The 49,192-nt window shown below is 60.9% G+C and carries 43 protein-coding genes (1 of these 43 cut by a window edge); 17 read left to right on the forward strand and 26 right to left on the reverse strand.

The features are described 5' to 3' along the window. Nucleotides 1–387, reverse strand: partial view of a replicative DNA helicase gene (gene dnaB, locus CJEIK_RS11105; RefSeq protein WP_005292471.1) — the 5' end (the start) only. It extends 1,104 nt beyond the left edge of the window; the window shows 387 of its 1,491 coding nt (coding positions 1–387); it begins with the start codon at nt 385–387; the stop codon falls past the left edge of the window. A gap of 503 nt (nt 388–890) precedes the next feature. Here dnaB and CJEIK_RS11110 point away from each other — a divergent pair. Continuing rightward, nucleotides 891–2,534, forward strand: coding sequence for a flavin-containing monooxygenase (locus CJEIK_RS11110; protein ID WP_005292473.1), 1,644 nt, complete (start codon nt 891–893; stop codon nt 2,532–2,534). 659 nt (nt 2,535–3,193) lie between these two features. Here CJEIK_RS11110 and rplI read toward each other — a convergent pair. From rplI to CJEIK_RS11395, 7 genes are all read right to left on the reverse strand, one after another. Further along, the gene (gene rplI, locus CJEIK_RS11115; protein ID WP_005292476.1) at nt 3,194–3,646 is read right to left on the reverse strand and encodes a 50S ribosomal protein L9; all 453 of its coding nucleotides are present in this window, start codon (nt 3,644–3,646) and stop codon (nt 3,194–3,196) included. Nucleotides 3,647–3,728: 82 nt separating this feature from the next. Continuing rightward, nucleotides 3,729–4,331, reverse strand: coding sequence for a single-stranded DNA-binding protein (locus tag CJEIK_RS11120; RefSeq protein ID WP_005292478.1), 603 nt, complete (start codon nt 4,329–4,331; stop codon nt 3,729–3,731). Between the two features lie 138 nt (nt 4,332–4,469). Then, nucleotides 4,470–4,757, reverse strand: a complete 288-nt coding sequence (gene rpsF / locus CJEIK_RS11125) for a 30S ribosomal protein S6 (protein ID WP_011274321.1) — start codon at nt 4,755–4,757, stop codon at nt 4,470–4,472. A 140-nt stretch (nt 4,758–4,897) separates the two neighbouring features. After that, nucleotides 4,898–5,080 carry a hypothetical protein gene (locus CJEIK_RS11130; RefSeq protein ID WP_011274322.1) on the reverse strand — a complete coding sequence of 61 codons (183 nt, stop codon included), beginning with the start codon at nt 5,078–5,080 and terminating at the stop codon, nt 4,898–4,900. Then, the gene (locus CJEIK_RS11135) at nt 5,073–6,698 is read right to left on the reverse strand and encodes a glycosyltransferase family 87 protein (RefSeq protein ID WP_005292484.1); all 1,626 of its coding nucleotides are present in this window, start codon (nt 6,696–6,698) and stop codon (nt 5,073–5,075) included. The genes CJEIK_RS11130 and CJEIK_RS11135 overlap by 8 nt, the downstream gene beginning before the upstream one ends. After that, nucleotides 6,679–9,384 carry a transglycosylase domain-containing protein gene (locus tag CJEIK_RS11140; RefSeq protein WP_115597308.1) on the reverse strand — a complete coding sequence of 902 codons (2,706 nt, stop codon included), beginning with the start codon at nt 9,382–9,384 and terminating at the stop codon, nt 6,679–6,681. Before CJEIK_RS11140 ends, CJEIK_RS11135 begins: the two co-directional genes overlap by 20 nt. After that, on the reverse strand, nt 9,377–9,784 hold the full coding sequence (locus tag CJEIK_RS11395; RefSeq protein WP_005292487.1) for a DUF5318 family protein: 408 nt from the start codon (nt 9,782–9,784) through the stop codon (nt 9,377–9,379). Before CJEIK_RS11395 ends, CJEIK_RS11140 begins: the two co-directional genes overlap by 8 nt. 124 nt (nt 9,785–9,908) lie before the next feature. Here CJEIK_RS11395 and CJEIK_RS11145 point away from each other — a divergent pair, with 124 nt between their 5' ends. The 4 genes from CJEIK_RS11145 (at nt 9,909) to CJEIK_RS11160 (ending at nt 13,340) form a co-directional block, all read left to right on the forward strand. Beyond that, a complete protein-coding gene (locus tag CJEIK_RS11145; protein ID WP_005292489.1) occupies nt 9,909–11,000 on the forward strand; it encodes an inositol-3-phosphate synthase in 1,092 nt (363 codons plus the stop codon). A 170-nt stretch (nt 11,001–11,170) separates the two neighbouring features. After that, complete coding sequence (locus CJEIK_RS11150; RefSeq protein WP_005292491.1) at nt 11,171–11,638, forward strand: MarR family winged helix-turn-helix transcriptional regulator; 468 nt, start codon at nt 11,171–11,173, stop codon at nt 11,636–11,638. 25 nt (nt 11,639–11,663) lie between these two features. Further along, nucleotides 11,664–12,590 (forward strand): universal stress protein, encoded by a 927-nt coding sequence (locus CJEIK_RS11155; RefSeq protein ID WP_005292493.1) that lies wholly within the window; start codon nt 11,664–11,666, stop codon nt 12,588–12,590. Between the two features lie 243 nt (nt 12,591–12,833). Further along, entirely contained in the window at nt 12,834–13,340 is a 507-nt protein-coding gene (locus CJEIK_RS11160) for a hypothetical protein (RefSeq protein WP_011274326.1), read from the forward strand. 631 nt (nt 13,341–13,971) lie between these two features. On the opposite strand, the gene CJEIK_RS11165 is transcribed toward CJEIK_RS11160, so the two are convergent. Beyond that, nucleotides 13,972–16,902 (reverse strand): leucine--tRNA ligase, encoded by a 2,931-nt coding sequence (locus tag CJEIK_RS11165; protein WP_005292496.1) that lies wholly within the window; start codon nt 16,900–16,902, stop codon nt 13,972–13,974. Nucleotides 16,903–16,986: 84 nt separating this feature from the next. On the opposite strand from CJEIK_RS11165, the gene CJEIK_RS11170 reads away from it, so the two are divergent. From CJEIK_RS11170 to CJEIK_RS11180, 3 genes are all read left to right on the forward strand, one after another. After that, the gene (locus tag CJEIK_RS11170; RefSeq protein WP_005292498.1) at nt 16,987–17,577 is read left to right on the forward strand and encodes an SdpI family protein; all 591 of its coding nucleotides are present in this window, start codon (nt 16,987–16,989) and stop codon (nt 17,575–17,577) included. Nucleotides 17,578–17,906: 329 nt separating this feature from the next. Then, a complete protein-coding gene (locus tag CJEIK_RS11175) occupies nt 17,907–18,836 on the forward strand; it encodes a ribokinase (RefSeq protein ID WP_005292500.1) in 930 nt (309 codons plus the stop codon). Beyond that, entirely contained in the window at nt 18,837–19,907 is a 1,071-nt protein-coding gene (locus CJEIK_RS11180; RefSeq protein WP_005292502.1) for a nucleoside hydrolase, read from the forward strand. A 101-nt stretch (nt 19,908–20,008) separates the two neighbouring features. Here the strand turns inward: CJEIK_RS11180 and CJEIK_RS11185 are convergent, their stop codons facing one another. The 3 genes from CJEIK_RS11185 to CJEIK_RS11195 form a co-directional block, all read right to left on the reverse strand. After that, nucleotides 20,009–20,260, reverse strand: a complete 252-nt coding sequence (locus CJEIK_RS11185; protein ID WP_005292504.1) for a hypothetical protein — start codon at nt 20,258–20,260, stop codon at nt 20,009–20,011. A 208-nt stretch (nt 20,261–20,468) separates the two neighbouring features. Further along, nucleotides 20,469–20,771: a hypothetical protein gene (locus CJEIK_RS11190; RefSeq protein ID WP_005292506.1), complete on the reverse strand. Its 303-nt coding sequence runs from the start codon at nt 20,769–20,771 to the stop codon at nt 20,469–20,471. Between the two features lie 47 nt (nt 20,772–20,818). Next, a complete protein-coding gene (locus CJEIK_RS11195) occupies nt 20,819–22,171 on the reverse strand; it encodes an inorganic phosphate transporter (RefSeq protein WP_034964119.1) in 1,353 nt (450 codons plus the stop codon). Between the two features lie 589 nt (nt 22,172–22,760). Here CJEIK_RS11195 and CJEIK_RS11200 point away from each other — a divergent pair. Continuing rightward, nucleotides 22,761–24,134, forward strand: a complete 1,374-nt coding sequence (locus CJEIK_RS11200; protein ID WP_005292510.1) for an MFS transporter — start codon at nt 22,761–22,763, stop codon at nt 24,132–24,134. Between the two features lie 110 nt (nt 24,135–24,244). Beyond that, nucleotides 24,245–25,258: a bile acid:sodium symporter family protein gene (locus CJEIK_RS11205; RefSeq protein WP_005292512.1), complete on the forward strand. Its 1,014-nt coding sequence runs from the start codon at nt 24,245–24,247 to the stop codon at nt 25,256–25,258. A 46-nt stretch (nt 25,259–25,304) separates the two neighbouring features. Here the strand turns inward: CJEIK_RS11205 and CJEIK_RS11210 are convergent, their stop codons facing one another. Genes CJEIK_RS11210 through CJEIK_RS11230 form a run of 5 tightly spaced genes read right to left on the reverse strand, consistent with a single transcriptional unit; the run spans nt 25,305 to nt 29,488 of the window. Further along, complete coding sequence (locus tag CJEIK_RS11210) at nt 25,305–25,865, reverse strand: NUDIX hydrolase (RefSeq protein ID WP_034964123.1); 561 nt, start codon at nt 25,863–25,865, stop codon at nt 25,305–25,307. Nucleotides 25,866–25,913: 48 nt separating this feature from the next. After that, nucleotides 25,914–26,306 (reverse strand): branched-chain amino acid transporter permease, encoded by a 393-nt coding sequence (locus tag CJEIK_RS11215; RefSeq protein WP_005292516.1) that lies wholly within the window; start codon nt 26,304–26,306, stop codon nt 25,914–25,916. Further along, nucleotides 26,307–27,059 carry an AzlC family ABC transporter permease gene (locus CJEIK_RS11220; RefSeq protein ID WP_005292518.1) on the reverse strand — a complete coding sequence of 251 codons (753 nt, stop codon included), beginning with the start codon at nt 27,057–27,059 and terminating at the stop codon, nt 26,307–26,309. Further along, nucleotides 27,060–27,866 carry a hypothetical protein gene (locus CJEIK_RS11225; RefSeq protein ID WP_005292521.1) on the reverse strand — a complete coding sequence of 269 codons (807 nt, stop codon included), beginning with the start codon at nt 27,864–27,866 and terminating at the stop codon, nt 27,060–27,062. It abuts the gene before it with no gap. Continuing rightward, nucleotides 27,863–29,488 (reverse strand): CCA tRNA nucleotidyltransferase, encoded by a 1,626-nt coding sequence (locus tag CJEIK_RS11230; protein WP_005292522.1) that lies wholly within the window; start codon nt 29,486–29,488, stop codon nt 27,863–27,865. Before CJEIK_RS11230 ends, CJEIK_RS11225 begins: the two co-directional genes overlap by 4 nt. Nucleotides 29,489–29,879: 391 nt before the next feature. On the opposite strand from CJEIK_RS11230, the gene CJEIK_RS11235 reads away from it, so the two are divergent. The 7 genes from CJEIK_RS11235 to CJEIK_RS11265 all read left to right on the forward strand — a co-directional run bounded on the left by CJEIK_RS11235 (nt 29,880) and on the right by CJEIK_RS11265 (nt 41,226). Beyond that, nucleotides 29,880–30,689, forward strand: coding sequence for an NUDIX hydrolase (locus CJEIK_RS11235; RefSeq protein WP_005292524.1), 810 nt, complete (start codon nt 29,880–29,882; stop codon nt 30,687–30,689). Between the two features lie 91 nt (nt 30,690–30,780). Then, nucleotides 30,781–33,540, forward strand: a complete 2,760-nt coding sequence (locus tag CJEIK_RS11240; RefSeq protein ID WP_005292525.1) for a hypothetical protein — start codon at nt 30,781–30,783, stop codon at nt 33,538–33,540. 173 nt (nt 33,541–33,713) lie between these two features. Further along, a complete protein-coding gene (locus tag CJEIK_RS11245; protein WP_005292527.1) occupies nt 33,714–37,484 on the forward strand; it encodes a murein biosynthesis integral membrane protein MurJ in 3,771 nt (1,256 codons plus the stop codon). 187 nt (nt 37,485–37,671) lie between these two features. After that, a complete protein-coding gene (locus tag CJEIK_RS11250; protein ID WP_005292529.1) occupies nt 37,672–38,289 on the forward strand; it encodes an RNA polymerase sigma factor in 618 nt (205 codons plus the stop codon). 38 nt (nt 38,290–38,327) lie between these two features. Then, entirely contained in the window at nt 38,328–39,362 is a 1,035-nt protein-coding gene (trxB, locus tag CJEIK_RS11255) for a thioredoxin-disulfide reductase (protein ID WP_005292531.1), read from the forward strand. Between the two features lie 177 nt (nt 39,363–39,539). Continuing rightward, nucleotides 39,540–39,863: a thioredoxin gene (gene trxA, locus CJEIK_RS11260; RefSeq protein ID WP_005292532.1), complete on the forward strand. Its 324-nt coding sequence runs from the start codon at nt 39,540–39,542 to the stop codon at nt 39,861–39,863. A gap of 175 nt (nt 39,864–40,038) precedes the next feature. Beyond that, a complete protein-coding gene (locus CJEIK_RS11265; RefSeq protein ID WP_005292534.1) occupies nt 40,039–41,226 on the forward strand; it encodes an N-acetylmuramoyl-L-alanine amidase in 1,188 nt (395 codons plus the stop codon). On the opposite strand, the gene CJEIK_RS11270 is transcribed toward CJEIK_RS11265, so the two are convergent. From CJEIK_RS11270 to rpmH, 9 genes are all read right to left on the reverse strand, one after another. Next, nucleotides 41,200–42,135: a hypothetical protein gene (locus CJEIK_RS11270; protein WP_034964128.1), complete on the reverse strand. Its 936-nt coding sequence runs from the start codon at nt 42,133–42,135 to the stop codon at nt 41,200–41,202. The two genes, CJEIK_RS11265 and CJEIK_RS11270, sit on opposite strands and share 27 nt — an antisense overlap. 202 nt (nt 42,136–42,337) lie before the next feature. After that, nucleotides 42,338–42,919, reverse strand: a complete 582-nt coding sequence (locus CJEIK_RS11275; protein ID WP_005292538.1) for a nitroreductase family protein — start codon at nt 42,917–42,919, stop codon at nt 42,338–42,340. Between the two features lie 51 nt (nt 42,920–42,970). Then, complete coding sequence (locus CJEIK_RS11280) at nt 42,971–44,239, reverse strand: ParB/RepB/Spo0J family partition protein (protein ID WP_077536306.1); 1,269 nt, start codon at nt 44,237–44,239, stop codon at nt 42,971–42,973. A 269-nt stretch (nt 44,240–44,508) separates the two neighbouring features. After that, nucleotides 44,509–45,438 carry a ParA family protein gene (locus tag CJEIK_RS11285; protein ID WP_005292543.1) on the reverse strand — a complete coding sequence of 310 codons (930 nt, stop codon included), beginning with the start codon at nt 45,436–45,438 and terminating at the stop codon, nt 44,509–44,511. Between the two features lie 96 nt (nt 45,439–45,534). Then, a complete protein-coding gene (gene rsmG / locus CJEIK_RS11290; RefSeq protein ID WP_005292545.1) occupies nt 45,535–46,203 on the reverse strand; it encodes a 16S rRNA (guanine(527)-N(7))-methyltransferase RsmG in 669 nt (222 codons plus the stop codon). A 324-nt stretch (nt 46,204–46,527) separates the two neighbouring features. Continuing rightward, on the reverse strand, nt 46,528–47,502 hold the full coding sequence (gene yidC / locus CJEIK_RS11295) for a membrane protein insertase YidC (RefSeq protein WP_005292547.1): 975 nt from the start codon (nt 47,500–47,502) through the stop codon (nt 46,528–46,530). Nucleotides 47,503–47,587: 85 nt separating this feature from the next. After that, nucleotides 47,588–47,830, reverse strand: a complete 243-nt coding sequence (yidD, locus tag CJEIK_RS11300) for a membrane protein insertion efficiency factor YidD (protein ID WP_005292549.1) — start codon at nt 47,828–47,830, stop codon at nt 47,588–47,590. A 37-nt stretch (nt 47,831–47,867) separates the two neighbouring features. Next, entirely contained in the window at nt 47,868–48,257 is a 390-nt protein-coding gene (gene rnpA, locus CJEIK_RS11305; protein WP_011274351.1) for a ribonuclease P protein component, read from the reverse strand. An 84-nt stretch (nt 48,258–48,341) separates the two neighbouring features. Then, nucleotides 48,342–48,485, reverse strand: coding sequence for a 50S ribosomal protein L34 (gene rpmH / locus CJEIK_RS11310; RefSeq protein WP_005292556.1), 144 nt, complete (start codon nt 48,483–48,485; stop codon nt 48,342–48,344). Nucleotides 48,486–49,192: the final 707 nt, after the last annotated feature.

Consider the following 49,192-nt stretch of genomic DNA (forward strand, 5'->3'; position numbering starts at 1 on the left):
ACCGATGAAACCCAGCACGCCGTCGCGGTCCAAGCGCCCGCCAAGGATGACTGGGTCGACTTCCTTACCCTCGCCGTAGAGCTGAAGTATGGCGTCAAAAATAGTCTTGTGCTTCGGCACATAGAAGTCATCGCCGACAAGGACTTCTACGACATCCGCGATCGCGTCCTTGTTGAGCATCATGCCGCCGAGCACACCCTGCTCAGCCTCCGGGTTCTGCGGCATCTCGCGGACGATCTGCTGGGTGCCCGAACCTCCGCGACGCCCACCGCGGCCACTGCCGAAGTCACGGCCGCCGACGAAATCCTGGGATCCGCCGAAGTCATCAAACGGCTCGTCGGGCAGCGGGGCGCCGTCGTCGAAGTTCATGCCTGCATTCTTGCTCATGTCGACCACTTTAGTGGCAGCACCGGACAACCTCGAACCCCGCCCTGTGCCCGCTTTTTGTGCTCACCCGCCCCGTGCGAGAACAACTTGTGAGGGCATTGCAAATCAAGTTATCCACAGGCACTGTGAATATACCTGTGGAGGAAATGTGCATAACTTCCAATAGCCCAGGACGGGTTGTGGATAACCTGTGGACAGCCAACGCCCTCACCTGCACTTTCTTCTATTATCGCAGGTCAGAGGCGTGTGACTGGTGTGAAAACCTCTTTTTTCATCGGTGGATAACTTGGGGATAAACAAACCTGCAGGCCAGGCGATTGCCCTTCTGTAAACGCCCAGGTCGCCTGAAAGTTCAAAATATTCACGTATTATTCACCTTCGGCGCGGAGTTTTGCACAGCCCTTATCCCCTCCTCAGACATTGCCTAATTTTCAGTTTGCTAAGTGGAAGCAAAATATTGGTTCTCCCACGAGACGTCGCCATCGTGAACTAGCCTGTTCCCCATGAACGCAACGCCCGACCACTCCACAGCCGACCAAACCTCCACCGCGACCACTCCCCTGCCCGCCCTCGCAAACGCTAGCGCCGAACACCCCCTCGACCTCCTTATCGTCGGCGCAGGCCTCTCTGGCATCGACATCGCCTACCACGTCTCCAAAAACTTCCCTTCCTGGAACTGGGCAGCCGTCGATTCCAACTACGACGTCGGCGGTACCTGGGCCACCTTCCAATACCCCGGAATCCGTTCAGATTCCGACATGGCCACGTTCTCCCTCCCCTTCAAGAAATGGCCACACAAGGGCACGCTCGGCTCAGGCAAGCAAATCCGCGACTACTGCCACGAAGCCGCCGCCGAAATCGGCATGCTCGACCGCCTACAACTGTCCACCTGGGTCGAAACCGTAAACTTCCACACCGACCGCGGACTGTGGGAGGTCACCATGCGCCTCGGTCGCACAGGCCGCGCAAACTCCGAAGGCACCGACGACTCCGGCCTCGCGCAGCCCACCCTCACCACGTGGACGCGCCGCCTCCACTTCGCCACCGGATACTACCGCCATTCGGAGGGCTTTACCGCGCAAATTGAGGGCGTCGATACCTTCCAAGGCACCGCCCTACACCCACAACAATGGCCCCGCGACCTCGACGTGCGCGGCAAGAAGGTTACCGTGATTGGCTCCGGAGCCACGGCAATTACGCTGGTTCCAGCGCTGCATTCGATGGGCGCGGACGTCACGATGCTGCAGCGAACTCCCACGTACATTGCCCCGCTGCCAGAGACGGACACGATCAGCTCCCTCGTCGGCCTGGGTCTCAGCACACAGCCGGGCACATTCGGCCATCGTTTGGCCCGCAGCCTGCATATTGGGCGCGACATGGCGCAGTACCACCTATGCCAGACATTCCCCAGCATCGCGAAGTTGGTGTTCCGGGGCTGGAATCGTCTGTACCTGCCCGCTGACGAGGTGCGCCGGAACTTCACTCCCCCGTATGGGCCGTGGGATCAGCGCGTCTGCAAGTCCCCCGGCGGCGACTTCTTTAAGGCCGTGCGGGGTGGGGCGCGAGTCGTTACCGACCACATCGACCGCGTTGACGCAGGTGGGGTGCGATTGCGCTCCGGCGGGTACATCGAAGCCGATGTTTTGGTGATCGCCACGGGGCTGCAGCTTTTGGCCTTTGGTGACGCCAACTTCTCCGTGGACGGCACTCCCGTACCGACCGAATCTCTGGTGGCTTATCGTGCCATGATGGCCAATCGCCTGCCGAATTTCTCGTACACCATTGGGTATTTGAACCAGTCGTGGACGCTGCGCGCGGATATGACTTCGCGCTATTTGGTGCAGCTGTGGAAGGACATGGAAGCGCGAGGCGAGCAGTGGGCTTGCCCGCTGTTGCCCGCCGGAGAGGCCGCTGACCTGCCGCTTTTGGAGATGTCCAGCGGCTATATTCAGCGGAGCGTGGCGACTCTGCCGCGTCAGGGTGCTGGGGATCCGTGGCGGATGGAGCAGGATTACATCAAGGAGCGGCGCACCTACACGGGCGCGGACAACAAGCATGACATGGCATTTGGCGTGGAGGCTTTGGAGGCTGCGGCGCCGCTGGCGGCTGGAGAGGGCGGCGGCGGTGCCGCTGAGCTGCGACAATAGCTCTGGCAGTGGTAGCCCTGGTTGCGGACACCGGCTCCGGCAGTGGTAGCCCTGGTATGCGGACCCTGGCTCCGGCTGTGGTAGCCCTGGTATGCGGCCAACAGCTTCGGCGGTGGTCCTTCCCCGTAGCATCAGAGGTCCTTCCCTAACCCCAGCGCGGGCGAGTTTGTGTGCTTCAGAACGGAAAATGTCGCTAGAACGGGAATCTATTAACCGCAATTGTTTTCATTAATGCAAACCCGCAGGTCACAGCGCTGAAGAATTTTCTAAACTTTTCAGCCGCCCGCCACATTCCCGATCTAACGACATTCCTGGCCCGCCGGAGCCCCTCCAGGCACCAAACCGGCCCCACATTCCCGACCTAACGACATTCCGGGCAAGGTTCGCCGTGGCGTCCAAAAGCCCCAACCTGCACCCCGGTAACGGAAAAGACCCCACGCATAGGTGCGTGGGGCCTTAACCTGCTGTTGTCTAAGTTAGAAAAGTTTTCTTCTGGTGCGTTCTAGTTATTGGCGCATCATCGCAGTTCAGGGCATTAAATCCGGCCGAGCCGCCGAAAAATCAGCCACCCGTGTTGTCTAGGCACGGGCAAAAGGGGCTCGCAGGAATGCCTTGCCCTGCCGGTCACCGGAAAACGGCGAAACCGGACAGTTGCGAACTTACGCGGAAACAACCTCGAAGCTCAGGGATGCAACGATGCCTTCGTGCAGCTGAACGTCCACAGAGTAAACGCCGGTTGCCTTAACATCGCCCTTGCGCAGCTTGATGCTGTGCTTGTCCAGGGAACGACCGTTGGCCTTCTTCACTGCATCAACAATGTTGTCTGCGGTGACAGAGCCGAACATCTTGCCGGATTCTGCAGTGCGAACCGAGATGGTCACGCCAGACAGGTTCTCCAGCTCTTCCTTAACCTCGCGTGCGTGATCCAGGTCGCGAATCTGTCGAGCTTCCTGCGCGCGCTTAATTCCTTCGATCTGCTTCTCAGCACCGCGGGTTGCAACGATTGCATAGCCGCGCGGAAGCAGGTAGTTACGTCCGTAGCCAGCCTTGACCTCTACGATGTCGCCGGGGACACCGAGGTTGTCAACGTTGGCGGTGAGGATCAGCTTCATGATCCAGCCTTTCGTTGTGCTTTGGTTCGACCAATTATGTTCAAAAAATTTAACGCTGACCAGCAGCTTTTAAGCCAACCGATCAGAATGGCGGTTCGTCGTCGCCATCACCAAATCCGGACTGTGGTGCAGAGTTCCACGGGTCATCGTCCATGGCAGCGTTGCGGCCACCGAAGCCCTGGTTGTTCTGTCCCCGATTACCTTGACCCTGGCCGCCGGCATTGCCGCCACCAAAGCCACCCTGGCCGCCAGCATTGCCGCCGCCAAAGCCACCGTTTCCACCGTTGCCCTGACCTTGGCCACCCTGGCCGCCTCCACGGAACGACTTATTAATGTCCGCAGTTGCGAAGCGCAGCGACGGGCCTACCTCTTCGACCTCAATCTCGAAGACAGTACGGCGCTCGCCATTGCGATCGTCGTAGGAGCGCTGGCGCAGACGGCCAGTCACGATCACGCGGTCACCCTTGCTCAGGCTGTTGGCCACGTTCTCGGCAGGTTGACGCCACACGTTGCAGGTCAAAAACAGCGGCTCACCGTCGACGAACTGACCAGCCTGCTGGTCGTAGCGACGGGGCGTGGAGGCCACGCGGAAGTTAGCCACTGCGGCCCCGTTGGGGGTGTAGCGCAGTTCCGGATCCGCAACGATGTTGCCGACCACGGTGATTTGGGTATCTCCCTGTGCCATGTTTCTTTCCTAACGTTGTGTGGTGACGTTTGGGCGTCAAAAAGAATAGAAGCCCGAAATGGTTACAGTGGTTACAGTGCTTAGGTTAATGGTTTAAAGGTGCCTGTACAGTCCGTTCGGAGCCTGCAGCTTTAAAAGCTACTGGTCCTTCCGCAGCACCTTGGTGCGCAGGATCTGGTCGTTGATGTTGAGCAGGCGGTCAATTTCCAGCACGGTAGCCGACTCACACTTCAGGTCGAGAACAACGTAGATGCCCTCGTCCTTCTTGTTGATCGGGTACTCGAGGCGACGCTTGCCCCAGATATCAACCTTTTCCACGGAACCGTTTTCCTTGCGGACAATATCCAAGTACTTGTCCAGCGACGGGGCAACGGTGCGTTCATCCTGGGAAGGGTCGATGATGATCATCATCTCGTATTGACGCACGGACCTCATCACCTCCTATGGTCTTGTGTTTCGGCCATACCCCTTTTGGGCATGGCAGGAGGGTCGTTGCGTCAGCAACTCTCTCAGCCTACCTGTTACCCCGCGTTTTAAGAAATGCCCCCTCGCGCGCTGCACACTCCCTACGCTGCGACGAATACCGCCAACCCCACCGGCACGATAGTCAGGAACAAGACGGCGAAGCTGAAAAGCGTCCATACCTGCTTCTTCGACTTGCCGTACATGAAACTCGCGAAGCTGCCGCCCACGCACAGGAACCCCACCAGCACACTCGCCATGGTGATGAAAATGGTCGTGTTATCCATCATTGCTCTCTTTCTTTTCGGCGCCTTTCTTTTTGACGCCAACTTCTCCGCCAGAACCATTCCCGTTCTCGCGCGCGGAGTGGTTGGTTGGCGCATCCGCAGGTTCCTCGGCCAGCACTCCGGCCAGCGGGTCACGGCCTCCGTGGGCCTCGCGGATCCGATCTGGGCTACGGCCCATGATCTCCCGGATGACCAGCACTGCCATGAAAACCAGCAAGCCAAGCCGGACGATAGTCACGGTATCGACTAGCCAGTACGGTGCCGCTTGGTTTGCGGGCAGGAACTGCCACATGCGCAGGTACCAATACACAGTCTCCAATGCCGCCCAGCCAAAGACCAATCGCCAGCGGGGGAGAGCCAGCACCAGCAGCGGCACCAGCCATATGGAGTACTGCGGGCTCCACACCTTGTTTGTAATCATGAAGGCCAGCGTGGCCAGGAACGCCACCTGGCCGACCCGCGGAGTGCGCGGCGCGGCGAAGATGACCAGCCAGGCTAAAGCCAGAAGTGCGATCAGCAGCAGTACGCCTGTCAGCAGGTTGAGAGTTTCGGCGCCTTCGACAGACCTGGTGGGAGAGACGCCGTTCCAGGCGTCATTACCTAAGATGTGCGCAATGACGGCATAGATGGTCGAGCCTTCCCAACCGCGTTCGGAGTTCAACTTGAAGAACTGCGACCAACCTTCCGGCGCGAAAACCATGATCGGCAGGTTGACGATCAGCCAGCTTCCGAAGGTCCAGCCGACCAGCTTCGCCAGCGGAACCCAGGCGCGTTGGCGCAGGCACAGCAGGATCAGCGCGCCGCCAATGAACGCGGGCCATAGCTTCAGCGCCACGCCCACGCCGGTAGCCACGCCGGCCCAGCCTGGGCGCCTATTGGCCCAGAAGGTGAGGATGGCGACGGCCGCCGCGCAGGCCAGCAAGTCGAAGTTTGTGAAGGCGTGGACGATGACCAGGGGAGAGGCTGCCATCAGCAGCGTGTCCCACACCCGGTTGCCGGTGAGTTTCGTCATCAGACCGGTGGCGATCAGCCAGAACAAAGCCAGGAAAAATGCGTTGACGCCAAAGTAGATCGCCGCAGGGGCTGCCTGCGGCAGGGGGAGGAAGTTCCACACGGCTTCCACGGGACGCGCAATTGCAGCCATCAGCCATTGGTACAGGCCCGTGAGCACGGGGTATTCCATGTACCGCGTGACGCCATCGTCGGTGAAGGAGGTGAAGTAAGGGAAGTCGAGTTTATCCAGCCCACGGCCCGCATAAAGGGAGACTGTGTCGGAGTAGCAGGCGGAGGTGAATTGGCGCTTCCCGGACCAGTCCACGTAAGGGTTGCCGGCACCGTCGAAGCCGGTGCGGATGCACTGTGCCTTCTGCAGCCAACCGAATATAAGAAACGTGGCTGCGGTGGCGAGCAGGACACGTAGGGGAGTCCACCAGTTCGCCCGGCCGATGAAAGCGTGGGCGCCGGGTGGGCCGCCGATGAAGCGGATGAATCCGCGGGCCATAGGCTCGGTGCGGGAGGGCAGTATGCGCTGCTCGGCGCGCTGGCCTGAGACCGGCTGCGAGTCCTGCTCCGCACGTTGGCCCGCGGCGATCGGTTTCCTATGGGTTGAGGATTCCATCGATCAGGTCTTGTAGATCATTGTTCTGCGGCGGGTTGCCACCCTGCGGGGCCGGGCGCTGCGGCGCGGGCTGCGGGGCGGGCTGCTGGGCGGGCGCCGGCGCGGAAGACGGTTCCGAAGCTTCCTGCTCCACCGGCTGCTCCTGAGCAGCCGCCTCGCCGCCCTGGGCTGATCCGCTACCCACGGAGCCACCGCCGCCGGAGGATGCGGCTGCACCGGTGCCGAACTGTTCGACCTCCTTGCCTTCCAGCGAGCGGTCCATCACACCCTTCCAGATCTGGGCGGGCAGGCCGGAGCCGTACATCACGCCGCCGTAGCTGTTGTGGATCGGCTTGCCCTCGGCGGTACCAACCCAGACTGCGGAGGACAGCTGCGGGGTCGAGCCAATCATCCAGGCGTCCTTATTCTCGCCGGTATCACCCAGCTGGGCCGTACCGGTCTTGGCGGCCGACGGGCGGCCACCGGCCAGTGTGTTGCCGTTGGAGTACGCTGCGATGGGTTGCATCGCCTGGATAACGCCGTTTGCGACTTCCTCGGAAACCACGCGGTCGCCGTCGTCGTTGGTGTTATCCAGCAGCACGTCGCCATTGGAGTTCTCCACCTTTTGTACGAAGTGCGGGCGGTGGTAGGTGCCACCGTTGGTCAGGGTGGCCAGCGCGGTAGCCATATCCAGTGGGCTGGACTGGTACATACCCAGCGTGATGCCCTCGGCAGGCTTGCCGTTTGCCTCCTGCAGAGTCTTGCCCACGCCCGGCAGCTCCTCGGCCACGCCCAGGCGGTGCGCCATGTCGGCCACGTCCTGCGGGCCGCCCTTCAGCGACTGGGTCAGGCGGATAAAGCTGGTGTTCAGCGACTGCTTCAACGCTTCGGCGATGCTGCATGTGCCGCAGCTAGCGCCACCAACGTTATTCACCTGCGCGTCACCGGTCATGACGGGGGAGGAGTCGAACTGGTCGTAGATGCTTCCGCCCTGGTCCAGGTACGCAGCCAGTGCCAGGATCTTGAACGTAGAACCAGTCTGCAGACCTGCCCCGGCGAAGTCGAATCCCACCGGGTCATCGCCGCCGTACCAGGAGCGCACGCCGCCGGTCTTCGGATCCACGGAGGCCACGGCCGTGCGCAGGCCTTCCTGCTGGCCCTCCAGCTTCTTGTGGATCTCGTCCACCGCATCCGCTTGCATCTTCGCGTCAATGGTGGTGGTGATCTTCAGACCACCCGTATTCACCTGTTCCTCAGTGATGCCCGCGCGCTCAAGCTCTTCGATCACCTTAGTCTTGATTAGCCCGTTAGTTCCCACGGCTTGGGTACTTTCCGCGGTTTCCGCCGGGTCCTTCACCTGCGGGTACACGGCGTTCTTGCGATCGACTTCCTTCATGGCACCGATCCCCACCATTCCGTCCATAACGTAGTTCCAGCGCGATTCCGCACGCTCGCGGTTCGTCCACGGATCCAGGCCCGAAGGCGCCTGGATGGTCGCGGCTAGTACTGCGCCTTCCTCCGGCGTGAGGTCCTTGACGTCCTTGTCGAAGTAGGCGTGGGAAGCCGCACTGATGCCATAGGCATTGCGGCCAAAGTAGATGGTGTTCAGGTAGGCCTCGAGGATCTCGTCCTTCGACCATTCACGAGCCATCTTTGCGGAGATAACCAGCTCCTTGGCCTTACGGCTCAAGCTGAACTCGTCGCCGACCAGCGCGTTCTTCACGTACTGCTGGGTAATGGTCGATCCACCACCAGCACCCTCACGGCCCAATACCTGGCCGACCGCCGCGCGGGCGAAGCCGGAGACGGAGAAGCCTGGGTTGCTGTAGAACTCGCGGTCCTCGGCGGCCAGCACGGCCTGGCGAACCGGCATTGGGACCTCGTCCAGTTTGACGTTCTGGCGGTTGCCCTCCGGCGGCACGATGCGCGCCAGCTCGGTGTTGTTATCGCTGGCCATGATGTAGGAGATCTGGTTGTTCACCAGCTCTTCCGGCTCCGGCACCTTCGTCACCGAATACGCCGTAAAGAATGCCACCAGCGGCACAATAATCAGCACTGCCATGACGGCCGCCAGACCCGCGAAGAAGTTTCGCAGGGTGCGCTTATCGCGCCAGCTGCGCTTCTTGCGCGTCCTTGCCTTCAGCTTTCCATCGCCCACTGAGCGGGATCCATTCTTCTTCACGCGAGTCTGTGGTCCATTCTTGTTAGGCCCATTCTTGTTGGGCCTGTTTTGGCCGTTGTTCTGCGGCCTCTTTCTTTGTGACGCCGCCGCCCCCGCAGCACCAGCCCCAGCGCCCGCTGCGGCTGCAGCTCGGCGGGGACCACCGGACTTCACCGGCTTGGTACCACGACGCTGCACAGGCTTGCCCTGTGCTGGGCGGCCCTGTGCTGACCTGCCCTGCACTGGACGGCCTTGTGCTGGCTTGCCATTCGCAGCCCGGCGCTTGCCGGGCTGGCCAGGCTTAGCAGGCTTGCCGGGCTTACCCGACTGACCCTGAGCGGGGCGACCCCGCGTGGGCTTAGCGTGCGCGGGGTTGCCGTTCGCGGCCCTGCGCCTGCCGGGCTGGCCGGGCTGGCCGGGCTTACCCGACTGGCCCTGGCGAGGCCTACCCGGTTGGCCCGGCTTCCGCTGTCCGCCCCGGCCAGCACCGGAATTTCCGGCGCCATCGCGGGAGAACGGGTTCTTGGACGGCTTGTCGCTACTCAACTAGACGAGTCTCCTGGTTGTCGATCGTGATCCCGATCAGCTCTTCTCGGATCAAGTGATTCCATCTACACTTCATGCACACTTCAACGGTGTGTATCGAAAACTCAGCATCCTGTTGCACATTCACTAGCGCATCAATAACACCATTGATCTCTCTTACACTACGCGCTGTACCCGACTTTTCACCTAATACATCGCCGTGAATCCACAGCGTTTCCCTTAAATCAGACTTTCCACACACCGGACACGGGCGGTCGACTGCCTGGCCTAGAACCTCCGCAGACGAAAGGAGCCGCGGGGTGGCGTCACCAACAAAGCGCTCGGCCCCACGCACCTGAGAAAGAGTGCGACGGCGATCGAGCGACCTATCAATAACCCTTCGCGAAATCGACACACCCATATTCTAAACACGACCCAGACAACCCCCACCCCGCGCAAGCTTGATCGATACACCAGCCCCGCTTGATCGGTAAACCTGCCGACGAAGAACGGTTTTTACCTGCCCACGGCCTAGCGTTGTCCGCATGACATCTAAGACTTGCAACATCGCAATCGTGGGGCTCGGCAACTGCGCGTCCTCATTGATCCAGGGAATTCACCTCTATTCTGACGCTGCCGCGACCGAGAACGTCCCCGGCCTCATGCACACCCAGTTCGGCCCCTACTCAGTTGGCGACGTGCACGTAACCGCTGCCTTCGACGTGGACGCCGACAAGGTCGGCAAGGACGTCTCCGAGGCCATCGATGCGGGCATGAACTGCACCATCAAGATCGCCGACGTCCCCCACACCGGTGTGACCGTGCAGCGCGGTCACACCTTCGACGGCCTGGGCCGCCACTACCAGGAGAGCATCACCGAATCCGACGCAGAGCCCGTCGACGTGCCGCAGGCCCTGCGCGACGCAAACGTAGACGTGCTGGTCAGCTACCTGCCCGTCGGCTCTGAGGAGGCCGACCGCTTCTACGCACAGTGCGCCATCGACGCAGGCTGCGCCTTCGTCAATGCCCTGCCGGTGTTTATCGCCTCCGACCCAGAGTGGGCCGAGAAGTTCCGCGCAGCTGGCCTGCCGATCGTCGGCGATGACATCAAGTCCCAGGTCGGCGCCACCATCACTCACCGCGTGCTGGCCCGACTCTTCGAGGAGCGCGGCGTGCGCCTGGAGCGCACAATGCAGCTGAACGTCGGCGGCAACATGGACTTCAAGAACATGCTGGACCGCGACCGTTTGGAATCCAAGAAGATCTCCAAGACCCAGGCCGTGACCTCCAACCTGACGGAAAGCCCGCTGGCCGGCAAGGTCCACGACCGCAACGTCCACATCGGCCCGTCCGACTACGTAGAGTGGCTGGACGACCGCAAGTGGGCATACGTCCGCCTGGAGGGCTCCGCCTTCGGAGAGGTGCCGCTGAACCTGGAGTACAAGCTGGAGGTCTGGGACTCCCCGAACTCCGCGGGCATCATCATCGACGCTGTGCGCGCCGCGAAGATCGCACTGGACAGGGGAGTGGCCGGCCCGGTTGAGGCGGCCTCCAGCTACCTGATGAAGTCCCCGCCGACGCAGCTGCCGGACGATGTCGCCCGCGCGCAGCTGGAAGAGTTCATCAACGGCGCCTAGGCGCTGACTAACGGGCCTAGAAGGGGGTTGGGAGACCGCCGGGAGTGTCGGTGCACGCCTTTGCAACAGTGGGCGTCACCGGCACTTGTTTTTATCCGTAGGGGGCAAAACAGCCTTGCTAGGCGACCCTCATGAGCATTTACTTGCAAAACTGTTGTATTTTAGTACCTATGGCTTCCACACCTCTTGAAATTGCCAAGAAACTGCGCCTCCCGTTGACGCGCCTGTACCTGTTGTACTTCCGCCAAACGGAGAGCTCGCACATCAGCATGGCGCAACTGTCGATCCTCATGATTCTCGAGGAAAACGGCCCAATGCGCATCAGCCAGATCGCGGCCACCGAGACGATCCGCATGCCCACCGCCTCCAACGCGGTCAACCAGCTGGAGACGATGGAACTGGTCACCCGCGTGCGCGACACCTCCGACCGCCGCGGTGTGAGCGTCGCCCTCACCGACAAGGGTCGCGAGGAGCTCGATCGCCTGGGCGAAGAGCGCGCCGAGCAGCTGGCCAGCATGCTGGACAGCCTCAGCGAGGAAGAACTCAAGGAAGTTGCGGACGCCACCTCTGTCATCGAACTGGTTCTGCGCCGCTACACTGAAGCTATAGAGGCAAAGCTGAACAACGACCAGCACTAAAGCTGGAGCTAGCGAGCAATTTTCCTTGAGCAACACCCCTAAGCCCGTTAACCCCCTCCGTCTACTCCTCACGTGGCGCCCTGAATCTGCAGGTGACGAGGCCGCACAGGTCGCCGCCTGGATCGGTCGCACGGAAACCATCGCCCTGCGCACCGCCACGGTCATCTCGCGCTCCTGGACGGCGCAGCCGGAACTGGAGTTCGACAGTTACTCGGAGTGGATCGAAAAGGAATCCAAAGCCGTCTCCTCCGCGGCGCAGAAGGCCCTCGCCCTTGCCAAGCTGCCGGAAAAGATGCTGGACGCCGAACCCTCCACCGTCACTGTTGATCACTCGGAAACGAAGGCTCTTATTGACGCCGCCGCCGAGTTCAACGCCGACATGATGGTCTTGGGCTCCCACCCCGCCGCGCCGCATTCTCGCTTCCGAATCGGCTCGACGGCTGATGCACTGCTGCACTACGCCCCGCTGCCACTACTGCTGGCTCCGCGGACGCCGAAGCTGTCGAAACGTGGCGTCACTAGGGTCAATTGCAGTTACATCGACACCGACCAGTCGCACGAGGCCCTGCGCCGCGCCGCCGACCTGGCGCATCGATGGAATGTTCCGCTGAGGCTGGTGGCGTTTAGCCCACGTGGGGCGACGATGTACCCGACGGAGACGGAGTTCATCGACAACTCGGACATGATGGTCGAGTGGCGCGAGCAGGCACTGGCGCTGTTGGACCGTGGCCGGGATCGTGCCCTGAACAGGCACAGCGACCTGACCGTGCAAATGGAGGTCGGCAGCGGCTACGGCTGGTCCGGCGCGATCAACGCCCTCAAGTGGAAGAAGGGCGATCTGCTGGTGATGGGATCCAGCACGCTGGGTGGTTTCCACCGCGTGTTCATCGGCCCGTCGACGAACCAGATTCTGCGGCACAGCCCGGTGCCGGTACTGCTAAGCACTGTCTAAGCACTGTCTAGCGCTCTGCCCATCGCCCGGGGCGGCGGCGCGCCAGGTTCCGCGCTGCCTAGCCTGCCTCCCCGCAGCCAGCGCGCTTTCCCGCTGTCCAATGCGCCACAGGTTCCGCTTCGCCACTCGTCGCTTGGCGGACTGCCGCGCAACGGCCGAGCTCGCGCGATGTGAGAACGCACGCGCTGTGAGAACTCGCGCGGGTTCTGATTACGCAGCAGGAAGTGTAGATTTGAGGTCATTATGAGCAATGATGGTTTGAACAACGGCCCCTCACCTGCTGATAACCCGGACCCTTCCTCCCAGCCCGAAAGCTCCCATCTCGAAATGTCCGAGCTGGATCGTCCCAGCGCCCCCTCTGAGCTGGACTACGAAGCCGACCCATTGCTCCGCCTCGAGCGCAACAATAGGTCCACTCGCCAAGCGATTTGGTTCTTCGTCGGCATCATCGTGGCCACCACTTTGTCCGCGATCCTGGTCTGGATTGCATCCAAGGTCATCGGCGGCCCTTATTGCGAGGCGGACTCGTCCGCGCAGCTGTGCAGCCGAACCTTCCAGTTGTTGTTCGCCATCATTCCCACCTCCGTGGCTTTCTTTGGGCTTTTCGGCTCGGCTTTCATTACCTATTACAAGTGGAAAAACCACCAGCGCTGGCGCCCATGGGTGGCGGTGATTTGGTTCATCATGCCGTTCTGCATGGCTTGGATCACGTCAGTCGGCGCGTACATGCTTCTCGATCACGGCCTCTAGATCCTCTAGTTCTCCAACCTCCGTATCACTTCCACGAGCTCCGCGCCTCACTTCCCCCAGCCTCGCCTGGTCTCGCGGGCAGTGTCCCAAATCTTCCACTTTCGGCAGGTAGCATCTGTGGAGCATAGAGTTTGCAAACTTCTGACCTGCAGGAATAGAAACATATAAAAACAGAGTGGAAGATTTGGGACAATCATCCCCGGAACTTCCCGCCCTTTGACCAAAACCAGCCTGCAGAGTGTTCCTATTGACGTGCTCCTATTGACGCAACTCGGAGGGACATCTATCCAAGAGCTCAATCGGGGCGATGTCCCAAATCTTCGAGTTATTGAAAGTAGAGAGTTTGAAGCTCAAAATGGCAACGCTCTGACCTGCGGAAATAGAATAGTTATGTTTTAAGACCTGGAATTTGGGACATTTGCCCCTCGAGCGGAGCTGCAAGTCAGCGGGAGCGGCGGCACAGCACCGGCCGCCGCCCCGTATAGAGTCCCCGTGCGAACCCAGTTGCACCAGCACCGCGACGCCCCGGAGCCCGGGGGCGCAGCGTGGATTTACCGACACCGGGGCGGGCCGCCGCCAGCCACCCCGGGGGCCCAGCGGGCGCGCCAACACGCACCCCCCAGCGCGGCCGTTACTTCGCGACGATATTCACCATCTTGCCGGGCACCACGATGATCTTCGCCACCGTCTTGCCCTCGATGTGCGAAGCAACATTCGGCTCCTCCAGCGCAGCAGCCTCAATGTCCTCCCGCGAAGCATCCGCCGCCACGTTAATGCGACCGCGCAGCTTGCCCATCACCTGCACTGGCAACTCAATAGTGTCATCCACCAGCCACTTTTCATCCCACTCGGGGAAGGACTCATAAGTAATACCCTCGGAGTGGCCCAGGATCTCCCACATCTCCTCGGCGATGTGCGGCGCCACCGGCGACAGCATCTGCACCAGCGGTTCCACGGCTGCCCGCGGAGCCTGCCCGGCGGAGTAGGTTTTCGTCAGGTAGTTCACGTACTCAATCAGCTTCGCTACAGCCGTGTTGTCGCGCAGCTCTGCATAGTTTTCGTGAACCCCCGCGATGGTCCTGTGCAGGGCTTTTAGGTCTTCATCCGTGAGGGCGTCATCGCTCACAGAACCCTTACCCGTGTTCTCGTCGACGGCGAGGCGCCACGCGCGCTGCAGGAATCGCTGCGCGCCGACCACGTCCTTCGTAGCCCACGGCCGCGACGTGTCGAGCGGACCCATCGCCATCTCGTAAACGCGCAGGGTATCCGCACCGTAGTCGTCGCAGATCTCGTCGGGCGAGACCGCGTTCTTGAGGGACTTACCCATCTTGCCGTATTCCTGGAATACTTCTTCTTCCTTTGTGACGCCCTCAGCATCATCCGCCTTGCGAACCCAGAAGAACTTACCGTCGCGTTCGGTGACCTCCTCCGCGGGAACGTACACGCCGCGGGAATCCGTGTAGGCGTAGGCCTGGATGTAGCCCTGGTTGTAGAGGCGGTAGTAGGGCTCGAAGCTAGAGACTACGCCGAGGTCGAACAGCACCTTGTGCCAGAAGCGGGCGTATAGCAGGTGCAGCACTGCATGCTCCACGCCGCCGACGTACAGGTCCACGCCGCCGGAGGGGCGGCCTTCGCGCGGGCCGACCCAGTAGCGCTCGTTTTCAATGTCTACCAGGGCATTGTCATTGTTCGGGTCGATATAGCGCAGCTGGTACCAGGAGGAACCTGCCCACTGCGGCATGACGTTCGTGTCGCGGTAGTAGGTCTTTTCTCCGTCGCCGAGGTCCAGGGTGACTTCGACCCAGTCCTTGGCCTTGGCCAGCGGGGGCTGGGGGGCGGAATCCTTATCGTCCGGGTCGAAGCTGACGGGCTTGTAATCCTCCACTTCGGGCAGCTCGACGGGGAGCATGTCTTCCGGCAGGCCGTGTGCCGTACCGTCTTCGTCATAGACGATGGGGAAGGGCTCGCCCCAGTAGCGCTGGCGGGCGAACAGCCAGTCACGCAGCTTGTACTGGATCTTGCCGCTGCCTACACCCTTGGATTCCAACCACTCGATGGCTTTGTCGATAGCTTCCGCCTTGCCCAGGCCGTTGAGCTCCAGGCCGTCGGAGTTGTTGGAGTTGATGTGCGGGCCGTCCTCGGTGAAAGCCTCGGTGAGCTCGGCGCCACCCTGCTCGCCTGCGCCAGCCTCGGCGCCCTCCGGCGCCAGCACCGGCACAATCGGCAGCCCGAACTCGGTGGCGAACTCAAAGTCGCGGGAATCGTGCGCGGGCACAGCCATGATCGCGCCGGTGCCGTAGCCCGTCAGCACGTAGTCAGCGATGAAGACCGGCACCTGTGCGCCGTTCACCGGGTTAGTAGCATAAACGCCCAGGAAAACGCCCGTCTTCTCCTTGTTCTCCTGGCGCTCCAAGTCCGACTTGGCGGCGATTGCCGCGCGGTATGCCTCCACCGCGGCGGCCGGGTTTGCCTGGCCGTAGGTCCACCGTGGGTCGACATCCGTGTAGGCGTCACTACCCGAAGAAGAATTACCGGACTGCGCAACGAGCGTATCCACCAGCTCGTGCTCCGGGGCCAGCACCATGTACGTCGCGCCGAACAGCGTGTCCGGGCGCGTGGTGAACACGTCAATGTCGTTGCCCAGGCAGTCGAACGTGACCTCCGCGCCGCGCGACCGGCCGATCCAGTTGCGCTGCATGGACTTCACCTTCTCCGGCCAGTCCAGGTACTCCAGGTCGTCGATAAGCCGGTCGGAGTACGCGGTGATGCGCATCATCCACTGCTGCAGGTTCTTGCGGAAGACGGGGAAGTTGCCGCGCTCCGAGCGCCCCTCCGCCGTGACCTCCTCATTCGCCAGCACAGTGCCGAGGCCAGGGCACCAGTTCACCGTCGAGTTCGAGCGGTAGACCAGGCGGTAGCTATCCAGGATCTCCTGCTTCTCGGCGGCGCTGAGATCCGCCCAGTCGGCGCGCTCGGCAGCGAGCTTTTCCTCCAGCTCCTTAATCGGGCGAGCCTTGCCCAGGGTGCCATTGGCGTTTTTGGCCTCCGGGTCAAACCAGGAGTTGTAAATCTGCAGGAAGATCCACTGCGTCCAGCGGTAGTAATCCGTATCCGTGGTGGCGAAGCTGCGGCGCTTGTCGTGGCCCAGGCCCAGGCGGCCCAGCTGGCGCTCCATGTTGGCAATGTTGGCCATAGTGGTGGTGCGCGGGTGGGTGCCGGTCTGCACAGCGTACTGCTCGGCGGGCAGGCCGAAGGCATCGTAACCCAGCGTATGCAGCACATTTGCGCCCTTCATGCGGTGGAAGCGCGCAAACACGTCCGTACCGATGTAACCCAGCGGGTGGCCCACGTGCAGACCCACGCCGGAGGGGTAAGGGAACATGTCCTGGATAAACTTGCGGTCCTCCGGCAGCTCCGCGCCCGGCTCCGCCAGGTCGCCCGTCGGGTTCGGGGCGTTAAACGTGCCTTTGTCGGCCCAGTGCTTCTGCCACTTGGCCTCGATCTTGGCCGCAAGGCCTGGAGTGTAGCGGTAAGAATTGTCTTCAGTGCTGCCGTTGGTCATGTTTTAACAGTCTAGTAGGTCGCCCGGACAGGGCAGGTTATTGCGTTTGGCTTGTTGACCACCTGCGGTAATAGACTGTTTCACATGATCGTATTGACCATTGTGTTGGTAATCGTGGGCCTGGCCTTTTTCATCGCAGGACTGCTGGGGGCTGTGGGGAAGCTGCCGGGCAATCCTGTCGTTGGCCTGCGAGTTCCGGAGGTTCGCAAGTCTGAGGAACTCTGGAACACCGCGCACCGGATCGTCGGTCCTGCCTGGATGGGCGCCGGCGCAGCGTTTATGGGCGCCGCGCTGATCACCCTGAAGGTCAGCGGCTGGATGTGGCTGATCTTTGCGCTGTTGCTGGTTGGAGCTGTTTTCTTGATCGGCTTGGGCTCTGCGTTGGGCGCCCACACCGTCGCCCGCCTGGACGCCCGCGCCGCCCAACTCGAGGCCGCCAGTTCTTCCTGTTGCTCTAGCGGTGACGCCACCTCGGACTCCTGCTGCGGCGATTCCAGCGAGGCAAACGGCGCTTCCGGCGCTGGCAGCGACGGCGCCGTAAGCGCGGAGGCGTGCGCAAGCGGCCAAGCGTGCGGAAGCTGCTCGCTGAATGGCTCTTGCCAAGGCGGTGGCGTGGACTGGGAGGCCGCCCAGCGGGCCGCCTCGGCGCAAGATTCAGCCCAGAACCCAGCGTAGAATCCAGCGCAAAACCCCACACAGGCCTAGCCCCCGACCCCCGTCGGGGGCTTTTTTCCTGCCAGCCTTACGGTTCCTCAAGGGCCAATGTCCCAAATCGTCGAGTTATTGGAAGTAGAGGGTTTGAAGCTAAAAATCGCGGTGCCCTGACCTGCGGAAATAGAATAGTTATGTTCTAAGACCTGGAATTTGGGACATACCCCCTTCCAACCGGCCACCGCCACCCCAAAGATCCCCAGTTCCGCACCCGCTGCCCCAGCTCCACTGCACTCGCCGCCCCTGTTCCACCGCGCCAGCTAACCCAGTGTTCTTCAGTATTCTGGGGAACCATGAGAGACTCCAACGCCACCGTCGTCGTATCCGGCACCACCAACGTCGACACCTTCGTCACTGTCCAGAACTTTCCCCAGCCAGGGGAAACGACCATCGCAGAACCCGGCATAGAGGGGCTGGGCGGAAAGGGCGCTAATCAGGCGGCAGCCTGCGCACACATGGGCGTCAATACCGTGCTTTTGTCTGCGGTAGGCAACGACCCCCAGGGCGAACTCGCAATCACAGAGCTGCGCGAACACGGCGTAAACACCGACTACATCGTAAGTAGCCGACAGCCAACCGGTCGGGCGTTCATCATGAATGACCCGAGTGGCGAGAACATCATTATCGTTACCTCGGGCGCGAACGAGCTGGTCAGCCCTGCCCAGCAGCGTGAAACCGTTGAAGAACTACGCCGCCAGGGGCCCGTGCCGATTGTGCTTGCACAGGGTGAACTGACCCCCGAGCACAGTGCGGAGCTGCCGAAGCTGGTGGAGAACTCGGACTCCCGGCTGGTGCTAAACCTCGCACCGGTAACCACACGCGACCCCGACCTGCTGGCCGCCGCCGACCCGCTGGTGTTAAACGAGGGCGAGGCCGCCGCGGTGCTCGACGCCGCCCCCGGCACGCCCATCGAGGAACTGCTGGATCGCCTGCGCCACATCGCTCGCTCTGTGGTGGTTACCTTGGGGCAGCGCGGAGCCATGATTGTGGAAGGTGACGCCGAACCGGTGCACATCCCCGCCGTTTACGTCGAGCGCGTCGTGGACACCACTGGTGCAGGCGATGCGTTCTGCGGCACGCTCGCGGCAGCGCTGGCGCAGGGGGAGAACCTGGTGGATGCGTGCACGTTGGGCGCGGCCGCCGGGGCGCTGGCCACGCAGAAGCGGGGCGCAGCTGGCAGCTACGCGACCGAAAACGAAATCCGTCGACTAGGAGAAGCATAAATGACTCAGAAGATCATCCTGGACTGCGATCCGGGGCACGACGACGCAATCGCCATGCTCCTAGCCTGGGGAAACCCTGACCTGGACCTGTTGGCGGTCACGACGGTGGCGGGCAACCAGACGCTGGAGAAGGTCACCAAGAACGCCCTGGCACTGGCTCGCGTCGGCAACATCACTGGCATTCCCTTCGCCGCCGGAGCAAACCGTCCGCTGGTGGCGCCGCAGATCATTCCGGAGGAAATCCACGGGGACAGCGGCCTGGACGGCCCGCAGTTGCCCGCCGCCGGAGCCGAGCTGGATTCACGCCATGCGGTGAACCTCATTGCGGACCTCATCCGCGACAACGAGCCGGGTAGTGTGACCCTCGTCCCCACGGGAGCGCTGACTAACATCGCTCTTTTTGCCCGCATGTATCCCGAGCTGGTGAAGCGCGTGGGTGGCGTCACCCTGATGGGTGGTGCGCACCACGCGGGCAACATGACTCCGAGCGCCGAGTTCAACATCCTGGCCGACCCGGAGGCCGCGAAGATCGTGTTCGGCGCGGGTTGGCCGGTGACGATGGTCGGGTTGGACGTCACACACAAGGTGCTGGCCACGCCGCAGCGGATGGCGCAGCTGGCAGAGGTCGACACGGACGTGGCGAAGTTCATCGCGGAGCTTGTGGAGTTCTTCGGCGGTGCGTACATGAAAGAGCGCCACTACCCCGGCCCACCGATGCACGACCCGCTGGCCGTCGCAGCCGTGGCAGACCCGCAGGTCGTGCGCACAATCCTGGCGCCCATCGACGTGGAGACCAAGGGCGAGCTGACGCGCGGGGCGACGGTCGTGGACCTGCGGCGCACCTGGGGTAGCCAGGATGGCGGGCAGGACCCGACGGCGCTGGGCACGGCGGATGATTCTGATTTTGACGCCACCGCGTCCGCCACTGCAGCGGATGCAACCGGCACGACCGGCCAGCCTGGTGCAGCGGGCGCAACCCTACACACCCGCGTGGCTGTAGACGTCGATGCAGAACGCTTCTGGAACCTGCTGGTCGACGCGCTGCAGCGCATCGGAAATACCGGCTTCTAAAGAAGCTCTTCGAGAGCTCTATGCGGCTTTGGGCGGCCTTAAACTGCCTGAAGCTGCCTAAACTGCCTGCACAGCCAGCTAGGGCAGCGCAGCCAACTGGGCTAGCGCAGCCAGCCGAAGCCTAGTAGGTAGTTCTCGACGTCTAGAACGTCCTCCACGGTGGCGTCACTACCCAAAACGGTACGGTGCGCGTCGGCGACGTCGCTCGTCGTGGCTGGGATTAGGTCCTGGTCGAACAGCTCCATCACAACGCGCTCCACGGCCGGAGTGCTATCCAGCACCTCAAGCCCAGTCGCGGTGGAGCTCGAGAATACTGTAGAAACCTTGCTCAAGATCTCACTGAAGGTCATCATTGGGCTCACCTCTTCGCTTTCAAGTTGAATGGTGCCTTCGTACTGCGGTGCTCAATACAAATACCGCAGTTGTTACAACGATTGAATCTACCAACAAATTCCCGAAAATCCACTTTTTGTCTAAAAAACCTCAAAAGGCCAGCAAGGTGACCTAAGTCACCCCGCTGGCCGAATGTTTGCGGCTGTGGGCCCAAAAGCTCCTTTCAGCCTAGTGGTGGCCACCCATTCCCGGGAACAGGTTCCAACCGAAGTAGTGATTCAGAGAGTCCTTCGCGACCCACACGATGGCCAGGACGATCACGAACGCCAGCACCGCGTAGACGGTCCATCCCAGAACTTTCATCTGGGTAGAAGCTTCGGTATCCCCGACAATCACGCCGTTGTCGTCGCGAATCGGGTCACCGGTCATGCAGCGCATACCCAGAGAAAACAGGATCGGGATGCCGGCACCGAACAGCAGCGCCAAGCCAGCTACTCGGATGATGGCCTCGAAGATTTCAGCAACAGTCATTGTTCTTCACGCTTTCTGTGTTTGTTTGTGGCGAAGTTGCGCGAGGCTTACTTGCCTGTGTTGCCTGTGCCACCTAGACCGGGGTGCTTCGGATCTGCGACGACCTCGGCGACAGTGTTGGAGGGGGAGGGGTAGCCGGCGCCGACCATCTCCGGGTCGTGCTCGGTGGTGGGCTCGCGGTCGGTGGTCTGGGCGGCAACAGCGGTGGTGCCGGTCTTGATGGAGGAGTCAACGGACTCTGCGTTCGAATCCCACTCGTCATTAACGTTGTTCGCATCGACCGGGTTCATGCGAGCGCGGATCACAATCAGGACGGTCATGGCGATCAGCAGGATAAAGTCGACGATCACGCCGCCCATGGTGTTGGTCATCTTGGACACGCCGGTGGCGATCCACCAGGAGACAAAGCCGACGACCGCGGCGCAGGGCAGGGTGATCAGCCATGCGGCAACCATGCGCATTGCCACGCCCCAGCGAACCTCAGCACCCTTACGGCCCAGACCGGTACCCAGGATGGAGCCGGTGGAAACGTGGGTGGTGGACAGTGCCATGCCGCCTGCGGCGGAGGTCAAGATGATGGCGGCGGAGCTGGACTCTGCGGCCATACCTTGCGGAGACTCGATCTCCACCAGGCCCTTGCCCAGGGTGCGGATCACGCGCCAGCCGCCGGACAGGGTGCCTGCCGCGATGGCCACGGCACAAGCTACGATGACCCAGGTTGGGATGCGGGCTGCCTCGTCCGCGGATCCCGCGGCAACGAGAGCCAGGAAGATCACGCCCATCGTCTTCTGCGCATCACCGGCACCGTGTGCCAGGGACACCAGGCAGGCGGTGACGATCTGGCCATGGCGGAAGTGTTCGTTCTTCACCTTGTGCGGGATGGTGTTGGTCACCCAATAGATCATGAATGTACCGACCGCGGAAACCATTGCCGCGATGAATGGGGAGGCCACTGCCGGGACAATGATCTTGCCCATGATGGAACTCCAGGCAACACCGCCGGTACCCAAAGCGGCGAAAGCCGCACCGATGAGGCCGCCGAACAGCGCGTGGGAGGAGCTGGAGGGCAGTCCCAACAGCCAAGTGAACAGGTTCCAGAAGATACCACCGATCAGGCCGGTGAATACGACAAGCAGCAAGGCATCGCCGTCACTGCCGCTGGCTAGATCATAGGAATCGAGGTTGACGATGCCCTTGGCGACTGTTGCAGCCACGTTGACGGAGAGGAATGCGCCGACCAGGTTCAGAGCAGCAGAGATGGCGACTGCCGTGAACGGCTTCAGCGCACCGGTAGCGATGGAGGTTGCCATCGCGTTGGCCGTGTCATGGAAACCGTTGGTGAAGTCAAAGGCCAGTGCGGTGAGCACCACAATGACCATGATGATGAGTGTCGTTGTCACGACTGTGACCCCTTACATTAAGTAATTCTTATTACTGGCGGTGAATTCGGAATGGGCCAGTAGCCAAACACTCGAATGGCTCCTGCGGGGTTCCGACAGGAAATTAAGCTACTCCGCCTCCTAATGCTGAACAACACTGCGGAGTTCAGCCCCGCCCTATCTTTGAATTCCCTTATCCGCCGATGTTTTAGCTGGTAGAAGGAATTTTCTTGACGCTACACTCCGAAACTTATCGCATTGATTAAGCACCCCCGCGCCAACTCAAGCTAAAAGATTCATTCCCCCGCCGGAAATTGTTAACCTTGCGTTCATATTAGACGGGGTGACCCGAGGGTGATTGATAACTCAATCTTTAGCCCTTATCGGAAACCTATTGATGTATTAGAGTGCTAACCAAACGTTCTACTGATGTTTTTGACGTAACTCACGGGAGCCGACCATGAACTCCAACAAACCAAACTCCAACAACGCACCATCCGGAAAGTCCGGTGGCGCAGCCGGTGGAACCAATTCCACTGGAACCCCTGCCACGGTTGTGGCAGCTTCACCGGATCCGGTCGACTCCCGCCCCGGCGGTATCGGCCTACTCATGACCGTGCTGATCACCGCGGCGGTCGCGTTCCAGCTGAACGCCTCCATGCTCTCGCCGGTGCTAGCCACCATGGCCCGCGAGCTGAATACTGACGAGGCCGCCACGGGGCTCACCCAGACTGCCTTCTTCACAGGTGGCGCCATGTGCGGCCTATTCCTGCCACGCCTGTCGGACATTGTTGGCCGCCGGAAGATCCTTGTCATCATGCTGGGTGTGATGTCCCTCGGCGGACTCATCGCCGCGCTGGCGCCCAACATTGGCGTACTAATGGTCGCCCGCGCGATGCAGGGCATCGCCGGCCCCACAATCCCCATGACCCTGATCATCCTGCGCAGCCAGGTCAAGGAGGAGGTCCGACTGGGCACCCTCATGGGACTGCTCGCAGCCATCAACGGCGGCGTCGCCGGTATCGACGTGATCCTAGCCGGCTGGATGGCGGAGCACTGGGGCTTCCGCTCCGTCTTCTGGCTCATCGCCATCATCGGCACCATCGCCACCCTGGTCATTGCTTTCGGCGCGCCGGAGTCCAAGCCGTCGGACAATGTGAAAATGGACTGGGCTGGTGCTGCCCTGCTGGTGGTATCGGTACTCTGCATCACGTTGGGCGTCAACGAGGCAGGCAAGGCCGGCGAAGCAAACTGGCTGTACGTCATCGCCATGTTCATCGTTGGCGCGATCGTCTTCCTGGCCTTCTGGAAGTACGAAAGCCGCCACGATCAGCCACTGGTCGCTCCGATGTACCTGGCCCGTCGCCACACCTGGGCACTGCTGGCCACCACGGTTCTGACCATGACCGGCGTGTTCGCAGCAGTCAACGGCCTGGCTATCTCCCTGGCTCAGAACCCGGATGCAGGCTTCGGCCTGGAGGCCGACAAGGCCTCCCTGTGGCTGCTGACCCCCTACGCCCTCATTGGTTGGGCCGTAGGACCCTTCGCCGGACGCTGGGCACCGAAGGTGGGCTACGGACGGCTGATCATCATCGCCAACATCGCCAGCGCGGCTCTCATGCTGGCCTTGGCCTTCGTCGGCGTGCACTCCCTGCCGGTGCTGATCATCACCGTGATCCTATTGGGCGTCACCTACGCGGGTATCGGCAACATCGTCATCAACAACCTGGGTGTGGTGAACTCCCCGAAGGATAACGAGGGCTTCCTGCCCGGCATGAACTCCGCCGCCTTCAACCTGGGCGCAGGCGTGTCCTTCGCAGTGCTGCCGGTCTTCCAGGTCGCAGGCTCCCCCCAGGGTTCGGACTCCGCCGCCGGTTACGTCACCGCGTTCATCGTCGCAGCGGTGATCCTCGGCATTGCCGCGGCCGTGGCGACACTGATCCCGAAGCAGACCGTCGCGGAGCTCGACCGCGCCATCGTCTAGTTCACGCAGGCGCCCAATCAGCGTCCGTTAGGCGCCCAACCCACCCTCGCTTGATCCGTTCTGGACGGTTAGGGGTCGCGGGGGCGGGGGCGTCAATAGAATAAAAGCCCATGGCAGAGAAACAGTCGCTATGGCATCGCATCATTAATTACCGGCCGGACTTCCTCATTGTCCTGATCGTCATCGCAGTCGTGACGGCGATCATTGTGCCCGTGCGCGGCGAGGCGGCGGATGTCGCCAACATCATCACGAAGGTCGCCATTGCGTTCCTGTTTTTCCTCTACGGCGCGCGCCTATCGCCGCAGGAGGCCCTGAAAGGCCTCATGCACTGGCGGCTGCACCTGCTGATCATGGTGTTCACCTTTGTGGTCTTCCCACTGATCGGCGTGGCGATGATGCCGCTGAAGGCGGTCATCGGAAACGAGCTCTACCTGGGCATTCTCTTCTGCACCCTCGTGCCTTCAACGGTGCAATCCTCCGTCGCATTCACCAGCATCGCGCGCGGCAACGTAGCCGCCTCGATCGTCGCGGCCAGCGTCTCTAGCCTTCTGGGAGTGCTTTTCACACCATTGCTGGTGCTGTTGCTGATGTCTTCTTCGGAAGGCTTTCATATTGACGCCACCACGTTCCTCGACATCGGAGTCCAGCTACTGCTTCCATTTGCCATCGGCCAGCTGCTGCGCAGGTGGGTGTATAAATTCGCGGCCTCCAAGGCGACGAAGAAGGTGGACCAGATCTCCATCGGCCTGGTGGTGTACGTCAGCTTCTCGGAGGGCATCGTCTCCGGCGTGTGGAGTTCCGTCAACTGGCTGACGATTTTGGGCCTGGTGCTGGGGTCCATCGCGCTGGTGCATCTGATGCTGGGCGTTACCAGCGTGACCTCGCGAAAGCTGGGCTTCGACTATGCGGACCAGGTGGCCATCCAGTTCGCGGGCACCAAGAAGTCCCTGGCCTCGGGCCTACCGATGGCGGCAGTGATGTTCGGCGGGGCGAGCCTCGGCATGATGATCCTGCCGCTGATGATCTTCCACCAGGTACAACTGGTGATCTGCTCCATGCGCGCCAGCTCCTACGCCGCGCGCTTCCCCGAGGGCGGGAAGACCACGGGCGCGCACACCTGGTAGAAGCTCGGGCTTACGCGGGCACGGAGCCTGCCGCGCACTTGCCGCACTATTCCGGTTTCTGCAACCGCTTCACGTAACCCATACGCGGACGGAAACCCGCCGGATGCTTCATCTGCGCCACCGCGTCAGCGATCACCAAGCGGAAGCGTGGCTGCATCGGCGGCATCTGCGAAATCGAATACCAGCCCACCTGCGTCGACTCGTCATCGCCAATCACCGGCTCGTCGTTGAACTCGCCGGTCTCGGGGTCGGGAATCACTGTGCAGCGGACGGTGGTGTCCACGTAGCTGGTGACGTCTCCATTCGGGTACTCCACCGGGCCGACCTGGCCTACACCCAGCAGCGCGTCCACCTGCACGTGCAGGCCGGTTTCCTCCCGCACCTCGCGGATTGCCGCCAGGTGAGGTTCTTCCCGTGGGTCCACAATTCCCGTCACGGGAGTCCACTGACCATCGTCGGCCCGCTTGACCAACAGCACCTCCGGCACGGCCCAGATAGGCGCGTCCTCCGGAACGTCCCGGATGACAATGGCCGTCACGCCCGGCAACCATAGCTCGTCGTGGCCAATCTTCTTGCGCAGTTCAACGATAAAATCTGGGGTCGGCATGGGCGCCATTCTACGGTGCTGGGGCTAGGTGTGGCGGGGGAGGGGGCGTCAAAAAACAAGGTTCACCAGCACCAGATACAGCACCGTGCCCAACAGGATCGACAACGTGGCCGAACGGCGCCATAGATGCAGGGCAACGGTGAAGACCAAAGCGATGCCGACCGCCGCGAGACCGCCAGGCGCATCCGCCTGGCCAGAGACTGTGTAGACGACTAGGAGGGTCATCACGCCAACGGGCATGGCCAGACCCAACCAGGCGACCAGGTCGGATTCGCGGAAGAAGCGCAGGGCAGCGAAAGGCAGGCCGCGCAGGCCGAGAGTAACCAGGAAAACCGAGCCGAGGATCGCCAAGGTAGGGCCGAGCTCCACTCCCTCTGGAAGGCCCGCGGCGGCCTGCAGGTGTACGGCGGGCGCGGCAAGCGCGCCAGTAGTGGCGGTCAACTACCCCACCTCCCGGGAGGCAGCGTTTTCCGCGCCGACCTTCAGCCGTAGCGCGCGGTCCAGCGGCGGGCACAAGAAGCGCACGATGAGGCTCACGAAGTACAGGCTCATGCCGATCATCAGCATGTTGTCCGGCGAGACCAGCAGGCCCACGGCCCCACACAGCGCCGCCACAATCGGCAGGGAAAGGTCCTTGTAGCTCACGAAGGCCTCGATCGCCAACACTGTGAACAGGGCGATCAGCGCAAACTCCATGCCCTGGATCTCGAAGGGCAAAGCACTGCCGAACAGCGCTCCTAGCAAGCCACCGCCGACCCAGCCGATCTGAAGCAGAATCTGCACCGCCATCACGCGGGCGGTCGACCACTTTGCGTCGCGCCGGGCGGCGAGAATCGCATACGTTTCATCCGTCAGCGCATAGATGCCATAGGCCTTGGCCAGCCAACCGCGCACCTGGGCGATGGGATAGTTCAGGGCGTAGAACGCGTGGCGGAAGTTCACCAGGAATCCGTAGAGCGCCGCGCTGAGCGGCCCCACACCACCCGTGACCAACGAGACCGCCAGGAACTCCATGGAGCCCGCGTAGATGACGAAGGAGAAGATCGGCGCCCACCACCATGCGAAGCCGACCTGGGTGATCAACAGGCCGAAAGCTAGGCCCAGCGGTACCATGCCCAAGGCCACGGGCCAGGCGTCGGCGATCCCGGCGCGCCATTGATCGTTTCTGGCGTGACGTGTGGTGTTCGGGGCCATCTAGTTGCGCTCCGGGTGGCTTGCCCAGGTTGCGAACAGGTTTTTGGGGAACGGGCTGTTCTTCATAATCTGACGCCACGTCTCCGCCGGTCGATCCGTGAACACATCTTCTGCGGTTGCGGCTTGGAGGTCAGCGATCCCGGAATCCAGCCAGCCACGCACGTCAGTGGCACGCAGGAGGACGTAGCTGTGGAAGAGGCGTAGGCCGCACAGCATGGAGGGGTCCACGTGGCCGACAACCTGCGCTACCTGCTCGTCCACACTGGGTGCCTCTTCGGCGGTGCTGATCAGCATGAACTGTCCGCGCGCGCCGAAGCGGGTGGGGGCGGGGGCTTCAGGGCTACTCGGGGTAGGTAGGTTGGTGGCGTCCAGCTCCAAACGGTCAGTGTCTAATAATCCGACGGCGAGCACGACGGGTTCGTTGTCGCCACCGATGAAGAAGACCTTCGGCTTGGTGAGCTTGTCCGCCAGCGCGGGCAGGTGGTTGGCGACGGCTTCGCTGCTCATGAGCCCCAGGCGGACAGCCACGATGGTGGCGCCGCTGGCCTCCGGGCTATCACCGGCCTCCAGATTCTCCTGCACTTCCAGCACCAGTAGCGCGTCTGCCCCGGGCAGCCCCGGCACGGCAAGCACGCCGGGCGAGGTGCCGAAGGCATCCACGAACGCCTCCAGGTGCACAGGGTCGATGTCCGCTGTGTCGAGGTAGCCATCCGGGTCCACGACCGCGGCTGGCGCCTGGAAGATCACGTCGCCGGGCTGCACGTTGAACTGGTCGTTCATGCCGTTCGGCTGCTGGTCAGCGCTCACTTTTGCGCCCCACCTTTCTGTTCGTCCCACCATTGTTTCAGCGCGGCGATGGCGTCCTCACGCTCCATCGGCCCGCGATCCAGCCGCAGCTCCTTCAAGTACGCCCACGCCTTGCCCACATCGGGGCCGGGCTTGAGGTCCAGGATCTGCATGATCTCGTTGCCGTCCAGGTCGGGGCGGACGGCAGCGAGGTCCTCCTGCTCCTGCAGCTGCTCGATGCGCTTTTCCAAATTGTCGTAGGTGCGCTGCAGCCTCTGGGCCTTTCGCTGGTTGCGGGTGGTGCAGTCTGCACGCACCAGCAGGTGCAGCAGTGGCAAAAGCTTGCCGGCGTCGTTGACATAACGGCGTACGGCGGAGTCGGTCCAAGTGGATTCGTTGTTGTCCTTTTCCCCTGCGCCACGGCGAGCGTCCTGGTTCTGCCCCTTGCCCTGAGTGTCCGCGTAGCCGTGGAAGCGCATGTGCAGAAACACCAGCTGGCCGATGTCCTGGACGTGCTGCTTGGAGTACTTGAGCTTGCGCAGGCGACGGCGGGTGATGCGCGCACCGACAACCTCGTGCTGGTGGAAGGTCACCGCGCCGGATTCAGTAAACGCCCTGGTGTCGGGCTTGCCGATGTCGTGCAGCAGCGCGGCCATGCGCAGTTCCAGCGAGGGCTCCAGCCCGCGCTCGGCCTCCAGGTTCACGGCGTTGCGAAGCACCTTCAGCGAGTGCCAGTACACGTCCTTGTGCTGACGATGCTCGTCTTGCGTGAGCTTCAGAGCCGGCAGCTCCGGCAGCACGTGGTCAGCCAGGCCGGTCTCAACCATCAGGTCCAGCCCCACCCATGGCGCCGCGCCAAGCATCAGCTTGTTCAGTTCAACAGCCACGCGCTCGACGGTGATGCGGCTGATCTGCTCGCTCATCGCCGCCATTGCTTCCTTGACTCTCTTTGTGACGCCGAATTCCAGCTGCGAGACGAATCGGCAAGCGCGGAGCATGCGCAGTGGGTCGTCGTTAAAGCTGATCTCCGGGCTGTCCGGGGTGTCCAGCACTCCGGCCTGGAGGTCTTCGAGGCCGCCTAGGGGGTCGCGGAGCTGGTGGTTTCCATCAGGGGAGAGTTCCAGTGCGATGGCATTAGCGCGGAAATCGCGGCGGATGAGGTCTCCGTCGAGGCTGTCGCCGAAAGAGACCTCGGGGTTGCGGGACTGGCCGTCGTATTGGTCGGCGCGGAAGGTAGTGATCTCCAGGATCTGGCCCTTGACCAGCGCCGATACGGTACCGTATTCAATGCCCGTGTCCCACACTGTCTCTGCCAGAGGCGTGACAATGTCGACGATGGCCTGCGGCCGGGCGTCGGTAGTGAAGTCCAGGTCGTGGGAGAGGCGCCCCAGTAAAGCGTCGCGTACCGACCCGCCGACGAGGTAGAGGCTGTGACCGGCGTCTTGGAAGGCCTGGGTGAGTGGCAAGAGGTCACGGTCTAGTGCGCGCAGGGAGGTAAAGGCCTCCTGCAGCATGCCTTCAATGGTGCGCGGCTTCTCCGACGCGGCGGCCTGCGCAGATTCCGAGTTTGCGGGGGAGGGGGCGGATTTCGTCACGCTGCCAGATTCTACTAGCCCCCTCCGACGTGCCAACTGCCCCCTCATGACCGCCCGGACAGACGTCCAACCCCTTAGAAACCTCCCGAACGGGTGCCAAATGTCGTTAGAACGGGAATGCGCAAGGCATCATCTGCCGCCCCCAGAATTCACAACTCTCTGACCAGGCGCTTTGCGTTACCGACAGTCGATTTCAATAACGCATTCCCGTTCTAACGACATTCACCCGTTTGGACCCCCAAGATCCGCGCCAGATCCCCCATGAGTCGGTGCTCACAACACCAATGCACGGGCGGCATCCGCAACTAGCTACGCATTCGGCTGTATTCCTCTGCATTCCACTGCAATTCGCCTCCATTCAGTTCCATTCGCCTCCAGTGGCGTCCTTTCGCTGCCATTCAGTTCCACATTGTGCAGATAACCGTCTATCGTTATCAGAATGAGTGGAAACGACAGCACCGGAAACGGCACGCCCCGCCGCCGGCGCCGCCGTTCCAGAAGAAAGCACCGCCCTGGCAACGGCCAGCGCGGCCAAAACTCCCAGCAGCAAGGCTCCCAGGCCAGCCAGCGCAGCCAGAACAGCCAACAGCAGCGCGGCCAGAACTCCCAGAACAGCTCCAACCAGGGCAAACGCAAGAGCAACCGGAACCAAACCCACCGCAGGAAGGGCGCCAGCCCCAATAGTCGCAACCGCCAACGCAGCCGCAACAACTCGCGCCCGCGCTCTTTCGACGAGCACTCGAGCCTGCCGACCTCCGTGGAGACATCCGCGGGCGGCCTGGTGCTTTCCGGCCTGGCGGAAGCAGTGCAGCCAAATGGCGAGGTTGATTTCTCCGCAATCTACGTAGCCCTTATCGGCCGCCTGGACCGCCGCGGCAGGTTGCTGTGGTCCATGCCGAAAGGGCACATTGAACCCGATGAATCCCAGCACGCCACCGCCGAGCGCGAGGTGTGGGAGGAAACGGGCGTGGCCGGGGAGGTCATCGCGGACCTCGGCACCATCGACTACTGGTTTGTCTCCGAGGGCATCCGCATCCACAAAACCGTCCACCACCACCTGCTTCGCTACGTCGATGGCGACCTGAATGACGAGGATCCAGAGGTCACCGAGGTCCGCTGGCTGCCCGTCAACCGCCTGATCGAGCACCTGGCCTATGCTGACGAGCGGCGCCTTGCCCGCCAAGCTTTCGACAGTCTCGCTGACCTGGCGCGCGCGGAAGCCGAAGCTGGCCGTGCCACGCCACGCTAGAGATCACTAACGGATTGCCAGCCCAGACTGTTAGAACTAATAGCGATCAACAACTACTAATCACGAGCTACCAATTGCTTAGGTGAGCGCAATGTCTAGATTCCCCCACGCCTGCACGGCGATTGGTGTTTCTGTCGCGCTCTGTGGCCTTTTTGCCCTGCCTGTGGCCCCGGCGGTTGCCGACCCTATTAAGGACGCCCCCTCGGCCTCCTCCACCCAAAACTCAGCCCAGGGGCGGGCCCCGGACTCCACCAACCCCGCGGTTAGCGAAGACTCCACCTGGGCCAACCCGCTTGCCCGCGCGACTGATCCGCAGCAGGACGTGGACCTGGAGATCATCGGCATCGGCACTGCCACCAACTCCAACACTCAAGCAGGCGGCCAGACATATACCCTGCGCATCCGCAACGACCGCTCGCATGCCTTGAGCAATCTTTCACTCACCTTGTTCTATCGCTCGGCCGCCACCGCCGCGGAGGTGCGTGTCGCGCAGCTTGCCAACCAGGGCGAATACTCCCTCAGCAGCCAGCCTCTGCAGCTCGATGGCACCCTCAGCCCCGGCGAAACGCGCGAGGTTACGGTCACCGTCCCCGCCGCTGGCACCCCCATCGACTCTTCTCATGACGCCCCTTCGCCCCAACCGCTGAGCCTCCCGCCGGATGCTTTTAAGGAACCCGGCGCATATCCCCTGTTGTTTAGCCTGAGTGGCCTAGACACGAACCCGGAGGCATCCGGGCAGGAGAGCACGCAATACCTGGCGGTGGCGCGAACTACGCTGAGCGTGAGGGCGTCCACAAGAAAGGAAGAACAACCCAGCACCCCGGTGACGGTCGTGTATCCGCTGGCGGGGCAGACGTACATGGCGGCAGGCCAGACGGGCGATGCCCCGAAGCGGCGCCCCGCGTTTGTGACGAAGGACGTGCTAGCGGCCGAGGTCGCCGAGGGCGGCAGGCTGCGGGGACTGCTGGATGCGTACCGCGAGGCGAAGTCGACCAAGCTGAAGCAGGCGACGTGCATCGCCATTGACCCGGAACTGCTGGACACAGTAAATCGCCTGGCCGAAGGCTATTTCGTAGGCGAGCGTACGCCCGACCCAGTGGAGGAGCCGCAGCGACTGCGCGACTCCTGGGACGAGATCCTGGGAGGCAAGGAAGTGGACGCCCAGCACATGCCCGGCAATGCGGATGCGAAGAAATGGATCGCTGACCTGCGGGAAGTGGTGCAGAACAATTGCTCGGTAGCGCTGCCTTACGCCGGGGCGGACATCAATGGACTCTCACAGGTGGATTCCGACTGGTTGCGCGTGCGCGCCCTGGGCACAGGTGCCGGGGTGATTCAGCGGATCCTGGGCGTGGTTCCGACACAGAACGTGGTGATCCCGGACGCCGGCTATGTTTCCCCGGAGGCGCAGCAGGTTTTGGCTGCGGGGATCAGTAAGGCTCCGGAGGGTGTTGAAGCAATTGAGCCCGACCAGTCGCGCCGGTTTGAGCAGACCGTGCAGGGTAAACCGGCAATTCCGCAGGTTGGGCACGTCACCGCTCTGGTTGCGGATAATACGGTGAACGTCGAGCAGCCGGCGGCAGCGCCGACCTCGGGCACGGAGGGCAAAGAGGGCACGGAAGGCGCGAAAGACACAGCCTCCGACACACCTAACCCCACCGACGAAGCATGGAACGAACGCCTGGTGAACCTCCCCGGCGCGCAGCTCCCCGGTGCACGGACCACAGGCACCGCGCTGACGTACTCCGCGGACCTCGGCACGGTGCTCAAGGCCACCGGCGAACACCCGGAAGTCTCTGCATATTCCAATCCTGACCTGCGGTTTAACCTCGCTGACGATAGCGCTGCAGCCCGTCTGGCTAGTGCGCAAGCGGTGCTGAACCTGGAGCTTGACTCCGGCCGCCCGACCCTCGCCGTCCCACCTGCCGCTTGGTCCGTGGACAAGGCTCAGGCCAGTAGCTTCCTACAGACCATCAGCCAGCACCTCGACGATCACTCGGCCACTCCCGCCCCGCTGCCGGAGGCCGTGAAGCCTCGAGGCATCGACCTGGCGGATGTTGGCTCCGGCAGCACCACGGTGCCCTACGCCGACCCCGGCGAATACTCCTCGCCTTATCTCGGAACGGTGGCGGATACCGCTCGCAAGCTGCGAGAACTTACGTTGTTTATGCAGAATGATTCTGCCATTGCGTTGACCCGCGAGGGCTTTACCAACCCCCTGTTTTCCGATCTGCTGCGCGGCCTTTCCACCTACCGCAAGCGCGAGCGCGGCCAGGTGGACGTCCTCCGTGAGCAACTCGGCACCAACCTCACTCGCGTGGGGCAGGTCACCTCCCAGTTGCGTCGGTCTATCAGCTTGCTGCCGCCGGGCAATGTCTTTACCCGCACGTCTGATTCCTCGCCGTTGCTGGTTGTTGCGCGCAACGGGCTGCCCCTGCCGGTGACCGCCGCGGTTGGTTATTCTTCTGACGCCCACACGGACGTCACCGTCCACGTGGATTCCACGGCCTCGCCGACGATCCCGGCCAAGGGCTCCATCACTTGGTCGCTAACCACCGATATTGAGGATACATCTGAGCAGGTCAACCTATCTTTATGGCTGGCGACCACCAGTCAAGATGGCAAGGGTGATCTGCAGGAAGGCACCCGAATTTCGGATCCGGTAGAGCTGCGTGTGCAGTCCGTGCCGGGACTGTCCTCCCGCGGAGTGACCATCATCGCCGTGCTTCTGTTAGGCATCGGCGCGGCGGGCAAAGTTTTGTGGGATCGCCGGAGTGGCCTCGCTTCTAAGCGCAATGCGGCCACTCCGCTGCGGCCCGCTCCACGCCCGCAGGAAGGCGATCAAAACTAGACACGCCCAGTACTCCGTTAGGGAATGCACGGTTGTTGCATAAAGATGGAGTAGTGACTTCTGAGCAAGAGAGGGAAGACCAACCGGCTAGCCCCTCGGCCGGACAGCGCGGACGTTTCCGTGCGACCCAGCCGCCGGCGCTAGCGCCGAAGAAAGACCGCGCGAAGACTGAGATGTCGGCGGGCGGGCACGGGGCGTCACAAAGCCCTGCCGAGGTAGCCCCAACCTCCCGTAACGGACAGGGCAGCCAGAGCGGCCAGGGCGGCCAGAGCAATGGTGCCCACAACGGCAGCGACGCTGCCGCGGTCCAGGGCGCTAAGTCCACCGCGGCAACTGCGGGCACCGCTACCGCAGCCAGTGCGAGCGCCACCGCGACCGCAGCCGACGAGCCGACCGGCAATGGCGCGAACACTGGTGGCAACGCAGGCAGCACTGGCAACAGCGGCACCGGTGGCAGCACAGACGGCCAGAGCCAAAAGCAGAGCGACGAGCAGATCGTCCGCGCCGGCGGCTCCATGGCCATCGCCACCTTAATCAGCCGCATCACGGGATTCCTGCGCACGGTGTTCATCGCCTCCGCGCTAGGCGGTGCGGTGGCCAGTGCCTTCAACACGGCCAACACACTGCCGAACCTGGTGACCGAGCTGGTGCTCGGCGCGGTGCTGACCTCCCTGGTGGTACCCGTCCTGGTGCGCGCCGAGAAGGAGGACGCGGACCACGGTGAAGCGTTCATACGAAGACTCTTGACGCTCACGTTCTCGTTGACCTTGGTCATCACCCTGGTCTCCGTGGCGTGTGCGCCACTGCTGGTGCGCATGAGTCTGGATTCCGAAGGCCACGTGAACATCGGCATGTCCACGGCATTTGCCTACCTGGTGTTGCCGCAGATCATGTTCTACGCCATGTTTGCCGTGTTCATGGCGATTTTGAACACCAAGGGAGTGTTCAAACCCGGCGCGTGGGCGCCTGTGGCCAACAACGTGGTCACGCTCGCCGTGCTGGGCTTGTACATGTTCCTGCCGCGGGATACGAAGCTGCAGCCCACGGACAACGTCACCATTACCGACCCGCATGTGATGCTGCTGGGTCTGGGCACCACTGCGGGCGTAGTGATGCAGGCGCTGATTATGGTGCCCTTCCTGCGCAAGGCCGGGATTAACTTGCGCCCGCTGTGGGGGATCGACGAGCGCCTGAAGTCCTTCGGCGGCATGGCCATCGCCATCGTGGTGTACGTGGCCATCTCTCAGGTCGGCTGGCTGCTGAATAACCGCATCGCCTCCGACACGTGGGAGGTCGCGCCGACCATCTACATGCAGGCGTGGCAGCTGCTGCAAATGCCTTATGGCGTGATCGGCGTGACGCTGCTGACGGCCGTCATGCCGCGATTGTCCCGCAATGCCGCGGAAGGTGATGACAAGGCCGTGGTGCGCGACCTGACCGTCGCCTCGAAGCTGACGATGCTGGCGATGGTGCCAATCATTGTGTTCTTCACCTGCTTCGGCACCTTGATATCCGCCGCGTTGTTCGCCTACAAGGAGTTCTCCCTGGAGGACGCGAACGTGCTGGGCTGGACCATCAGCTTCTCCGCGTTCACCCTGATCCCCTACGCCCTGGTGCTTCTGCACCTGCGCGTGTTCTACGCCCGCGAGGAGGTCTGGACTCCCACCTTCATCATCGCGGGTATCACCGCGACAAAGTTGACCTTTGCCTACATCGCCCCGCAGATCGCCACCGAGCCGCGCCTGGTTGTGGTGCTGCTGGGTGCGGCCAATGGTCTGGGCTTTATGGCCGGTGCAATCATTGGTGACCGCTTGCTACGGCGTTCACTGGGGGACCTGCAGTTCCGCAAGGTGACGATGACGGTTCTGTGGGCATTGGGATCCTCTCTGATCGGTGCGCTCGTCGCCTGGCGGGTGGACGTGCTGCTGACGCACTTCGCCTTCCAGACGCTCGCCAACCCCTGGTTCATCATCCGCCTGCTCATCGCTGGCGTGCTGTTCCTTGGCGTAACCGGGCTGATTCTGGTGCGCGCCCCATTGCCGGAGATCCAGACTCTGGTGGGCGCCCTGTCGCGCATCCCGGGTATGTCGCGGGTTCTACCTTCTCGACGCCCACTTCCCAGCGACGAGCAACCCAACGAAGAGGACCAGTCCCGTCGCCTGTCAGCCCAGGAGCTGGCCGCCCGGGAGGCCATTGCTCTGGACCACATGATGGCCGGCGTAGCACTGCCGCCACTGGCGGCCGGACGGGTACGCGGTCCGCGACTGGTGCCGGGTGCTCCGCTGTTGGAAGGCCGCTACCGTCTGCTTGCCGACCACGGCGGCTGGTCGGCCGCCCGCTTCTGGCAGGGCCGCGAGTTGGCCACCGGCGACATCGTGGCTCTGACCATCATGGATCCAGTGGCCTATGCCCGCTCGCAGGTTTCCCCTGGAGTATCCGTGCCCGTCAACGGCGTGGAGGTGGCGCGTGCGAAGGACGAGATGCTGCGCCTCTCCGCGAAGCTGAAGCAATTCGACGTGCCGGGTATGGCGCAGGTCAACCGCGTGATCGACTACGGCAACCTGGTAGTCATTGTGTCGCGCTGGGTGCAGGGATCCCCGCTGACCACCGTGGCGGAGAGCAAGCCTGAGCCGCTGGCGGCGGCCTTCGCCGTATCTTCGCTAGCCGACGCTGCCGCGCAGGCCGAAGACAGTGGTACCTCGCTGGGCTTGGATCACCGCGACCGCGTGCGCATCGGCACCGACGGCGCGGCTGTGCTGGCCTTCCCGGGTGTGCTGCCGAACGATGACACGGCACAGGATGCACACGGCGTGGCCGTGGCGCTTCGCCTCCTGCTGGAGCACGTCCCTTACGAGGAGGTGCCGGAGGACCTCACCCGCATCTACAAGAAGATCCACGAACTCGACGGCGAGAAGGTGGGGCCCGAGGACCTACGCAAGGTTGCGAAGGATCTCCGAGAGCTAAAGGCCGGTGGCCTGGCGATCGAGGAGGATCAAACCCCGGACCCGAGCGCTAAATCCGGCTTCGGAGCCCGCGGCAACCGCCCGGTGGGCATGGCAGCCGCCGCGGCCATCGCTTTCGTCTCCGTGTTGGTTGTCGCCGCGCTGGTAGCGGCGGTGATCAGCGTGGTCGGCGGCGACCGGAAGGATTCGCCACTGTCCACCGACTCGCTGCGCCAGGGTGCGCAGGCCGTCCGCGGTGTGGACCCGGCGGAGGTTCCTCTAAGCCGACCCCTTGAGTGGCTGCCCGCCGACGTGAACTGGCCGCTGGACCGCCCGGACTTGGCGCGTCTGATCACCGACGGGGACCCAGAGACGTTCTGGCAGTCCAACCCCGCCTCCGTGCAGCTCGGTGGCCAGCCTGGCACCACAAAGCCCGGAATTGGCCTTTTGATGACGCTGCCTGAAGGCACTGCGCTGTCTCAGGTTCAGCTACGCGGCTTAACCCAGGGAACCACACTGGAGCTGCGATTGGCGCAGGCGGATAACAACGGCAAACTCGGATCTCTGGACCAGACAACGCTGCTGAAGAGCGTGCAGGCAGACTCCACCGATGTGACCGTGGATCTGGCCGGCATGGGCGCAGACAGCCCCGGTACCACCGGTGGTTCCAGTTGGGACAACAACCGCGAAGGCTCTTCCTCCACGTCGACTGAAAGTGCAGACGGGAGCGGCGACGGCGGCAGTGAAAAGGGAAGTGAGAAGGGCAAATACGATACCGACAAGGTGAGCGCCGCCAAGGGCAATCGCCTGCTGATCTGGATCACCGGCCTGCCCTTGCCGAAGCCCGCCACGCTGGCGGAAATTACCGCCGTCGGTAACTGGCTGGACCAGACCAGTGACGAAAACTCCGGCGCTGGCGAAGGCGGTATCGGCGGGGCCAACGACGGGGCCAACACGGAAGAAAGCTCCCGCCCCACACGCTCCGTACAACCAGTCGGATAGTCGGTCAGTAAGCCCACATCCCCTTAGCGCATTACGGCGCCTGCCTCAACTGTGAAGTTCACAATGAGGCAGGCGCCGTTCTCAGTTATCCACAGGTCCAAGACTAAAGACCCACAACCTGCCCCACCGATGAATAAAGTGTGAGGCAAGGGGGCGGCATGGCTCCCGACGACACACTAGGGGGAAGATGATGCTGGGGGCGTCACAAAATACAAAGAACGACACACGGCCAGCGCAACAAACTGACCATGAACTGCTGCGCGGCCACAACGATGGGCAACCCGGCGCGTTCCGCGAGCTGATCGACCGCCACCAGCGCACATTGTGGTGGGCAGTGCGGCGAGTCAACGTGCCTGAGGGCCACCAAATGGACGTTTACCAGGAAGGACTGCTGCGCGTGCACCGTTTCGCAGCGCGCTTCAACGGAGATCGCTCCGCCAGCGTAAGCACCTGGATGGCCACCATTATGCGCAACGCGGCGCTTTCATATATGCAGCGCTACAGTCGCGAGGCACAGCCGGGACGCGAAGACTTCAACGAATGCACGCGAACCTTGCCCGCGCGGGGAATGCGGGAGGAATCCACCGTCGCCCGACTGGATGTCCACCGCAGCCTGCGACGACTCTCGCCCGAAATGCGGGACGTGATGGTGCTGACGGAGATTCGAGGCCTAAGCGAGGCAAAAGCCGCAGCGCAACTGGGGATCCCCGTTGGTACTGTGAAGTCGCGGAAGAACCGGGCAAAGCGCATGATGTACGAACACCTCGGTGGGGCAGAGGAATACGGGATGGCCGTGGCCGGTTAAACTGGAGTGAACAACATCTCCGACCTCAAAGGATAGATATGAACCAGCCATTCCTGCAGGCCAGCGGTATTCTCAACAATGATTCGAAGGGTGCCGCGGACGCGGATAACGCCAGCGCGACGAGTGCAGCCGGCGCTGCGGAAGCGGAGGCAGGCAAGGTTCACGACGTCATCATCATCGGCTCCGGCCCGGCTGGCTACACCGCCGCTGTTTACGCAGCCCGCGCAGAGCTGAACCCGGTGGTCTTTGAAGGCGTGGAGTACGGCGGACTGCTGATGCAGACCACCGAGGTGGAGAACTTCCCCGGCTTCCAGAAGGGCATCATGGGGCCCGACCTGATGGAAGAGATGCGCGCCCAGGCCGAGCGTTTCGGCGCTGACCTGCGCCAAGAGGACGTAGAGAAGGTTGATCTAACCGGCGAGATCAAGAAGGTGTGGGCTTACGGCGAGGAGTACCAAGCCCGCACAGTGATCCTGGCTACCGGCGCCGCCCCACGCTACCTGCACGTTCCCGGCGAGCAGGAAATGCTGGGCCGTGGCGTATCCGCCTGTGCGACATGCGATGGCTTCTTCTTCAAGGACAAGCAGATCGCCGTGATCGGTGGCGGAGACTCCGCCATGGAGGAGGCCGACTTCCTGACGAAGTTCGGCGAGACCGTCACCATCATTCACCGCCGCGACGAATTCCGCGCCTCCAAGATCATGGAGGAGCGCGCCCGTAACAACCCGAAGATCAAATTCCTGACTAACGCCAAGGTCGTGGAAGTGAAGGGTGATAAGTCCGTTGAGACTCTCGTGGTGGAAGATACCCAGACCGGCGAGCAGAAGGACGTTGCGATGGACGCCATGTTCGTCGCCATTGGCCATGATCCGCGCACCGCTGTCTTCGAGGGGCAGGTAGAGCTGCAGGATAACGGGTATGTGAAGGTCGAAGAGCCCTCCACCCGCACCAGCCTTCCTGGAGTGTTCGCCGCCGGCGACCTGGTGGATTCCCACTACCAGCAGGCAATCACCGCAGCTGGTTCTGGCTGCCGCGCTGCTCTGGATGCCGAGGCGTACCTCGCGACTCTTTAACTGTTTGCGGGCATGTTTTGGGGCCCGCTCCTGTTACGGATCGCGCTCCTCGTAACGGATCGGACAAGTTCGGTCACCGTTAGGTAACTATGGCCGGTCGGACATAGGATATTTAAACGTTGAAGGGTAACCTCCAACCTAAAGGAAAAGCCCCCAACCAGAAGGTTTATCGCCGCCATGTCCGACATTGTGAACGTCACCCAGACTACCTTTAAGTCCGAGGTCGTCGAGTCTACTCAGCCTGTTCTTGTCGACTTCTGGGCCGAATGGTGCCGCCCTTGCCTAGCAATGACGCCCATTCTCGACGAGCTGGCGGCGGAGTTCGATGGCAAGGCGAAGATCGCCAAGGTGAACGTCGATGAGGAGCGCATGCTGGGGGCAATGTTCCAGGTCATGTCTATTCCCGCTCTTATGGTTTTCAAGGACGGGGAGAAGGTAGCAGAGTTTACCGGTGCTCAGGATCGGGATACGCTACGGTCCGCAATTGAAGCGCAGCTTTAGGATCCGTCTGATCTAACACGCCTGACCTGCAAGTAAAGCAAATCGGCGGATTTGTCCCTAGAATTGCACCTATGACTCGCCACTGTCGGCGATAGACCCCACATGTGATTTGTCTCACAGTGGTTGCAGCGGCCTTAGAGCCGCAAAAGTTTGAAGAATTGGAGTGTTGAACCCAGTGGATCGTTTGCTTCTCCAGGTCGGCGACCGCAGCCCACGCGTCGCTGAGGTCCGCGGCACCTTGGCTCGCCTCGGGCTACTGGAAGGGTACGAAGGTGATGCGACCGGCAGTAAGTCGCAGCGCTGGACCAGTGAGGAAGAAGTCTTCGACGAAACACTGGCGGAGGCACTCAAAGCATTTCAGCAGCAACGTGGCATTATTGCCGACGGCACCATCACACCCGGTACTTTGCGGGCGCTGCGTGAGGCCTCCTACACCCTGGGGGCGCGTGTGCTCTCACTGCAGAGCAACCAGTTCGTGGGGGACGACGTAGCGCAGCTGCAAACCCAGCTTCATGATCTAGGCTTCTACACCAGCCGCGTGGATGGCCACTTCGGCCCGCGTACCCATTCAGCCGTGGTGAACTACCAACTGAACTATGGGCTAAACAACGACGGCGTTGTAGGTCCAGATACTCTGCGCGCGCTGTCTTACCTGGGGCGGAGGATTACCGGTGGCTCACCCCAATCCATTCGGGAAAAGGAACAGATTCGCTCCGCCGGCCCACAGCTTACCGGCAAGCGCGTTGTGATTGATCCGGGATTGGGTGGCTCGGACAAGGGGTACATCGTCGATGGTCCTTTCGGGCAGATCTCGGAGGAGGAAATTCTCTGGGATCTTGCCGGTAGGGTAGAGGGCCGCATGATCGCGGCAGGAATGGAAACGATTCTTTCCCGCCCACGTTCGGCAAATCCCACGAATCAGGATCGCGCCAATATCGCTAATGCCTTCGGTGCTGACGTAATGATTAGCCTCCGCGCTGACATATACCCCAACGATAAGGCCAACGGCGCTGCCACCTTCTACTTCGGATCGCTTACCGGTTACTCGTCAATGGTGGGCGAGAAGCTCTCCGGCTTTATTCAGCGCGAGATCGTTGCCCGCACACCATTGCAGAACTGCTTTAATCACGGACAGACTTGGGACATCCTGCGTCTGACCAGCATGCCGACTGTGCAGGTCGTACCCGGTTATCTGACAAGCCCGAAGGATATTGAGATCCTCACCGACCCTGCGATGCGCGATACCATCGCTGAGGCTATTGTCGTGGCCGTGAAGCGCCTCTACTTGCTGGACAAGGACGTCCATGCCACCGGCACCTTCAGCTTCTTGGAGTTGCTACAGGAAGAGCTTCCGAACAAATAGTTCCGCCGCCGGGCTGAATTTTGATGACGCCTGGTTGGACACTTCGCGCTTTCCCAGCATCCCAGGCGTATCGAGCGAGTTTGAAACTTTAGATGTTTGGTTCCCACCAATCACAGTAGGCAGCCTCTCTGTCCCGTTGACCCGTGCGTGATCTTCCTCGGCAAAGTCTCCAAACAGGCTATGGGTTCCGTTGATTTCAAAGCGATAGCGCGGGAAGTGCCGATGGTGCTTCACAACCTTGAAGCCCTCAGCCTCCAAAATATCCTCGGAAAGCATGGGCGCGCCGTCTAGGATGTCCTCATTCGCTGCGTGGCTTTCAGTGGCTGTCTTCCATCCTCGGTAGGATTCGGGCACGTACTTTAGAGACTCGAGGGCGCTTAGAGCCTGCCCTTCTTTTCCGATCTCATCCTCTGCCTTCAGCTGCGAGGACTCATTTAGCTGTCTCGCTAGCTCCTCGTCGAAGTCCTCGACTCGCGCGAAGGCCTCCACTGCCTTCACGCCACGCCGATGAGCCTCAGTAAGAACCGTGTCGATAAGCTGATGCTCCAGGTAAAGCCCCATATACGGTACCGCGACATGAACAGTACTCAGCAAGATTGCATCCGGTGAGATCGGACCTGTTGGAAGGTTGGCAATGCCCTGCATATACCGCGCAGGAGCAAAGAACACCGTCGCCGCTGGTACTGGGTGGGTTCCTACTGCGCCTGTGCCTACAAAAGCCGTGTAACCGCAGATTCCCCATTCTAGGAGGACATTCTGTAGCCACACTTGCTTATCGAAAGCTGGATCATCCGATGCCTTACTTTGTGCACCGTACTCTGGTGGGAGGGCCCAGAAGGTAGATGCTGCTGCACTGGGCTCTAAATCTTCGGAGCTCTGAGGTGTAATTGCTCTAATGCTTACTTCCATCAGCGCTCCTTTCCTGTGTGTTCAAAGCCCCAAGTGATTCGGATGTTGCTAAACCTCGGGTGCGGGCTCGTTGAGTGCGACCGTTTTCTACCGAAATCCTATAGCGGACCTTTCGTTGCTGGGGCGGAATCGCTAGTTTTTTGCCACACAAAACCCCGATGTTTCACGTGAAACATCGGGGTCGTTCTGGGTCGGTTTTCGACTAGTAGTGGTTATCAACCCGACGATTCTCTGCTCGACCTGGGTGAACCGGCGCCTCATCGGCATATCCTGCAGCTACGACGAGCGCAATAGATCGATCACCCCGGCCCTCAAGGCCAATAGCCTTTTTGACGCCTTCTTCGTTCCAACCGGTGGTAGGGGAGGTGGCCAGGCCCTGTTCCTGTGCCGCGAGAAGCAAGAATCCGGCTACCAGCATCGCGTCACGAATACCGATCTCTCGAAGCTTAGCGGCGGAAGCAGAGCCATTAAACCCGCGTACCTTCTCCGTGAGTTCTGCACCCAGCACCTCTTCGGCATCCTCGGGGACAACTTCAGAGCGACCGACAACGACGAACACAACGGGTGCATCAAGGAACTGCTGTTGCCCGGAAGCATCGAAAATTGCTTGCTTGACGGCCTCGTCCTGAATAACCACCAGGTCACGCATCTGTGCGTTAAACGCACTGGGAGCCTCTAACGCGTTGTCTACGACACGGTTCAAGACCTCAACTGGAATTGCCTGGTTCTTGTACTTACGAGTCGCACGGCGATTGGAGATTGCCTCGGTCACAGTAAGAGTCATAATGTCAGCTCCTTGTTAGGACTAGGGTTGTTTTACTTTTCACTTAGCGTTTTAGTGCTTCTTGAACTTCAACAGTTCAATAATTCTGTCGAAGTCCTCGGGGCCACCGAATTCAACAACGATCTTGCCCTTCTTCTTCCCCATTTGCACACGAACCTTCGTATCCAACGCATCAGATGCATTGTCGACCCAGGAAGAAACCTCCTCAGGCAGCTGCTGTGCTTGCCGTCCGCTGGACTTGTTTACGGCAGTTGCCCCGTCACCACGATTGAGCAAGGTGACGGCTTCTTCGGTGGCCCGAACACTGAGCCCTTCGCTAACGACGCGTGTAGCGAGCCTTTCCTGCTCCTCCGGTCCACTTTTCAACCCAAGAAGAGCGCGGGCGTGACCTGCACTAAGTACTCCAGCGCCGACGCGTCGTTGAACTGATACGGGAAGCTGGAGAAGACGAATCATATTGGTGATCAGCGGGCGTGAGCGACCGATTTTCTTAGCCAACTGTTCCTGCGTTACGCCGAACTCCTCCATCAGCTGTTGGTATGCTGCAGCTTCTTCTAGCGGGTTCAGCTGCACACGATGAATGTTCTCCAGGAGAGCATCCCGCAGCATTTCATCGTCTGCCGTTTCCCGGACGATGGCTGGAATTACATCGAATCCGGCGCGCTTAGCAGCCCGCAAACGCCGCTCGCCCATAATGAGCTCATAAGTCGAGTCCTCGTTCGGCGCCCTACGAACGACGATCGGCTGCATGAGTCCAAATTCCTTTATGGAATGGACAAGTTCTTTAAGAGCCTCTTCGTCAAAAACCTCACGTGGCTGCTTCGCATTTGTCCGAATGGTGCTCAGCGGAAGCTCTTGGTAAGTCGCTCCGAAATCTTCGTCGGATGTTTCACGTGAAACATTCGTCGGCTCCAAAGAGCTAACACTGCCTCGTTCTACGTTGGCATCATCAGCCCTGCGCTTTTCGGAAAGCTTGGCTGAAGCGTCACTGTGACGTTTGAGGCCGGTACCTGAGGTACCCTCACTTCCCGCTTTTGAAGAGCTTGAAATGCTCTCTTCGGTATAGCCGCGGTCAGTGTCGACTCTCGAAGATGTGTCCTGCGCTCCAGCCGAAACTCTACCGTCAGCCACTTCCGTTTGATGGGAATGGACTTGGCTAGTGCCTTTGGTGCCCGCCCCATTGCTTGAGCCACCGCCCAAGACAATATCCGCGGCTCCGTCCCCCAGGGACGGACGGGCGGGTCCGGTAGGGATGAGAGATGCAAGACCACGACCCAAACCAGCCCGACGGGCGTTACCGACAGCGTTAGGGGAGGGCATCTGTGGTTTGCGGGAAGTGCCAGAGGACCTAGTTTCCCCTAAAGCTCGCCCAGATTCCGAGGGAAGGCCACTTGCGTTGTTCTGGGACTTCCTCCCACTCGAAGGCTTACTATTTGGCAACGAACTCTCCAGATTCTGATGTGATGAAGGCTTCGCAGAAGATGTTGGAACATCAATTGGCGCGCCAGCATCTCGCTTGTTTTCAGTGTTATTGTACTTCTTCGACAATTTGGAAGTCTTTTTATTGCGTTTCCCCACTATTAGTCACCTTAACTGTGGAGTTCTGGGGCAATTCCGATCGGCGCAGTTTCTTCGCTTGGCAGGTAATCTCCGCGCTTCGCGAATTCCTTTGCCGCATCGTAGTAAGCCATAGCGCCTGGCGCTCCGCCGTCATACTGAAGCACGGTCATGTTGTAACTGGGTGCTTCCGAAACTTTAACATTGCGTGGAATGTGATTATCCAATACGACGGAGCCGAAATGTGTACGTACGTCGTCGCTAACGTTCTGCGAAAGCCTAGTGCGACCATCATACATCGTCAGCAAAACACCCGAAATATGCAGGTTTTGGTTCAGGTTCTCGCGAATCATAGCGATGTTATTGATCAACTGGCTAACGCCTTCTAGGGCGTAGTACTCGCACTGAATAGGAATAAGTACCTCATCAACAGCCGCCATCGCGTTGATCGTAAGAAGGCCTAGAGACGGAGGGCAATCGATGAATATGTAGTCAAAGCCGTGCTCTTCAATCCAATCGTCGCTAATGGCGGAAGCAAGGCGATATTCACGGCGGACTTCACTTACCAAGTTGATCTCCGCCCCAGCAAGATCAATCGTCGCAGGCACGCAAAAGATATTGTCGTTATCTTCGTTACCCTGCATCACCTCATCAATGGACATTTCATTCAGAAGCACCTCGTAGGACGAAGGCGTACCCGCATGATGAACCGCATTAAGAGCTGTGGAAGCATTGCCCTGTGGATCCAAGTCAATGACGAGAACCTTCATACCTAAGAGCGCCAACGACCAAGCGAGGTTAACAGTGGAAGTGGTCTTACCTACCCCGCCCTTTTGGTTGGCGATCGTGATTTTTCTGCACTTCTCCGGCCGTGGAAGCTTATTTCGGTTCGGGTTCTTCAAGCGTGCAGCCTGTTGAGCGGCCCGCCCAATGGGTGTTTCATCCATGTCGAATGCCGACATCTACGTCCAATCTGAAGTCGAAAGCCGATGTTTCACGTGAAACATCGAGGTGTAAGTCAAGAATAGTTCAGCCTCACAGAGGCCTCAATCGAAGCTCTATCTAATACGCGGAATAGTGATTACGTGGGTGGGTTCAGCAACCTTAGACTCTCCGACCAGCTCAATCGTTCCGTCGCCGCCTCCAGCCTTTGCAATCTCCTTCGCGTCACGCTCAAGCTCCTCTGCGACAGACCCGCCTTTAAGGGCCTTCATGGCGCCTCCAACCTTCACGAGGGGAAGAGACCAACGGGTGAGCTTACCCAGCGGAGCAACTGCTCGTGAAGTGGCAACATCTGCGCCTCCAAGAGCCTTTACTACAGTCGGGTCCTCAGCGCGCCCACGCACTACCTCGCAACCGAGGTTCAGCTGATCATTCATCTCAGCGAGGAAGTTGTATCGTCGCAACAAGGGCTCCAACAGTTGAACCTTCAGATCTGGGCGGGCAATAGCTAGAGGAATCCCCGGAAGACCAGCACCGGATCCAATATCCACCACGCGACACCCCTCGTCGATGACTTCACCCAGCACTGCGGAGTTTAGGATGTGGCGTTCCCAGATCCGTGGGACCTCGCGCGGACCTAAAAGGCCTCTCTCGATACCGGCGGTAGCCAAAAACTCTGCATAATCACATGCCAAGCGGAGTCGGTCCCCGAAGACTTCCCGCGCAGCCGCTGGAGGTTCACCAATGTCCGGGCTCTGAATACTGGCGTCGTCTTGTTTTGCCATCTAGACACTCCTTCAACAATGGGAGGTTTGGGCAATGTTTCACGTGAAACATTCGGCTTCTATTACTCCGACCATTCTATAGCCCCCGTGCTACAGATAGGCACCCGAGCCTCGCAACCGTCGGCATCATGGGAAGTCTATTCAGATGACATTAGAGAGCAGCAACACAGACCGAACTTAGCCAGTTGAAGCCGAACCAGCGATGCAAAAAACTGCAACTAAAACACGGCCTAAACAACGCAGCCGACCGGTCTAGGTCAAACAAAAAACCGCCACCTTAACGGTGACGGTTAAAAGCAAACAAGCTTCTGCAGGCAAACTCGGCTACTTCCGCTTCTTACCCTTCTTCTTAGGGTTGTCAGGACGGGCGCCGACCTTAGGTGCGGAGGTGCGCTTAGCGGCGGCGACGGCCTCCTTCTGAGCTTCTTCCTCTGCATCCATCTTCTTATAGAGGAAGAACTGCTGCAGGTAAGACCAAGTCATGTTGGTGACCATGTACAGAGCGAGGCCAACTTGCCAAGCGAAGCCACCCATTAGGTAGAGCACAGGCATGACCCAGAGCATCATCTTCTGCATCATGTCCATCTGCATCTGAGTTTGCTGCGCCTTCGGATCATTTGCCTTAATCGGGTTCTCTGCCCGACGTTTTGCAGCGCGATCCATGGACATCCGTGCAGAGAAGTGCATCAGCACCGAAGCGACCAGCATCATCGGAACAACAACAAGAATGATGTTGGTCCGAGTGAAGTCCACGTGACCATCCGCAGAGAACGCGCGATAGTTGTTCGGATCCATAGAAATGAAGCCGGATAGGGGAGTGCCGAAGATACGGGCATCTAGGAACGACTGGACCTCATGTACGCCGAAAAAGTAGTTCGGCGTGTTACGGGTTTCCTCGACAGTCATCCCGAGCTGACCCACACCCGTGCCCGTTCGGTTAAAGGAACGAAGCACATGGAACAGACCCAGGAAGATAGGCATCTGTACCAACATTGGCAAGCAAGAAGCCAGGGGGTTTACACCCATCTCCTTTTGCAGCTTACGCATCTCGACCGCGAGTGTTTGGCGGTCGTTCTTGTACTTGCGCTGCAGCTCCTGCATTTTTGGCTGCATTTCTTGCATCTTGCGGCTGGAACGTAGCTGATTGGCCATCGGTTTCACCAAGAGAATACGAATGGTGAATACGAGGAACATGATCGCCAGCGCCCAAGTAATGCCCGAATCGGGGCTCAGGACGTAGCTGAACAGCTTATGCCAGAACCACAAAACGCCGGACACTGGATAATAAATAAAATCCATGGCGACTCGAGGTTTCTCCTGAAGTAGATCTTTTAAGGCCCGTAGGGCCGACGCCACCGATAGCCCGCGACCAAAAAGAACTGAGCTAACGGCGCCGCCCGCCCCACGAACACAGGGGACGACGAGGTGGGACAGGATCCCAACCTCCCGGATGCCATGGCCCACAGCGGGCCAAACGACCCAACGCGAGAACCGACCCCTTAATCAGGCCATGACGGCCGATTGCAATTAAGGCGTAATTGCTGCACGTAGGTTCAAAACGGCATGTTGGCCCCATTTTAAGGGGTGATAGATAACTTTGGTAACCAAGGATCAATCGGCGAGCCATTCGCGCCCCGAAGCCCGGCCTGGCATCGCGAGTGTTTTTAGCGGGGGAGGGCTCGTCGGATGCAGCTACGCACATCGCCGACCAACTCCTCAAAGCTCGCGGTAGCGCTCTTCGGCAACGCCCGGATGACTACCGTTGTGCCCACGGGGAAGTCCAGGCTGTCTTCCTCCATCACCGCACGAAAAGCGTGCCGAAGCTTCCGCGAAGTATTGTGCCTGGTCACGGCGTTGCCGACCGCCTTTGAAACCACGAGCCCCATGCGTGGCCCGGCGGTCGCCCCCTCTTGCAACGGCAATGGTAACTCCTCGGCTCGAGAGCCCCCTGCCAAAACGTGAACCACCACAGTGCGACTACCCTTCTTCCGACCATTCCGTATCGTCTGCCCAAACAAGGCAGTTGACCGGAGCCGGTATTGGGGAGCTAGCACTGTGGTGGCTCCTTCTTGTTTATTGACGCCCCTACGACAATCCACCCCAACGGTATTGGGGTGGAGCGAACGTCTGTGCCTAATTTAGGCGGTCAGGGACTTGCGGCCCTTGTTGCGGCGTGCGGAAACGATGGCACGGCCGGCGCGGGTACGCATGCGGGTACGGAAACCGTGCACGCGTGCACGACGACGGTTGTTGGGCTGGAAAGTACGCTTGCCCTTGGCCACGGTACTTCACTCCTTAACTTTTGCTAGCAGCGGACGAGCCACGTACAGCCACAACAGACACCCAGCCCCATCAAAGAACTGGAATCAACGCTTAAGCCAGCGGCGCGCCCACTAATTTAAGTGGACAATTGGATCGGCAATGTCCGGGAGGACTTAAAAGCCGATACCGGTGGCACCCGATAGACAGCGTGGTGACCTGCTGTCGTACGTGGGTTGCCATAGACGAGTCAAGGATACGTGCTGTGACGGAAGTTATCCAAATTTTGAACCCCCTCCAGCGCTACTAGCGAAAAAAGTCCCACCTCAAAGGACAAAAAGGCGCCTCTCCAGCACCTGGATCTATCCCAGGAACGTAGGTGTGAACAAGACCCTTAAGGGGTGGAATCGGGCTACGTCAAATATCGCAAGGCCTTGTGGAAAACTCCTCCACCCCCAAACATTAAACCTCAACTTTACACCTTATTCATGCAGGTCAAAAGCATTTTCGTACTTTAATTAGAGTTATCCACAAGAGAGCTGTACCTTGGGGATAACATGTGCAAAGAAGTTATCCACAGGTGTGTATAACTGTGTGGAAACGCAGGACAACCGGCGTTTCGCACTGTGCACTGGGCCGTGAACAACTAACAAACAGCCCTACGACCTAGACCACCCGTGGTTTAACCCCCGTTAACCTTTCGGCCACCCCCGACCAACCCTGGAGCCCC

This window comes from Corynebacterium jeikeium (assembly GCF_028609885.1).
Taxonomy (GTDB): domain Bacteria; phylum Actinomycetota; class Actinomycetes; order Mycobacteriales; family Mycobacteriaceae; genus Corynebacterium; species Corynebacterium jeikeium.

Bases quoted from the DNA above. Each gene is read 5' to 3' on its own strand.
- CJEIK_RS11130 (WP_011274322.1), bottom strand. From the start codon at position 5,080: ATGGATAACACGACCATTTTCATCACCATGGCGAGTGTGCTGGTGGGG.
- CJEIK_RS11145 (WP_005292489.1), top strand. From the start codon at position 9,909: ATGACATCTAAGACTTGCAACATCGCAATCGTGGGGCTCGGCAACTGC.
- CJEIK_RS11200 (WP_005292510.1), top strand. From the start codon at position 22,761: ATGACCGTGCTGATCACCGCGGCGGTCGCGTTCCAGCTGAACGCCTCC.
- CJEIK_RS11160 (WP_011274326.1), top strand. From the start codon at position 12,834: ATGAGCAATGATGGTTTGAACAACGGCCCCTCACCTGCTGATAACCCG.
- yidC (WP_005292547.1), bottom strand. From the start codon at position 47,502: ATGGATTTTATTTATTATCCAGTGTCCGGCGTTTTGTGGTTCTGGCAT.
- CJEIK_RS11395 (WP_005292487.1), bottom strand. From the start codon at position 9,784: ATGGGTGTGTCGATTTCGCGAAGGGTTATTGATAGGTCGCTCGATCGC.
- CJEIK_RS11210 (WP_034964123.1), bottom strand. From the start codon at position 25,865: ATGCCGACCCCAGATTTTATCGTTGAACTGCGCAAGAAGATTGGCCAC.
- CJEIK_RS11220 (WP_005292518.1), bottom strand. From the start codon at position 27,059: ATGGCCCCGAACACCACACGTCACGCCAGAAACGATCAATGGCGCGCC.
- CJEIK_RS11245 (WP_005292527.1), top strand. From the start codon at position 33,714: ATGTCGGCGGGCGGGCACGGGGCGTCACAAAGCCCTGCCGAGGTAGCC.
- rplI (WP_005292476.1), bottom strand. From the start codon at position 3,646: ATGAAGCTGATCCTCACCGCCAACGTTGACAACCTCGGTGTCCCCGGC.
- CJEIK_RS11235 (WP_005292524.1), top strand. From the start codon at position 29,880: ATGAGTGGAAACGACAGCACCGGAAACGGCACGCCCCGCCGCCGGCGC.
- CJEIK_RS11185 (WP_005292504.1), bottom strand. From the start codon at position 20,260: ATGATGACCTTCAGTGAGATCTTGAGCAAGGTTTCTACAGTATTCTCG.
- CJEIK_RS11285 (WP_005292543.1), bottom strand. From the start codon at position 45,438: ATGTCGGCATTCGACATGGATGAAACACCCATTGGGCGGGCCGCTCAA.
- yidD (WP_005292549.1), bottom strand. From the start codon at position 47,830: ATGGCTCGCCGATTGATCCTTGGTTACCAAAGTTATCTATCACCCCTT.
- CJEIK_RS11165 (WP_005292496.1), bottom strand. From the start codon at position 16,902: ATGACCAACGGCAGCACTGAAGACAATTCTTACCGCTACACTCCAGGC.
- CJEIK_RS11270 (WP_034964128.1), bottom strand. From the start codon at position 42,135: ATGGAAGTAAGCATTAGAGCAATTACACCTCAGAGCTCCGAAGATTTA.
- CJEIK_RS11250 (WP_005292529.1), top strand. From the start codon at position 37,672: ATGATGCTGGGGGCGTCACAAAATACAAAGAACGACACACGGCCAGCG.
- CJEIK_RS11190 (WP_005292506.1), bottom strand. From the start codon at position 20,771: ATGACTGTTGCTGAAATCTTCGAGGCCATCATCCGAGTAGCTGGCTTG.
- CJEIK_RS11150 (WP_005292491.1), top strand. From the start codon at position 11,171: ATGGCTTCCACACCTCTTGAAATTGCCAAGAAACTGCGCCTCCCGTTG.
- CJEIK_RS11275 (WP_005292538.1), bottom strand. From the start codon at position 42,919: ATGACTCTTACTGTGACCGAGGCAATCTCCAATCGCCGTGCGACTCGT.
- trxA (WP_005292532.1), top strand. From the start codon at position 39,540: ATGTCCGACATTGTGAACGTCACCCAGACTACCTTTAAGTCCGAGGTC.
- CJEIK_RS11205 (WP_005292512.1), top strand. From the start codon at position 24,245: ATGGCAGAGAAACAGTCGCTATGGCATCGCATCATTAATTACCGGCCG.
- CJEIK_RS11135 (WP_005292484.1), bottom strand. From the start codon at position 6,698: ATGGAATCCTCAACCCATAGGAAACCGATCGCCGCGGGCCAACGTGCG.
- CJEIK_RS11240 (WP_005292525.1), top strand. From the start codon at position 30,781: ATGTCTAGATTCCCCCACGCCTGCACGGCGATTGGTGTTTCTGTCGCG.
- trxB (WP_005292531.1), top strand. From the start codon at position 38,328: ATGAACCAGCCATTCCTGCAGGCCAGCGGTATTCTCAACAATGATTCG.
- CJEIK_RS11110 (WP_005292473.1), top strand. From the start codon at position 891: ATGAACGCAACGCCCGACCACTCCACAGCCGACCAAACCTCCACCGCG.
- CJEIK_RS11280 (WP_077536306.1), bottom strand. From the start codon at position 44,239: ATGCCCTCCCCTAACGCTGTCGGTAACGCCCGTCGGGCTGGTTTGGGT.
- CJEIK_RS11230 (WP_005292522.1), bottom strand. From the start codon at position 29,488: ATGAGGGGGCAGTTGGCACGTCGGAGGGGGCTAGTAGAATCTGGCAGC.
- CJEIK_RS11170 (WP_005292498.1), top strand. From the start codon at position 16,987: ATGATCGTATTGACCATTGTGTTGGTAATCGTGGGCCTGGCCTTTTTC.
- CJEIK_RS11175 (WP_005292500.1), top strand. From the start codon at position 17,907: ATGAGAGACTCCAACGCCACCGTCGTCGTATCCGGCACCACCAACGTC.
- CJEIK_RS11180 (WP_005292502.1), top strand. From the start codon at position 18,837: ATGACTCAGAAGATCATCCTGGACTGCGATCCGGGGCACGACGACGCA.
- rsmG (WP_005292545.1), bottom strand. From the start codon at position 46,203: ATGGCAAAACAAGACGACGCCAGTATTCAGAGCCCGGACATTGGTGAA.
- CJEIK_RS11120 (WP_005292478.1), bottom strand. From the start codon at position 4,331: ATGGCACAGGGAGATACCCAAATCACCGTGGTCGGCAACATCGTTGCG.